Source organism: Pseudarthrobacter sp. YAF2, from assembly GCF_052113345.1.
In the GTDB taxonomy this organism is placed as follows: Bacteria; Actinomycetota; Actinomycetes; order Actinomycetales; family Micrococcaceae; genus Arthrobacter.
In genome coordinates this window covers 286,410-344,080 of the sequence record NZ_JBFRDA010000003.1, presented here as the reverse complement: position 1 = coordinate 344,080, position 57,671 = coordinate 286,410, and the positions used below count along the sequence as shown (strand labels likewise).

50 protein-coding genes (2 of these 50 cut by a window edge) are annotated in these 57,671 nt (G+C 61.3%); 26 read left to right on the top strand and 24 right to left on the bottom strand.

Going from position 1 to position 57,671, the window contains the following annotated elements; translation table 11 throughout:
* The 5 genes from AB4Y79_RS05440 to AB4Y79_RS05420 form a co-directional block, all read right to left on the bottom strand.
* Positions 1-429, bottom strand: the start of a protein-coding gene (locus AB4Y79_RS05440) for an ABC transporter permease (RefSeq protein ID WP_441859516.1). The gene continues 513 nt to the left of window position 1, outside the view; 429 of the gene's 942 nt are visible here — the first part of the coding sequence; its start codon is at positions 427-429; its stop codon lies beyond the left edge, outside the window.
* A 73-nt stretch (positions 430-502) separates the two neighbouring features.
* Positions 503-2,029, bottom strand: coding sequence for an ABC transporter substrate-binding protein (locus AB4Y79_RS05435; RefSeq protein ID WP_441859496.1), 1,527 nt, complete (start codon positions 2,027-2,029; stop codon positions 503-505).
* Positions 2,030-2,107: 78 nt separating this feature from the next.
* Positions 2,108-3,433, bottom strand: coding sequence for a C-glycoside deglycosidase beta subunit domain-containing protein (locus AB4Y79_RS05430; RefSeq protein WP_441859494.1), 1,326 nt, complete (start codon positions 3,431-3,433; stop codon positions 2,108-2,110).
* 3 nt (positions 3,434-3,436) lie between these two features.
* The gene (locus AB4Y79_RS05425; RefSeq protein WP_441859492.1) at positions 3,437-4,951 is read right to left on the bottom strand and encodes a GMC oxidoreductase; all 1,515 of its coding nucleotides are present in this window, start codon (positions 4,949-4,951) and stop codon (positions 3,437-3,439) included.
* A 321-nt stretch (positions 4,952-5,272) separates the two neighbouring features.
* Positions 5,273-6,526 (bottom strand): ROK family transcriptional regulator, encoded by a 1,254-nt coding sequence (locus AB4Y79_RS05420; RefSeq protein WP_441859490.1) that lies wholly within the window; start codon positions 6,524-6,526, stop codon positions 5,273-5,275.
* Between the two features lie 438 nt (positions 6,527-6,964).
* Here AB4Y79_RS05420 and AB4Y79_RS05415 point away from each other — a divergent pair, with 438 nt between their 5' ends.
* A complete protein-coding gene (locus AB4Y79_RS05415; protein WP_441859488.1) occupies positions 6,965-8,605 on the top strand; it encodes a DUF5597 domain-containing protein in 1,641 nt (546 codons plus the stop codon).
* 430 nt (positions 8,606-9,035) lie between these two features.
* On the opposite strand, the gene AB4Y79_RS05410 is transcribed toward AB4Y79_RS05415, so the two are convergent.
* The 3 genes from AB4Y79_RS05410 to AB4Y79_RS05400 all read right to left on the bottom strand — a co-directional run bounded on the left by AB4Y79_RS05410 (position 9,036) and on the right by AB4Y79_RS05400 (position 13,430).
* A complete protein-coding gene (locus AB4Y79_RS05410; RefSeq protein WP_441859486.1) occupies positions 9,036-11,522 on the bottom strand; it encodes a glycoside hydrolase family 2 TIM barrel-domain containing protein in 2,487 nt (828 codons plus the stop codon).
* A gap of 303 nt (positions 11,523-11,825) precedes the next feature.
* Positions 11,826-13,067 carry an FAD-dependent oxidoreductase gene (locus AB4Y79_RS05405; RefSeq protein ID WP_441859484.1) on the bottom strand — a complete coding sequence of 414 codons (1,242 nt, stop codon included), beginning with the start codon at positions 13,065-13,067 and terminating at the stop codon, positions 11,826-11,828.
* Between the two features lie 69 nt (positions 13,068-13,136).
* Positions 13,137-13,430, bottom strand: a complete 294-nt coding sequence (locus AB4Y79_RS05400; RefSeq protein ID WP_441859482.1) for a putative quinol monooxygenase — start codon at positions 13,428-13,430, stop codon at positions 13,137-13,139.
* Between the two features lie 151 nt (positions 13,431-13,581).
* Here AB4Y79_RS05400 and AB4Y79_RS05395 point away from each other — a divergent pair, with 151 nt between their 5' ends.
* Together AB4Y79_RS05395 and AB4Y79_RS05390 are read left to right on the top strand one after the other, a co-directional pair.
* Positions 13,582-14,274 (top strand): TetR/AcrR family transcriptional regulator, encoded by a 693-nt coding sequence (locus AB4Y79_RS05395; RefSeq protein WP_441859480.1) that lies wholly within the window; start codon positions 13,582-13,584, stop codon positions 14,272-14,274.
* Positions 14,275-14,473: 199 nt separating this feature from the next.
* A complete protein-coding gene (locus AB4Y79_RS05390; RefSeq protein ID WP_441859478.1) occupies positions 14,474-14,938 on the top strand; it encodes an SDR family NAD(P)-dependent oxidoreductase in 465 nt (154 codons plus the stop codon).
* A 194-nt stretch (positions 14,939-15,132) separates the two neighbouring features.
* Here AB4Y79_RS05390 and AB4Y79_RS05385 read toward each other — a convergent pair whose 3' ends face one another.
* From AB4Y79_RS05385 to AB4Y79_RS05360, 6 genes are all read right to left on the bottom strand, one after another.
* Positions 15,133-15,282 (bottom strand): hypothetical protein, encoded by a 150-nt coding sequence (locus AB4Y79_RS05385; RefSeq protein ID WP_441859476.1) that lies wholly within the window; start codon positions 15,280-15,282, stop codon positions 15,133-15,135.
* A 256-nt stretch (positions 15,283-15,538) separates the two neighbouring features.
* Complete coding sequence (locus AB4Y79_RS05380) at positions 15,539-16,444, bottom strand: extracellular catalytic domain type 1 short-chain-length polyhydroxyalkanoate depolymerase (protein WP_441859474.1); 906 nt, start codon at positions 16,442-16,444, stop codon at positions 15,539-15,541.
* 412 nt (positions 16,445-16,856) lie between these two features.
* On the bottom strand, positions 16,857-17,744 hold the full coding sequence (locus AB4Y79_RS05375) for an alpha/beta hydrolase fold domain-containing protein (protein WP_441859473.1): 888 nt from the start codon (positions 17,742-17,744) through the stop codon (positions 16,857-16,859).
* A gap of 1 nt (position 17,745) precedes the next feature.
* Positions 17,746-18,633 (bottom strand): alpha/beta fold hydrolase, encoded by an 888-nt coding sequence (locus AB4Y79_RS05370; protein ID WP_441859471.1) that lies wholly within the window; start codon positions 18,631-18,633, stop codon positions 17,746-17,748.
* A gap of 38 nt (positions 18,634-18,671) precedes the next feature.
* Entirely contained in the window at positions 18,672-19,952 is a 1,281-nt protein-coding gene (locus AB4Y79_RS05365; RefSeq protein ID WP_441859469.1) for an MFS transporter, read from the bottom strand.
* Positions 19,953-20,146: 194 nt separating this feature from the next.
* Entirely contained in the window at positions 20,147-20,842 is a 696-nt protein-coding gene (locus tag AB4Y79_RS05360) for a TetR/AcrR family transcriptional regulator (protein ID WP_441859467.1), read from the bottom strand.
* Between the two features lie 181 nt (positions 20,843-21,023).
* Between AB4Y79_RS05360 and AB4Y79_RS05355 the strand changes: the two genes are divergently transcribed.
* Genes AB4Y79_RS05355 through AB4Y79_RS05345 form a run of 3 tightly spaced genes read left to right on the top strand, consistent with a single transcriptional unit; the run spans position 21,024 to position 24,512 of the window.
* Complete coding sequence (locus tag AB4Y79_RS05355) at positions 21,024-21,908, top strand: alpha/beta hydrolase (RefSeq protein WP_441859466.1); 885 nt, start codon at positions 21,024-21,026, stop codon at positions 21,906-21,908.
* On the top strand, positions 21,902-24,253 hold the full coding sequence (locus AB4Y79_RS05350) for a family 78 glycoside hydrolase catalytic domain (protein ID WP_441859464.1): 2,352 nt from the start codon (positions 21,902-21,904) through the stop codon (positions 24,251-24,253). The genes AB4Y79_RS05355 and AB4Y79_RS05350 overlap by 7 nt, the downstream gene beginning before the upstream one ends.
* A gap of 37 nt (positions 24,254-24,290) precedes the next feature.
* Positions 24,291-24,512, top strand: coding sequence for a hypothetical protein (locus AB4Y79_RS05345; RefSeq protein WP_441859462.1), 222 nt, complete (start codon positions 24,291-24,293; stop codon positions 24,510-24,512).
* Positions 24,513-24,621: 109 nt separating this feature from the next.
* On the opposite strand, the gene AB4Y79_RS05340 is transcribed toward AB4Y79_RS05345, so the two are convergent.
* Entirely contained in the window at positions 24,622-25,647 is a 1,026-nt protein-coding gene (locus tag AB4Y79_RS05340) for a LacI family DNA-binding transcriptional regulator (protein ID WP_441859460.1), read from the bottom strand.
* A gap of 166 nt (positions 25,648-25,813) precedes the next feature.
* Here AB4Y79_RS05340 and AB4Y79_RS05335 point away from each other — a divergent pair, with 166 nt between their 5' ends.
* Positions 25,814-26,749 carry a dihydrodipicolinate synthase family protein gene (locus tag AB4Y79_RS05335; protein WP_441859459.1) on the top strand — a complete coding sequence of 312 codons (936 nt, stop codon included), beginning with the start codon at positions 25,814-25,816 and terminating at the stop codon, positions 26,747-26,749.
* A 116-nt stretch (positions 26,750-26,865) separates the two neighbouring features.
* Complete coding sequence (locus AB4Y79_RS05330) at positions 26,866-28,263, top strand: MFS transporter (protein ID WP_441859457.1); 1,398 nt, start codon at positions 26,866-26,868, stop codon at positions 28,261-28,263.
* 364 nt (positions 28,264-28,627) lie between these two features.
* Here the strand turns inward: AB4Y79_RS05330 and AB4Y79_RS05325 are convergent, their stop codons facing one another.
* The 8 genes from AB4Y79_RS05325 to AB4Y79_RS05290 form a co-directional block, all read right to left on the bottom strand.
* Positions 28,628-29,872: an MFS transporter gene (locus AB4Y79_RS05325; RefSeq protein WP_441859456.1), complete on the bottom strand. Its 1,245-nt coding sequence runs from the start codon at positions 29,870-29,872 to the stop codon at positions 28,628-28,630.
* 585 nt (positions 29,873-30,457) lie between these two features.
* Positions 30,458-31,894 (bottom strand): APC family permease, encoded by a 1,437-nt coding sequence (locus tag AB4Y79_RS05320; protein WP_441859454.1) that lies wholly within the window; start codon positions 31,892-31,894, stop codon positions 30,458-30,460.
* 377 nt (positions 31,895-32,271) lie between these two features.
* Positions 32,272-33,558, bottom strand: coding sequence for a flavin monoamine oxidase family protein (locus AB4Y79_RS05315; protein ID WP_441859452.1), 1,287 nt, complete (start codon positions 33,556-33,558; stop codon positions 32,272-32,274).
* On the bottom strand, positions 33,555-33,917 hold the full coding sequence (locus AB4Y79_RS05310) for a cupin domain-containing protein (RefSeq protein WP_441859451.1): 363 nt from the start codon (positions 33,915-33,917) through the stop codon (positions 33,555-33,557). The genes AB4Y79_RS05315 and AB4Y79_RS05310 overlap by 4 nt, the downstream gene beginning before the upstream one ends.
* Before the next feature lie 62 nt (positions 33,918-33,979).
* A complete protein-coding gene (locus tag AB4Y79_RS05305; RefSeq protein ID WP_441859449.1) occupies positions 33,980-35,437 on the bottom strand; it encodes an aldehyde dehydrogenase family protein in 1,458 nt (485 codons plus the stop codon).
* Positions 35,438-36,171: 734 nt separating this feature from the next.
* A complete protein-coding gene (locus AB4Y79_RS05300; RefSeq protein WP_441859448.1) occupies positions 36,172-36,972 on the bottom strand; it encodes a hypothetical protein in 801 nt (266 codons plus the stop codon).
* Positions 36,973-37,153: 181 nt separating this feature from the next.
* Positions 37,154-39,481 (bottom strand): ATP-binding protein, encoded by a 2,328-nt coding sequence (locus AB4Y79_RS05295; protein WP_441859446.1) that lies wholly within the window; start codon positions 39,479-39,481, stop codon positions 37,154-37,156.
* Between the two features lie 181 nt (positions 39,482-39,662).
* Positions 39,663-40,337: a GntR family transcriptional regulator gene (locus AB4Y79_RS05290; protein ID WP_441859444.1), complete on the bottom strand. Its 675-nt coding sequence runs from the start codon at positions 40,335-40,337 to the stop codon at positions 39,663-39,665.
* A 406-nt stretch (positions 40,338-40,743) separates the two neighbouring features.
* Here AB4Y79_RS05290 and AB4Y79_RS05285 point away from each other — a divergent pair, with 406 nt between their 5' ends.
* From AB4Y79_RS05285 to AB4Y79_RS05205, 17 genes are all read left to right on the top strand, one after another.
* Positions 40,744-41,010, top strand: a complete 267-nt coding sequence (locus AB4Y79_RS05285; RefSeq protein ID WP_441859442.1) for a hypothetical protein — start codon at positions 40,744-40,746, stop codon at positions 41,008-41,010.
* Complete coding sequence (locus AB4Y79_RS05280) at positions 41,010-41,855, top strand: hypothetical protein (RefSeq protein WP_441859440.1); 846 nt, start codon at positions 41,010-41,012, stop codon at positions 41,853-41,855. Before AB4Y79_RS05285 ends, AB4Y79_RS05280 begins: the two co-directional genes overlap by 1 nt.
* A gap of 64 nt (positions 41,856-41,919) precedes the next feature.
* Positions 41,920-42,945 (top strand): dihydrodipicolinate synthase family protein, encoded by a 1,026-nt coding sequence (locus AB4Y79_RS05275; protein ID WP_441859438.1) that lies wholly within the window; start codon positions 41,920-41,922, stop codon positions 42,943-42,945.
* Between the two features lie 40 nt (positions 42,946-42,985).
* Positions 42,986-44,302, top strand: a complete 1,317-nt coding sequence (locus tag AB4Y79_RS05270) for an aromatic ring-hydroxylating oxygenase subunit alpha (protein ID WP_430228727.1) — start codon at positions 42,986-42,988, stop codon at positions 44,300-44,302.
* Positions 44,303-44,304: 2 nt separating this feature from the next.
* On the top strand, positions 44,305-44,823 hold the full coding sequence (locus AB4Y79_RS05265) for an aromatic-ring-hydroxylating dioxygenase subunit beta (protein ID WP_441859436.1): 519 nt from the start codon (positions 44,305-44,307) through the stop codon (positions 44,821-44,823).
* A 12-nt stretch (positions 44,824-44,835) separates the two neighbouring features.
* Positions 44,836-45,114 (top strand): hypothetical protein, encoded by a 279-nt coding sequence (locus AB4Y79_RS05260; RefSeq protein WP_268002289.1) that lies wholly within the window; start codon positions 44,836-44,838, stop codon positions 45,112-45,114.
* Positions 45,111-45,893: an SDR family NAD(P)-dependent oxidoreductase gene (locus AB4Y79_RS05255; protein WP_441859434.1), complete on the top strand. Its 783-nt coding sequence runs from the start codon at positions 45,111-45,113 to the stop codon at positions 45,891-45,893. The genes AB4Y79_RS05260 and AB4Y79_RS05255 overlap by 4 nt, the downstream gene beginning before the upstream one ends.
* Before the next feature lie 72 nt (positions 45,894-45,965).
* Complete coding sequence (locus AB4Y79_RS05250) at positions 45,966-46,550, top strand: amino acid synthesis family protein (RefSeq protein WP_441859432.1); 585 nt, start codon at positions 45,966-45,968, stop codon at positions 46,548-46,550.
* On the top strand, positions 46,547-47,749 hold the full coding sequence (locus tag AB4Y79_RS05245; RefSeq protein ID WP_441859430.1) for an amidohydrolase family protein: 1,203 nt from the start codon (positions 46,547-46,549) through the stop codon (positions 47,747-47,749). Before AB4Y79_RS05250 ends, AB4Y79_RS05245 begins: the two co-directional genes overlap by 4 nt.
* 28 nt (positions 47,750-47,777) lie before the next feature.
* A complete protein-coding gene (locus tag AB4Y79_RS05240; protein WP_268002285.1) occupies positions 47,778-47,984 on the top strand; it encodes a ferredoxin in 207 nt (68 codons plus the stop codon).
* Entirely contained in the window at positions 47,984-49,177 is a 1,194-nt protein-coding gene (locus AB4Y79_RS05235; protein WP_441859427.1) for an NAD(P)/FAD-dependent oxidoreductase, read from the top strand. Before AB4Y79_RS05240 ends, AB4Y79_RS05235 begins: the two co-directional genes overlap by 1 nt.
* A gap of 38 nt (positions 49,178-49,215) precedes the next feature.
* Positions 49,216-50,352, top strand: coding sequence for an alpha/beta hydrolase family protein (locus AB4Y79_RS05230; protein ID WP_441859424.1), 1,137 nt, complete (start codon positions 49,216-49,218; stop codon positions 50,350-50,352).
* Positions 50,353-50,553: 201 nt separating this feature from the next.
* The gene (locus AB4Y79_RS05225; protein WP_441859422.1) at positions 50,554-50,868 is read left to right on the top strand and encodes a hypothetical protein; all 315 of its coding nucleotides are present in this window, start codon (positions 50,554-50,556) and stop codon (positions 50,866-50,868) included.
* Positions 50,869-50,922: 54 nt separating this feature from the next.
* Positions 50,923-51,210 (top strand): hypothetical protein, encoded by a 288-nt coding sequence (locus AB4Y79_RS05220; RefSeq protein ID WP_441859420.1) that lies wholly within the window; start codon positions 50,923-50,925, stop codon positions 51,208-51,210.
* A 287-nt stretch (positions 51,211-51,497) separates the two neighbouring features.
* A complete protein-coding gene (locus tag AB4Y79_RS05215; RefSeq protein WP_441859418.1) occupies positions 51,498-53,003 on the top strand; it encodes an NAD-dependent succinate-semialdehyde dehydrogenase in 1,506 nt (501 codons plus the stop codon).
* Between the two features lie 56 nt (positions 53,004-53,059).
* Complete coding sequence (locus AB4Y79_RS05210; RefSeq protein WP_441859414.1) at positions 53,060-54,484, top strand: MFS transporter; 1,425 nt, start codon at positions 53,060-53,062, stop codon at positions 54,482-54,484.
* A 292-nt stretch (positions 54,485-54,776) separates the two neighbouring features.
* Entirely contained in the window at positions 54,777-55,727 is a 951-nt protein-coding gene (locus tag AB4Y79_RS05205; protein ID WP_441859412.1) for an Lrp/AsnC family transcriptional regulator, read from the top strand.
* On the opposite strand, the gene AB4Y79_RS05200 is transcribed toward AB4Y79_RS05205, so the two are convergent.
* Positions 55,711-57,150, bottom strand: coding sequence for an amidase (locus tag AB4Y79_RS05200; protein WP_441859410.1), 1,440 nt, complete (start codon positions 57,148-57,150; stop codon positions 55,711-55,713). The two genes, AB4Y79_RS05205 and AB4Y79_RS05200, sit on opposite strands and share 17 nt — an antisense overlap.
* Positions 57,151-57,423: 273 nt before the next feature.
* Between AB4Y79_RS05200 and AB4Y79_RS05195 the strand changes: the two genes are divergently transcribed.
* Positions 57,424-57,671, top strand: the 5' portion of a protein-coding gene (locus AB4Y79_RS05195; protein WP_441859408.1) for a DUF5058 family protein. 499 nt of this gene lie beyond the right edge of the window; only the first 248 of its 747 coding nucleotides appear in the window; its start codon is at positions 57,424-57,426; the stop codon falls past the right edge of the window.

Sequence of the window (57,671 nt, the reverse complement as noted above, 5' to 3'; positions counted from 1 at the left end):
GCTCGGTATGGCCTGGATCAACGAAGACAGGACTTGGAGGACCTTATCCACCGCACCACCACGAACAGCCGCAAGCACTCCGAGGAGTGCCCCGAGAACACTGGTGACGAGCATTGCCCCTAAGACCACCGACAGGGTCACTGGAACAGCCTGGGCGAGCAGCGCGGTGACGGGCTGGTTGTTGAACCAGGAAGTGCCGAGGTCACCCTGCCCGATGCGGGAGATCCACTCCCCGTACCGGACCAACACAGGTCGGTCCAGCCCAAGCTCCTGCCGCTTCGCCGCTGCTTGGGCAGCGCTTGCGGCCTGGCCGACGATCTGACGGGCCGGGTCCTGGCCTGTGAGGTTCAAAAGTAAGAATGTTGCCGTCGCGATCAGGAACAGCAGCAGAGCTCCGGCGCCTAGCCTACGGACGATAAAAAGCAGCATCTTGTTGACTCCGATGTCATCATGGTGGTCCATCGAAGGTACCGGGTCCGGCGGTGGACCCGGTACCTCCACATCAGTTCGCCGGGGCAAAGTTCCAGATGGGGGGGCTGTTGGAGAACTTCTGCGCCTTGACGGTGATTTTCTTGCTGTATACGAACTCGTTGTTGGGCTGGATCCATGGAGCGAACCAGGCCTGGTCCACGACGTATTCGTTCAATTCCTTGAACGTTTCCGGCCGCTGGTCGTCGGATTCCGTTTGGATCTTTTGAACCAGGGACACGACCTTGGGATCGGCTACGTGCAGGGTGTTCCAGGTCGACTCCGGCGCGAGAGCCTGCTGGACGCTGTCCCAGGAACGGTGGTTGTCGAGGTTGAAGATCGCCGCGGGGTACTTGCCGCCAAGCAAGTCGGAGATGAAGGTCTGCCCGTTGACGGGTTCGTAGACCGGCGTGATGCCGATGGCTTTGAGCGCCTCCGTAGTCATGGCCTGCTGGGCCGGGTAGATCGGTGAAACGTCGGGCATTTTCAGCTCAAAGCCGTTGGGATAACCAGCTTCGGCCAGCAACTGCTTGGCCTTTGAAACGTCGTAGCTGTACTTGCCGTTGAGCTCCTCGGTGTAGGCGGAGCTGTCCTGGCTGAAGAGCTGCGTGGTCTCGACGCCGGAGCCGCCGAAGACCTGCTCCAGGATTGCTTTCCGGTCGAAGGCGTAGTTGATGGCCTGTCGTACCCGGATGTCTGCCAAGGCAGGTGCGATCTTGCCTTCACGGTCGAAAAGGTAGAGGCCGGTGGTGGTGTAGGCGGGGGCGGACAGCACATTGAGGCCCGCCGACTTCAAGCTGGCGATGTCCTTGGACGAGGCGATTGCAAAGTCCACCTGCCCGGACCGCAGCGCGTTCATCATGGAGTTGTTGTCGTTGAAGACCGTCAGGCTGACAGTGTCGAACGGGAGCGACTTCTTGTCTCCCCAGTAGGATGTGTTTCGCGTGAAGATGTATTTGCTGCCTGCCTGGGTCTGCGCCTTGTCCAGGATGTAGGGCCCGGAGCCGACCGGGTCGGTCTTCAGGGAATCCTTGCCGACGGCGTTGGGGCTGGCGATCATACCGGCGCTGCCGCCGAGGTTGGCGAGGAGGGATGGGTCCGGTGCGGAGAGGACCATCTTCACGTGGCTGGCGTCGAGGACGTCCACGCGGTCCAGGTACCGGAGCTGTCCGCCTGACTCGCCAGTCCCCTTTTTCGCTGACTCGAGGCCTACTTTTACGGCGTTCCCATCCAGCTTGGCGCCGTCGGTAAATGACACGCCGTCACGGAGCGTCATGCTCAACGTCGTCTGTGCGGCGTCGTAGCTCCACTCGGTGGCCAGGTTTGGTGTCGGCTCCCCGTTCTCGTCGTTGCGCAACAGGGAGTCGTAAACAAACTGGGCGTGCTGTCCGGTCGGTCCGGCGCCAAAGGACCCTGGCACGAATGTATCCGGGGCAACAATGGTGGACAGTGCCAAGCTTTTGGGCTGGTCGCCGGTTCCGGCATTGCCGCCTCCGGAACATCCGGTGGCCGCGGTGAGCAGCGCCAATGCTGTCACTGCCGCGACTAGATACTTGCGCATCGATTTCTCCTGACGAGATGTGGTGGGATGCCGCCGTTTGATCGGCATCGTTCCGCACGTGGCGGCTTCACTGCTTTATTACTGTTGTTGCGGCACCGGCGGGTTAGACGCCTTGGTTTTTGCCATTTCAAGTTGTCGAAGCAAGGCATGTTGCCGTCGGACTTGATCGCGCCCCCTGTAGGGTTCACGTCTGCCTTCGTATTCGCTCGATAGCCAGCCCTCCCAGCCTGTGTCTACGAGGGTGGAGATGATTTCTTGCCATGGGATGTGCAGATCATTCAGTTGGTCGTCGATTTCGAAGAACTTGCTTTGGATGAAGTGGACGTGCGGAAGCACGGCAACCAGGTCGGTCATGGGAACCGCCAGCGCCTCCAGGTGGGCGGGCCGTTTCTTCCCTTCCTCGAACCCTTCGTGTCCGTCGTCGACCGGCGCCGTCTGGAAGATGCCTGTGTCGATCAGGAGCTTGAAGTGTTTGGTGCCTGTCTCCTCGATGAAGTCCAGATAGCCCTGCGTGACAGGGTGGTTGATGGGCGTGGGTGCATGGATCTCTGGACAGATCACGATGTCCAGTTCCTGCGCCAGGTCGAGGGAGCGTTGTACCGCCTCGGACCACACGGGGTGGGGATCCAGGTCCCAGGAGGTCACACCGAATTTGGGGCGGATTGAGGTGAAGCCCAGCCGTTTGGCCATCTTGAGGTCTACTTCGAGCTGGGCGGCCGCCTCTGCGGCGCTCAGGCTGCGGGTCTTCCACATCTCGGTGTCGACCCATGCGCCGTAGTTGGTAGGAGTGAGCCCGTATCGGTCGAGGAGCCTGTGCCAGTTGTCAACCCAGTCGCTCGTTACGTCGGGATAGCCGGGAAGATTCGCTTCGCCAAGGATCTCGATGCCGGTAGCACCCATGTCGGCAATATCGGCGAAGGCATCCTCCATTGTCATGGAAGTGTAGATGTCTCCCGAGTAGCTGTAGGTCGAAACCCCGTACCGGAGCTTGCCCTGACCAGAAGACGGCACAATCACGCCCTTGGCGGAGGCTGAAAAAGGAGACGTGGAAATGTGCGGTGGAAAATAAGGACGGCGCAGATACGCCGTTACTTCCAGATCGTGGAGCCCCGCGCTCAGTCCACCAGGCTTCGGGACGGTGATGGTGGCGGTCTCATCCAGCTGCCATCGCACGCCAGTGGACGACCGAAGTTCATCGAGCGTGTACGTCTTTCCCTGCAGAGACCAGAGCGGGACGTGCTTGGGTATCAGTTCGCCATCAATGATGACGTCGACTCCTTCGAGGAGACTGGCCGATGTGCCCCTATAATTGGGGTTGCGAAGATCGAACTGGAACCCGGTGATGGCGGATCCGTCCGCCACGTTGCGGAAACCGCGCCCTTGGATGATGTCCCTGTCTAGCATTTCCTAGTTCCTGTCTGCGTTTAGCTGGTCAGCGATGGAGCGGGCACCTGCGATTGCCAATGCGACCGAAAGCAGCGTGGGATTGCATGCGATAGGCGTGGGTATAACGCCGTTTCCCGCCACAAACAGGTCCTTTACGGCCCAAACCTCCGAGTTGGGGCCGCACACGGACGCACCGTCATCATGCAGGCCCATGCGTGTTGTTCCCTGGTAATGCAGGGAAGCACCGGGGTCGAAGGTCCGTGGTTCCTCATCCAAGGGCTCACCCAGCGCCTCAGCAGCCCGCCTAATCGCCTTACGTGATTCCTCTATGGATGAATGGTCTCGCTCGGTGAGTCTGTAATGGATGCGCATGGCAGGCATCCCGTAGGCATCCTGCTCGTAGGCATCGAACTCCACCCGGTCGCACTCCTGCAGATCCTTTGCGCAGAACCACCCCAGGCCCACAATGCTGCCGGGAGCGGGAACGCCATCGTCTGCCAACGGCACCGGGGAGGTGTCCAGCTGCATGACCTGCCCGTGGAACGGCTCTTCATCGGTATACGGCACCCAGCTCACGCCACTGTGTTTGGAGATGGTTTGGCCGGGCGCAGACTGAGCGGACTCATCCGGCAGGGTAGTCACTTCACGTAGGCGGACCGCGAAGACCGTCTGGGGCTGGTCGTTGAGATACCGCCCGAGAGCGGCCGGCCGAACGCCAGAGGCCCACAACAGCTGCGGTGTTCTGAGTGCGTCGGCGGCCACGACGACCTTACCGGCCCGGATTTCATGTTCTGCGCCGTTGCGCAGATCCTTCACCAAGACCCCACGGGCGTAGCCATCCTCGACCAGAATCCGCTCGGTGAGGGCTTCAGGGAAGAGAGTGAAGTTGGAATTGGTGCGGCTTCGCTCACCAAAAACGACGTCGGCGCCGGACCAAGTCACACGTCCGTCACCTTCGCGGACCACCGCCAGCGGCATCGCTTGAACCCTCCGCCCGGGGTCCCTTCCGTTGTCCAGTGCCGTAGAAAGCCGGCGCCGCACTTCCTGAGAGTAGGGCGCATCGTCAAACGCGTCGTCGACGACATGGAGCAGCCGTTCTGCTTCATCGAGCAGAGCGTCGAGATTCGGGAGGAAACCGACACGCTCCCGTCCGCCTGGCCGGGGGCACGCGCCCGTCCAGTGCGCGCCCATGCCGCCCACGTTGGACGACATCGCCGCGCCCGGCAGTCCGTCTTCACCGGGCTGCCGGTATCCGTCGGGCAGGAGAAAAGTACCTGGCCGAACCATGCGGGTCCCTGCTGCCGCGGCACGTTCTGCCTGCGGTCCCTCTGAGCGTCGCTGGGCCGCGGCCCGCTCCCCGGCGTCCTTTATGTTCTTGACGTGGAGCCCGGGAGGATCGGCCAGCAGTGGGCCGACCTCAAAGCAGGCAACGGAGGCCTGTGGTGCCATCTCACTGAGGATCCGAGCGTATGTGGCACCGCTCGGACCGCTGCCAACGATGGCGACGTCCACGGCGGCGGGAAAGGTTCGGGTCATGATCAACTGCGTCCTTCAAGGTGCGGGTCCGGACCCTGCTCGGGCCAAACACCATCTTTGATGTGGCCTAAGCCACGTTGCTTCACCCATCTTCTGCCGGTCTCCGGAAGAAGTCAAGGGCAAAGTACTTTTTCATGCATGAACACGCAGAGCCGCCAGCACTGGTTGATTGGGACGGAACGGCGCAGGAGGCCTCTCGCCCAGGGATGTGTGCAGCCACCATGGCCCGGGCAGGCTGCGCCGGTGCACGGTTCCGTCCCAACCTGCTGCGCGGAACGCAAGCGGGCGCTCCGCGCCGAGCCTCGGGACGGCAGGGCGCCGCTAAACTCCGGCGAATGTGGCGGGGGCTCCGGCAAGTTGCTGTTCAAGCAGTTTTGGAAGCTGTTCCCGGGAGAAGATCTCCCCCAAGGCAAGCTGCGCGCCACCTGCGGCGCCTCCACCTTCTTCGTCCAGGGCCGAGAGCTCAATGACGAGGTCCGCGGCGGACGCCGGCAGGAGCCGCTCCTGGACGGCCTGGCGGATGGGAGACAATGCCAAGTCTCCGGCTCTGGCAAGGCCGCCGCCGATAATCACGAGTTCCGGGGCGAAAAAGCTGACCAATGTGGCCAGGCTACCCCCCAGCGAGGAGGCTGTGCGGCGCAGCAGCTCCCGGCAAGCCGGGTCCCCGTCGCGTGCCGAAACTGTGATGTCCAATGCCCTAATAATCCCCGTCTGCTCCAGAATTCGGGCCAAGGCCTTGCTTTGCCCGCTCTCCGCCAGAGTCCGGCCATGACGGGCTATTGCGGCTCCGCCAGCCAGCGCCTCCAGACATCCGATCTTCCCGCAAAGGCAGACTGAAATACCCGCCTCGGGGACGGCCACATGTCCGATAGCCCCGGCCAATCCGTGCGCACCACGATAAAGCCGCCCGTCGACAATGAGAGCGGCGGCTATGCTGGCGCCCGCCCCGATGTAAAGCATCTGCTTTGCGGCGGCGGCGGCGGGGTTAGACCACATCTCTCCCAACGCCAACAGGTTCACCCGGTTGTCCACCCAGACCGGGACTTTCCATCTGGTGCTCAGATGCTCCCGCACGGGGTATCCATCCCACGCCGCCATCAACGGCACAGCTGCCGGAACACCCGTATCGAAGGCAACGGGGCCGGGAAGTCCTGCGCCGATGGCGAGCAGGCGCCCAGGACTTCCCCCCTCGGCACTGACGGCATCGACCAGTTCCGCGACGCGGTCGAGGACAACTTTCGGGCCGTCTGTTACGTCAATCTGGGCCTGCCGCGTCGAAAGGATAGCCCCGGAGAGGTCCGATGACACTACAACCAACTCGTTGGAGGCAATGTTGATCCCGACGACGTAGCCGGCTCTGGCATTAAGTTGCAGGCGCTTGGGTGCCCTGCCTCCCGTTGAGGGACCCAAGCCCGCAGGAACGACCAGCCCGGCCGCCTCCAGTTCCAGGACGCGCTCAGCGACGACGCTGCGCCCCAGTCCCGCGCGGTCAGCGAGACCAGGCTGGGTAATCCCCTTTTCGGTTCGAATCGCGTCGAGGACAGCGGCCAGGCCGGAGAAGCGGTCAAGGGGCATCTTGTTCCTTCCAGAGGGGAGAGAAAACTCCCTCCGTAGTATATCCTTTCGTCGGAAGCCGGAAGAAGTTTGGGGGCCCCTACTCGAAGGGCTCGCACGTTCCACCGACCCGCTCAAGGAGTCCTCTTTGCTCGCGGCACACAACCCTGGAAGGACTACAGGTAAATGACCCAGTTGCATGCGGAACAGGTCCTGGCATCAATGACATTTGCCGAAAACTCGCCCAGCTCCAGAGACGAGTGTCCCGTGCAGTCGGCTTTGATGACCTGGGATTCTGGACCAATGACCTCCAGAGTGAATACGTCGTGAAGCCAGGAGACTTCCGCATCGAGATTGGCAATGGTGTTTCATCCAGGGGGTTCAACCTAACGGTCTTCCCCTCCTGACGCTCCAGGCCCCAACTTTTCCCGATCAACAAAACAGCGAGGACTGATCACCATGTCACACCTGACCCTCCCACGACTCGAGCGGACGGGCAGCCACACGAGGCTCATAGTCGATGAGAAGCCCTTTCTCTGCGTCGGCGGTGAACTGCACAATTCCAGTTCATCGGACCGGAAGTACATGTCTCCCATTTGGGACAAACTGGCAACAGCCGGTATTAACTCCGTAATTGCGCCTGTGTCTTGGGAGCAAGTCGAACCGTGGGAAGGGCAATTCGACTTTTCGATTGTGGACGGCCTGGTGGCGGACGCCCGCTCGGCGGGCGTCCGCTTGGTCATAATCTGGTTCGGGGCATTCAAGAATGCTTCCTCCACCTATGCCCCCAGCTGGGTGCGTGCCGATCGGGAACGCTTCCCACGCGCGGACAGGGGCGCCAAACCAATGAAGACGCCGTTCTCCTATCCCGGATCTATGCCAAGGCCAAGCCTGTCAGTCTTCTCGCGCAACCTGTTCGAAGCCGATCGGACTGCTTACACGGCATTCATGATGCATGTCGCCAGGATTGATCCGGACCATACAGTCATCATGGTCCAGGTTGAGAACGAAGTGGGTCTGTTGGGGGCAGGAAGGGACCGCAGTGCCGTGGCAGAGGCCGTCTGGAATGCACCGGTTCCCGAGGCGCTTATTGCTGCGGTCTCCAGCGCACCGGAATCATTTGACCCGGAGTTTGTGCGGGTCCTCGCCGCAAATCCAGACCGTAGCATGAGCTGGGCGGATCATTTCTCCGATTACAACCCCACTGCTGACGAGACATTCATGGCCTGGGGATTCGCAACCTTTGTAGGCGGTTTGGCGGCCGCCGGAAAAGAGATCCTCCCGCTGCCTGCATACGCGAACGCCTGGCTTGGCCCCCAACGTGGGCAGGACCTGCCCGGCCAGTACCCCAGCGGGGGACCAACCGCCCGAATGATTCCAGTATGGCGGGCTGCTGCACCGGCCCTCGACTTCGTCGCACCAGATATTTATGTCCCCGACTCGGCAGAGGTCATGCGGCAGTACGCGTCTGCCCTTAACCCGTTGTTCATTCCCGAAGCCCGCTTTCGCGCAGGAGATGCCTTCTTGGCGATCGGCGGTTTTGGAGGTTTCGGCTACCACGCCTTCGGTGTCGAAGAGGCGCGGGAAGGCAACCAGTTCAGCACCGCCTGCCGGATCATCACTTCCCTCACCACGGAAATTGTCGATGCCCAGGGCGATAACCGAATTTTCGGTTTCGCCCTGGACCAGGACGAGGATTGCGTCAGCGCGGACGTCAGCGGCACAGTCATCACAGTTCGTAATGCCAGGAAGCTCCTCGAAAATATGCTCCTTGACGTTGGTGTTCGGGTTCCACCGGCGCCGGAACTGCCCGGAGAAACTGTTGCCGCAACCCATGGTCCCACCCCCGCAGATGGCCGTCCTTTCGGGCTGGTCCTCGCCATCAATCCCAGTGAGTTCATAGTCGTAGGCCAAGGAGCGCAGGTAGATTTCCACAAACAAGGCGCTGACGTTGAGCTTGACTCAGTGCGTGAGCTGGTTTTGACCGATACGGGGGTACGGGAAGGACGATACCTGAACGGAGACGAACGCCTCGAGATTCTTTCCGACAGGTACATCAGCGCCGTGAGAGTGCGCCTGCTGATCACCCCAAGTAAATAGCCATCACGGGTCCCGTGCCTGGAGGCTGTTATAGGTGTAGACGCCGACAGCCATGGGCTTAAGTCGACCATTAAGTCGACCAACCGAGGCTCTGGCGGGCGCTGCGGTCGTTCTTGGCCCCGCAGCTCGGGGTCCCGCGCGTTTCGTTATGGTAATCCGGCGAAGCATGTCATCGATTAGGGCAACCCGGATGTTGAGCTTCCCTGCATATTCAGGGTTAATTGTCCGCCTTGAGTTCGATGACCACCTACCCAAGTCTGCTCGATGTGGATTCCACTGGCAGATCAATTCTGACGCCAAGCCTTGACCTCCGGACGGGGACCTATCCCAAAGTTCATAGGACACGTTGCATGTTCTTTGCATCGCGCCCTCCGTTAAATGGAGCCGCCGATGGGCAGGTTATTGGGGAAAGGACTCCCACTTCGGTTGCTCATACAACGACTGCGGGGCCCTTATGCCGCACCACTTCCGGGACCGCATCCTCAACTCGGCGGAGCACGCTGACCGGCTCGAGAATCAAGGCGGCAGCCGAAACGGATTCAGCGGCAGAGACCCTCACCTCGATCGGGCCGGCTCCGGTCCGGCGGACGATGACCAACGCCGCTCCGTCGTATGTCCTGCCGGAGGCGCCGTCATAGACGTCCTCAGGAGCAGGATCACCGGTACCCACAGCCGCGAGTTCGCCGTCGCCCTGGATCTGCACGTTGATGATCTGGTCTTCGCTGGAGGTGCGCCGGCCATCCTGATCGACCACGGCGACTTCGACGAAAGCCAACTGGCCGAGGTCACCGCTCTCGGCTGTCAGCGCAAGGTGATGCGCCTTTGAGGCACTGGTGAGCGTAAAGCTCTCGGCATACTGCCCGTTGCGGATGGCGGTGGCGGTGAGTTCTCCGGGCTCGTAGGTGACGACGAACTCCGCTTTGTAACGGTTCGCGCGGCCAGCCGGGGCGGACCCGATCACGTCACCGTTGAGCGCCAGTTCGACCTCCTCGGCGTCGCTGTAGACCTCGACCGTGAGCAGGCCGCCATGTCCGGTCCATGTCCAGCTGCCGATGCTGTCGCTCCACGTCCATGGCCATGGATAGAGGTGCTTGTCCACGTTCTTGGGCCGGCACACAGCGATGTACGGTGCCTTCCGGAGACCGAAGACGATCTCCCGGTAGAACGACGCGGGACGTCGCCCCCCGATCAGGTCAAGGTCGCCGCACCATGCCGCGATCCAGGGGTAGGGCGCGTTCAGCGAGGGTGCCTCGCCTTCGTCAAGGTAGAGAGCTCGACCGAGTCCAACCTCTCCGAGGTAGTCGAATCCGGTCCAGGTAAAGTCCCCGATGACGTGGGCGTTGCCGGTGACTAACGCCCAGGTTTGGTCGATGCGGGTCGGGAAGGTCTCGGTTCCAACAATGACGCGGTTCGGGAACACTTCCTTGTCCATCTCGTAGCGGGCATCGAGGTAGTTCATGCCTGCGATGTCGAGCAGTCCGAAGGATTCGGCGGTTCGTTCGGTGACCATCGGAGAGGCACCGATCTGGTTCATTGATTCGCCGATGTTGGCCATGAGCGTGTTGATGCCCGCTGCATCGCCTGACTCGGCTCCGGGCTCGGAGGAGAGCTTCTTCAGGTCGTCCATCACCGCGAGCATCCCGTTGATGCCATTGGTGACGAACCGTGTCGGATCCAGTTGGCGTACCTTTTCCGCGAGGGCACGACCAGTGAGGGCTCCCGCCGGTGACCCGATCTCGGGGATCTCGTTGCCGATGGAATACATGATCACGGACGGATGATTGAAGTCTTTGGCCACCAGTGATTCGACGTCCCGCTCCCACCACTCAGCGAAGTGGAGGGAGTAGTCGTGCGGCATTTTATTCGAGGTCCACATGTCGAACGTCTCGTCCATTACATAGACGCCGAGCCTGTCGCACGCCTCGAGCATGGCGACGCTCATTGGGTTGTGCGCCGCGCGGATTGCGTTGAAGCCTGCCTCTTTGAGCAGCCGGACACGGCGTTCCTCGGCGTCGGCGAAAGTAGCCGCGCCCAGGATTCCGTTGTCATGGTGCACGCATGCGCCGCGGAGCTTCACCGTCTCGCCGTTGACTCTCAGGCCGTGGACGGGGTCGACCTGGAGTTTGCGGATGCCAAATACCGCTGAAGCATCGTCGATCACAGAAACGGCTGTTCTTAACTCCACGGATGCGGAGTAGAGATTGGGATGGTCGGCACTCCACAAGTTCGGTGCTGCGACATAGAGCCGCTGTCGGCTGCGGGAGGTTCCGTTCTCCTCGACGGTCACCGGGACGGTGCCTGTCGCGACAGGGGCTCCGTCCGCGTCGTGGAGGGCGACGACGACATCCACCGTCTCGAAGCGGTTACTGGTACTCCCAATGGTCACATCCACCTCGATGACAGCACCCTCAGCATCGATGTCCTCGGCCCTGACCCGTAGACCCTCCACAGGGATGTACACCTGAGAACCGACCTGTAGCCAGACATCGCGGTAGATACCGGCTCCCGTGTACCAGCGGGAGTCCTCACCGTGTCGGGATTCGACCTCAATGAGGTTCTCCTCTCCTGGGCGCAGGAACTTGTCCGCGTCGATAGTGAACCCGGAATAGCCGTACGGCCGCTGACCAGCGTATGCACCGTTGATGTGGACGGTTGCATCCCTGTATACGCCCTCGAACTGCAGGACCACCCGCTTGCCGTCGAGATCGGCGGGGGCAAGGAACGTCCTGCGGTACTGGTAGGCCCCCGCCGGGAAGAAAGCGACCGCGCCTTCGCCGTCGGGGTCGCGGCGCTCGTGGATCAGCGCGTCATGCGGGAGGACGACGTCTGCGTATGGTGCACTGGCTCCGCCGAGTTCGGCGAACGGGTTCACCTTGCGGCGGAACTGCCAGCCCTCGTTGAATGGTGTGCGCTTCATCGGGTCTCCTCAGGGCTTGCGGTGCTGATGGTCATGGTTGTGCGGATTTCGTCCAGCAGCTCAAGGGTGCTGATGCTGTCGGTCAGTGGGTGGGTGGGGTGTTCCGTCAGCCCGTCGGTACTCGCTTCGCCGCGCCCGCATTATTGACGATGAACACTGAACACGCGGAAGACTCATGGCCCGCCACACCGTCCGCGGCCGACCCCGCACAACCGGAACCATCCAGCGCGCCCCCTGCGGCCTTAACGCCGGCACAACCAGGGCGAGCTAACGTAACTGCGACACCAGCAGCCGGGACAGTTTCTAGGCGGACGCTCGGCCTATGACTGCGCGGAACTGGTGCTCGGCCTTCTCGATGTCTTCGAGTTGCGCGAGGATCTCCTTAGGGTTGGATTCGCCGATCAGCTTCTGCAGCAGGGGTGTGTGGTCAAAGATGGCGTCCCGGACGCGGCGCAGCGGGCGCGGCGCATGGTGGAAGACTTTACCCAGGGCGTAGGCGATCTGAGTGTGCCGGGCGGTGTGGGGCCGGCGGGGGGCCTCAAACGCCGCCAGTGTACGGCTGACGAGGCCATGATCGGACAGGTCCACTCCTGCCAGTGCCCTGCCGAGGAAGTAGCCATCTTCGATAGACATCCCCGCGCCGTAGGCGGCATACGGTGAGGTGGGATGGGCGGCGTCTCCGACCAGGGTTACCCTTCCCTGCGACCATTGCTTCAAGGGCTTCCGGTCCCGGAGGACCCAGCGCTGAACGTTCTGGGGCTCTGTCGCGGCGATCAACTGCGGCAAAGGTGCCGGGAATCCGGCGGCCAGGCCTGCGGCGGAGCTCCTCAGGTCAGCTGTGAATTCTTTACTGGAATCGTGGGCTGTCAGGACCCACCACTGGAATCCATCCCTGCCCTTCCGTCGGATTGAGGTCCAGGCCCCTTGGGTCACCTGGTCGTGGGAAACAACGCACAAGCCCTTCTCGGCTTCCACGGGCGGATCGTAGATGAACCCGCCAAAGATATGCAGGTTGTGTTCGCGGATCGGTTCATCGCCCCACAAAGTCTTGCGGACCATCGAATTGATGCCGTCGGCGCCAACGACGACGTCGGCCTCAACGACTTCCCCGTCGCTCATGAAGAGCCGCGCACCGGTACTGTCCTGCTCTACGCGCTCGACACCGCGATTGAATTCAATGGTCCCCTCGGGCAGTGCCTGGAGCAGCCGCTCGTAAAGCTCGGGCCGCAGCAACCCGATGAAACCGCCGCCGTACTGATCGATGACGTCCTGGGGCAGGTTGATCACTGCACGGGCATGCCCGGCGACGTTGCGGAACTCCGAGCGACAGGGGGCGCCGAAGTCCTCCACATCAACGCCCATCAAACCCAGGGCCTTGATGGGCGGCGGCCACAGGTTCAGGATATTCCCGGCCGGCCGGGCATGGGCGTAGCGTTCAAAAACCCGAACATGGTGACCGGCCTGCAGCACCGACAAGGCGGTAGACATGCCTGCAGGGCCGGCGCCGATGACCACGACGCGTCCAGGGGTGGGGGTTGAGTCCATGATATTCCTTAGAAAAATTCGATAGGTACGCGTTGTGAGGCGCGAAGTGCAGAGCGGATGAGGCCGCTGTCAGGATGCGGGTTCAGCCTTGAGTAACTGCATTTGCGGTTCCCCCTCTGTTAGGCCCGAGACGGCATCCAGGAAACGACGAGTGTGCTCATGGTTCATATGCGCATCGAGGGCCTCTTGTGAACGCCAGATCTCCACGCTGGTGATGAGGTCAGGTTCCGAAATGCTGGCATGGAAGCCGTAGTCCAAGCACCCCTGGTCCTTGCGGGATTCCTCGGCAACTTGGCCGCAGGCATCCAGCAAGTCCGCAAGCCGACCTGGGGCGGCACGGGCAACGCCCAAAGCGATGATCATAATTCCTCCTTGAAAGACGACCATGGTCCACTGACTAGAACGTAGTGATCACTACGGTTAGGATGAAAGCATGAAGCCTGCCTCACACTGGTGTCAACCCCTCCGAAGGGAATTGTGTGGAGGGTAGGGACAGCGAGAGCAGGAGAAGCGCATGGCAGGACTCGCAGAAACAGTGCAGCACGTGGACTACAACGTCCGGCCTCCCCTACAAAAACGCAGCAGGGAAGCCTGGGAACGCATCTTGGGCGCGGGCGTGGATCTCCTGCGCCAGGGCGGGTACGAGGCTTTCACGATTGCAGCAGTCTGCGACCGTGCAGGTGTGCCGCCGAGGGCCATTTATGCCCGCGTGGACACCAAGGAAGGCCTGTTCCTTGCCGTCTACGAGCACGGCCTCGGCAGCGTCCGGGAGCAGATGCGTGCAGTCTTCTCCGGCTTGAGCACAACGAAAGAGCAGCCCGCTGTGCAGCTTCGGGTGATTGTGCGCGGGATCGCCCAGGTATTCGACACGAACGCGGAATTCCTCAAGCCCGTCCTGCTCCTGTCCAGCACACACCCTGAAGTTCACCAGCGCGGCAGCACCTATAGCCGGGAACTCGGCGGGAACTTCACTGCCGCCCTCCAACACCTCAGCTCCACCATCCAACATGACAGCCCGGAACTTGCCCTGCAGATGTGCTTCAGCATGGTCCACTCCGCCGTGGTCATGCGGACCATGTACGGGCCCGGCTTCGCGATCCCGCCAGTTACCCAACAGCGGTTCGCCGATGAACTCGCGGAAGCGGCCGCTCGGTACCTCTTTGCGCCGGCAACAGCGCAAGCGGCGGGCCATCCACAGAACGAATAGCTCCTATGCTCAGCGCCCCGTTCCCCGATCAGTCAACGGCCGTCACGATTGGTAATCACTACGTTCGGCGGCTGTCTCGAGGTGCACGGTACTGGTGGCACGCCACGCAATGCGTTGCATGGTGGGCCCCATGCCAGGAAGGCCGCCGCCCGCACCTTTGCCCGGGCGGGTGCAACAGTGGTCGGCTGCGACCTGAACCTTGAGGCCGCATCGGCCGCGGAACTTCCGGCACGAAGTCGACGTCGTCTTCCTGCCCGTCCGGCACTTCTGGCCACTGCTCGCCGCTTCCGGAAGATCCGCCGTCGTCCTCGTCGGATCCACCGCAGGCGTCACCGGCTCCGTCACCAACGGCCGCCTCGCACACACTGCCACCAAAGGCGCTGTCGTGGCGATGACCAAGCAACTGGCCGCAGAAGGGGCACCACGGGGCATCCGGGTCAACTGCATCAGCCCCGGGATGATCCGCACGCCCGCCACCGAGGCGGACCTCCTGGCGCCATCACACCCGATGCGAAGCATCGAGTCCCACATACCTCTGGACCGGGTCGGAGAGGCGGATGAGGTAGCAGCCTGCGTACTATTCCTCGCCTCCGACGAATCCTCCTACGTCACGGGCACCAACCTCATGGTCGACGGCGGCTGGTCCGCCGTCCTCCCCGGATGAGCCGTACATAACAACCCAAGGACCCAAAGTGTTTGGATACTTTCCCGGCAACTACATATGGAATCTAGCGGTGGTCGTGAACCAGCTCGAAACGCAGGCTGAAGAACTCGAAGCCGCGGGCCGGTACCGTTCCGCTGGGCAAACTCGAACTTGCAGCGCGCGGCATCTCAACCCGCATGGTCGACTGCCCCGGTTCAGGGGAGGCGCTGCGTCTGCAATACCTGCCCGCCCAAATCGACACCGAAGAACGACACGACAAGCTGGAGGACTTCATCACCTTCGCCGACCAGATACATCTTGACGGCATAGTCGAAGACATCACCGTCCCCTTCCTCATCGCCCACGACCAAAACGACCGCCAAATCCCAGTCAAATACGCACACCGCACCTACGACCAGGCAGTGAACAGACCAAACCGGCAACTCCGTATCTTCACCCCCCGAAGAAGGAGCAGCCGAACAGGCACCCAGCGCGGCGTGTCAGCCAACGCCTGAATCCACCTGTTCGAGGGGATCCATCTCATTGAGGGGAACCGCACGGAAACGCGGCGCGCCAGCGAGATGCACCGACGGGCAGCGGTCTGAGAACCGCCGCGGTACGTCAGCCTCGTCGGTGGTGGTCTGCGAAGAAATCCAACATCGCAGTGGAGGCGTCGATCTCCTGTGTCACAGGCCCCAGCCCAAAGGCGGCGAGATCGACGGCTGTCCCCGGCCAGGTATGGCCGCCCCCTGCGATCTCGTACAGGACGACGTCGGCCTTTCCGTCGCATTCCGTCCAGGTGTAGCTGGTCACAGAAGCGCTGTAACTGCCGAGAGCGGGGCCTACGCGGCAGGTGTTCAGTTCGGCCCAGCGCTCGGCAGCCTGTTCCACGGTGTAGCCCCACCGGGGGTCGGTGTTGCCGAGGTAGGGATTGACGGCGTCGGCGGTGCCGTGGAAAGTCATGACAGCGACCGGCTGCTCCGGCTGACAGGTCAGGGCCTCCGGGCTCGTCAGGTCGGTCACGTCCGCGCGCCCCGCTCTCAGGCCCGCGACCGGCGCGATGGCGGCGAACACGTCGGAGGCCTCACAGGCGAGGGCAGACGCCATTCGGCCGCCGCCCGAGTACCCGGTGGCGTACACTCGACGATCGTCAACGCATCCCAGGTTGTCGATCCTGTCGACGACCTGGCGGAGGAACGCCACATCGTCGCGGGAACCCTCGGGAGGCAACGTCCCCGAGGTGAGCGGAACTCCGGGTACATTCCACGCCCAGTTGCCCCCCGGGAGTGTCTGCGGGAAGGCAATGTCGCCTGCCGGCTCGGCCACGATGAAGCCCTTGGCTTCCGCGGCGTTCTGGAGACCGGAGATCTCGGCTTGCCGCGCAGCATTGTTGTTGGAGCCGTGAAGGTCAAGCACCAGAGGCAGCGGTCGGGTCGCCGCGGCGGGGGGCACGGTGACGAGAACGTCGTAGCTTTCACCTTGGAAGGGAACTGCGATGGTGGATGTTCCCTCGGGAATGGTCCGCACGCAGGGATGTTCTGCCGGGTTGCTCGGTGCTGCGGACGCTGGTAAGGCGCTTAGCGCGGTGAGTGCGGCGCCCGCCACCGCGATCATTGCAGCCAAGCGTGCCGGTTTCCGGCCGGGTGATGAGGGTCGTGAACGATGCGCAGTTGGCACGGGTAACTCCTTTGATGAATGAAGACGGGGAATGGACGGTAGCGGATGGACTGCGGATTCAGGCACGGTCTTGGACGACCATGCCCGGCACGTGGAGGGTGAGGTAAGTGACCTCGTCGCCGGCGAGTGTTCGCCGAGCCTGTCCCGCGTCCATCAGCAAGGCTAGAGCCGGCTCTGGCGGCGCCTCCGATCCCGTCGATCAGTGTGGTGCCGGTGGTCAGGAAAGCCGTATCCCCCGGAATCCGGATCCCACGTCCACGCTTCAGTCCACCGTCAGGAATCGTCGCATGCGAGCGAGCGTCCGCTGCGTCCGGGGATCGCCGACGACATTGAGGTACCCGTGTTCCGTGCCAAGCTCCCGGACCACCTCTACGTCGACCCCTCCCCGAGCGAGATCCGCAGCGAAAGCTTCGCCGGACGGCCGGAGTTGGTCGCGTTCCGCGTTGACGATCAGCGTCCGTGGCATACCGCGCATGTCGTGCCCACCCGGGAACGCGTAGGCCTCCTCTGATGAGGCTCCGCCGAGGTAGCAATCACTGACGGCGCGAATAGCCTCGGAAGAAAGAACCGTGCCCCCCGGAGATTCGTCGAGAAATGCCTGCAGCTCGTCATCCGGCTCGGGAAGCTCAGGGTGCAATAGCGGGTAGACAAGGACCAGCGAAGCAAGTTTGCGACCGCCCGAATCACGGAGCCGCAGCGCTGCGCCTGCCGCGATGTTGGCACCTGCGCTCGCTCCGCCGATCGACACGTGCGTGGGATCCCCTCCCCAACTGGAGGCGTTGTCCCACGCCCAGGAGACGGCTGTTGCTGCCTGAATGGAGGCGGTAGGGTAGGGAGCGCGGGGACCCGCTGCCGCCAGGTAAGCGGCCGCTTCCTCCGGGGTGGGGCCTCCATCGGCAGGATCCGGCTGCGGGAAATACTTGAGCGCGTCGAGGGGAGCCAGCGTGTAATCCACCGATACGACCGTCACGCCGTCTTCAGCCAGCCTGCGTCCTACTTCATCGGCCTCAGGCATGTCCATCGTGCCGAACATGTAGGAGCCCCCGTGGAGCCACACGAGAGTTGAACCGGTCGGCTTGTCTGCCTGGTAGACACGCACCCTAAAATCGAATTCGGCACCATTCAGTTCGTGCTCGCTTATCGCCGGCATGTCAATCCTCACGTTCGATGTTGATCTGGTGGCCTCCGGTCTGAATGAATCGGGAGATGACGTCGAGGTATTCGTCGGTCTCTTCCACGAGAGGGCCGTGGCCCGAGTTCTCAAAGACGTGCAAGTTCGCGTGGGGAATGCCCTTCACGATTTCTTCCGATTGCGATGGCGGTGTGACCCAGTCGTATCTGCCCGTGACGACAAGGGTGGGAATATGGACGGCACCCAGCTGTGCACGGAGGTCAAAAGAAGTCATGTCGTTCTTCATGACGTGCTCGGCCACCTCAGGTCCGGGAATCATGCGTGCCCACACGGCTTCCCTTTCTGCCAGCGGCGGGGTCGTGCGGTAGTAGAGGGGATCGGCGACTTCGCCCCACCGAGCATTTTGCTCAGGGGTGCTGGTTCCGGAGAATCGAGCTGTCAGAAGCTCCATCTGCTCTGCGCTGGCGACCTCTGCAACCCGTTTGAACGAGCTCTCGTAATACTCGTAGCTCGGAGCCGTGTTGGACAGGATCAGCTTAGACAATGAATCGGGGTACCGGACGGCGTAGTGCAGAGCGACCATGCCGCCGAATGAGACACCAAGCAGCACGGGCGCCTCGACCCCAAGATAGATCCTGAGCGCTTCGATGTCGTCGGCCATCTGCTGCATCGTGTAGGTGCTGATGTCTGCGCGGCCGGATCGTCCTGTGCCCCGGTGGTCGAAATAAACGATCTGCACTTTGTCCTGCAAGCCGTCGAGCCAGGGTCGGAATAAGCTGTGGTCGCCTCCCGGGCCCCCGTGGTGGACGAACAGCACCGGCTTTGGGTCGAGACCCTTTTCCGTTACGGATAGGCCTGATCCGACGACGTCGAAGAAGAGATCAACACCATTGATTTTGGCAAACATGAGACTCCTGAGAAGAAAGGGCGCGGGGAACGTGAGTGCTAGCGGACGCCGCGGATGGGGACAACAGCGACGGCGCCAAGGACGGCGATTCCGATCGCGACGAAGAACATGCTGACGTACCCACCGAGCAGGTTGATGGCGAATGCTGCGACGAGCGCGGCGGCGGACTGCCCGATCAGCGTGGCGAGGTTAAGGATTCCAAGATCCTTGGCAGCTGAGCCCTCCAGGTTCGGAAGTACCTGAGTCATGATGACCGCGTCGGACGCCAGGTACATGCCGAATCCGATACCGACGAGCACGGTCATGACGAACAGGGCAGGCACCGTCGGCGAAGCGATCAGGACGGTGTAACCGGCGCCCGTGAACCCGCATGCGATGTAGAGGAAGATCTTGCGCCTGCCGAGTTTGTCGCTCAGCCAGCCCGTGGTGTATCCGGCGATGATCGCCGGGAGAATCGACGCCGCGCCTGTCAGGCCGATCAAGGCGTTCGTTTCCGTAAGGCTGAGACCGATGTAGTCGCTCATGATGAAGAAGAGGTACGACTGGAAGATGAAGAAGGCGAGGATGAACAGGAAGCGGGACACGAACGCCCACGCGAAGTTTGGGTGCTTAACCGGGTTGATCCAGAAGCTCAGGAGGAACTTCCCAAAGCTGAATGGCTCCAAGACCATCTCCGTGTTCGGCCGGTCGCGGGCGACGACGAGAAATGAGATGACGAGTAGGGCGAGTCCGGCACCGAAGCTTGCGTAAGCGAGCGGAAGGTTGAACGCCAAGACACCGGCGATGATGACGCCGGCCGCGTACCCACAGTTGAGCCCGAGGCCGATGAACGCGGAAACCATTCCTCTGCGATTGACTTCGTACCGGTCCGCCATGATCGCCGCGAGGGGCGCGCCGATCAACGCCGAACCGGTCTGCACGAGGCATGCCAGCAGGAGGATGAGGGCGACTGACTGTAGCAGTCCAATCCCGGAGAGCGCGGCGGCCATCAGGAGCCCGCCTGCGAGCATCCATGGCGATCTTCTGCCCCAGCGTGATCTCGTCCGGTCGCTCAAAGCACCGACCAGCGGCTGGACGATCACGGCGGCAAGGATGGACACGGACGATACCAAGGCCAGGTTGGACACTTTGTTGTCGGCATCGAGCAGTGTGAGCTGATTTGGCAGAAGGACCGCGGTGAATCCTAGACCCGCAGAGACGATGGCGAAGTTAATCAGGGCAAGGAACGGCATCAGCGCCGGGCCCGCAGGTGCGGAAATCCTCGCCGAGATTGGGGCTCCAGGCGCCGTTACTGGGGAAACATCAGGCGACATTGACATGAGTTGACCTTTGAGGGAGGGGCCGAGGGAACCGCCCAGCCACCACGGCTGCGACGGAAATCATTCACAAGAAGCAGCTCAGCGCTACTACATTCGAACGATAGCCTCACAAAACCCTTAAGGCAATGGTTTTTATTGAAAAAACCCTAAGGCAACGGTTTCTATGGGTGGGGTGGTGGTGCCGCCCCGAGTCCTCAGGTGGCAGGAAGTTCCCGCGAACGGTCAGCCGCTGACGCAGCCAGCCATGGGACTCCCGCGGATTCAGCCACTCTGCTGATGGCACGACGCATGTGGGCCACGATGTCAGTGGCGCCACCCGTGATGACATACTGCAACTGCAGACCGTCAAGAGTCGCGACAAACTCCTCCGCGGCAGCGCGCGCGTCGAAATCGCCGCGGATGTCGCCATGGTCCACGAGAGCCTGGTACGACTGCGCTATTGCATGGATGGTCCGCTCATAACGCTCGGCATAGAGCCGATGCTCAGGCGTTTCCGGATCTATCGCCTGCGCCGAGACCAGTACGAAAAGTTCAATCAGTCCCGGCTCGGCGGCGATGCGCTCCGTGACCTCTAGCAACAGCCTGAAGACAGACGCCGCGTCAGCGTAGGCGATCCGTTCGGGGTGCGGTCCGAGGGCCGGGTCAATCTGGCTCAATGCCACCACTGACAGCAGGTCGAATCTTTTCTCTGCCACGGCAAAGAGAAGAGCCTTTTTGGTTGCGAAGTGATGCAAGAGCCCGTGCGGCGTCAGGCCAACATCGTCGGCGATGTCCTGCATCGAGGTGCTGTGGTAACCCCTCTCTTTGAACCTTTCGACCGCCGCGTCGAGGATCGCCTCCCGACGGGCGCGACCAACGGCATAGCTTCCGGTCTTCTTGCGAGTGCGCATGCCTCCACCGTAGTACCCACTGACCAAATTTTTAAAAAAGGGTGTATAAAGGGTTTTTATCGAGCGCTCCTAGCCTGAGAGCTCAAACCGAATGCAAAGGGGCAGCACTGTGACTCGAGTTCCGTATGATTCTGAACTTCAACCTACGGCCGAGTGGTTCATGGCCACCTACGGTCCGACCATGCCCTCGCATGTTCTGCCGATTGCGCGGGCAGCTTTCGCGCAAGAGGTGCGAGGGCTGGACGAGCTCGTCGCCGGTCGCCAAGTCTCCGCCCGCACCCTTGAAGTCCCAGGTGACGAAACTGGTCCCGCATCTTCCGTGACGGTCTTTTCGCCGGAGTCGATCGCAGAGGGTTGCGCAGTGTTCTACATCCATGGTGGAGGGATGGTGATGGGGCATCGGTTAGGTGGCGCGGAGGACCTCGTCAGCTTGGCGGAGCAGCTGCAGGTGCCGGTTATCACCGTCGACTACCGGCTTGCACCGGAGAACCCATTTCCGGCGGCCGCGGACGATGTTCGACGTACCTGGCTCTGGGTGGTTGAACAAGCAGCTGAGCTCGGCTTTGACCCAAGCCGTCTGATACTCCTTGGTGCCAGCGCCGGCGGAGGGTTGGCGGCAGGACTGGCTCTGCGCCTGCGGGACGAAAAGTTGCAGTTGCCTCTGGCTGTCGGTCTACTGTCACCCATGCTCGACGATCGGAATGAATCCGTTTCCAGTCGCGACTACGATGGCACCTCGTTGTGGGACCGTGGCTCCAATCTGATGGGTTGGGACGCTCTTCTGGGTGAGGAGCGTTCAACGGTTTCGGAGTACGCGGCACCAGCACGCGCCGCAGATCTCTCCAGACTTCCTCCCACATTTCTTGAAGTTGGTTCTTCGGAGGTCTTTCGTGATGAGACCACTGAACTCGCATCGCGACTGTGGGCTGCCGGCAACCTGGCCGAACTGCACGTGTGGGCTGGTGGTTTCCATGGATTCTCCACCTTCGCACCAGAAGCGCGGGTCAGCGCAGCATCCCTCACCACCCGTAACGATTGGCTGCGCAGAATGCTGGTGTCTTGTTGAATACCACTCATACATCGGAACTCGTGAAGAAGCAGCCGATATTGGCGGCACGGTTCATATCCCCCGACCGTGCCGGCATGGAGGCACCCCGGCTTCGCAAAGAGGCCGACATCGAGGCCGGGCACGGTGCTGTCACGGAAGCAAGAATGCTGGTCTCGGCTCTGGGCGTGGTCGAGGCATCGATTGACGGGAACCCCGTCTCCGACGATCTGCTCACCCCTGGCTGGACCAGCTATGAATGGCGCCTCCGATATTCGGACACCGATGTCACCGCACTCCTCAGCGAGAAGGCGGGGCAACGTGTTGCGATTGGGCTCGCCCTCGGCAACGGATGGTACCGAACCGGGCTGGGAGCGTGGGGGGCTCGAGCGCCGCACTACGGCGAAGAACTGGCTGGGTTCGCCGAGATTCATGTGACGTTCTCCGATGGACATCAGCAGGTCATCGTCTCGGATGACACGTGGATGGCAGCCCCCGGCGACACCACCGAGAACGGGTTGTATGACGGCCAACATATCGACGCACGGCTTCGAACTCCGGGCTGGAACACGGTCGGGTTCGACGAGGCCGGGTGGGGGTCGGTGCACACCGTAGAGGTGGATGCGGCCAAGCTGGCGCCCTACATCGCCCCACCGGTGCGCCGTCAATTCACAGTGGCCCCGGTCCGAATGTGGGAGAGTCCACGGGGGACAGTTCTCCTCGACTTCGGGCAGAACCTGGTGGGTTGGGTGCAAGTGCGTGTGCAAGGCGAAGCCGGGGATCAGATCACCCTGCGCCACGCCGAGGTACTCGAGGACGGCGCCCTCGGCACTCGTCCCCTTCAGGGAGCGCAAGCCACCGATGTCTATACGTTGAGCGGAGCTGAGGACGTCTTCGAACCCACGTTCACTTTCCATGGGTTTCGGTTCGTCGAGGTAGCTGGCTGGCCAGGTGGCATTTCGAACATTGGCGCGGACGCGTTAGTGGCCATGGTCGTCAGCTCCGATCTCCGTCGCACTGGACGTTTCAAATGTTCCGCGCCCCTGCTGAATAGATTGCACGAGAACGTCGTGTGGAGCATGCGCGGGAATTTCCTCGATGTGCCGACCGACTGTCCCCAGCGTGCTGAACGGCTCGGATGGACGGGAGACATCGCCGTCTTCGCACCGACCGCGGCTTATCTCTTCGATGTAAGTGGGTTCCTCCGAGACTGGCTGCGAGATGTCACTGTCGAGCAGGCGAACACCGGCGGACGCGTACCCCTAGTGGTGCCGGACATCTTCAAGTACATGGAGACGCCGTTCCCCGCCTCGGAGCCGATGGCGATCTGGAGCGACGCCGCGGTGTGGGTTCCATGGGCGATGTGGCGCGCGTACGGTGACCAAGCCGCGCTCATCGAAGCCTTGCCGTCGATGATCTCGCACACGAGACGCGTACAGACACTGCTTTCCGAAGACGGCGTGTGGGACCAGGGCTTCCAGTTCGGGGATTGGCTCGACCCCGATGCGCCGCCGGACCAGCCCTGGGCGGGGAAAGCGGACCCTGGTGTGGTCGCCACAGCTTCGGCATACCGCACGGCCTGCATCGTTGCCGAATCTTCCGCGCTCTGCGGCAGGAATGACGACGCGGCAAAATTCGGAGCGATGGCCGAGGAACTTCGCACGGCGTTCCGTCGTCGGTACATCAGCAAGGAGCGGATACTCAGCGACTGCACCACGGTGTACACGCTCGCGATTGCGTTCGACCTCCTCACCGATGAAGAACGCCTCTGGGCAGGAGCGCGTCTCGCCGAACTCGCCAATGAAAGCGGCAACCAGATCTCGACGGGATTCGCGGGCACACCGTTCATCCTTGATGCACTCACTGCCACTGGACACCACGAAGTCGCCTACCGCCTCTTGTTGCAGGAGCAGATGCCTTCATGGCTCTACCCCGTCAAGATGGGAGCGACGACGATTTGGGAACGGTGGGACTCCATGCTCCCCGACGGTTCCATCAACCCTGGCGAAATGACAAGCTTCAACCATTACGCGCTCGGGTCTGTCGCTGATTGGATGCACAGGAATATCGGTGGAATTGTCCCGCTGAGCGCGGGCTACGAACGCGTACTCTTTTCACCATGTCCCGGCGGTGGAATCGACTGGGCCGAGTCAGTCCTGGACGCTCCGCGAGGGCGCATCGCTCTCCGATGGCAACTGACTGCCGACGAACTTAGAATGTCTTTCGACCTCCCGGCAGGAGTGACGGCTGTCATTCGTGACCGGTCAGGCACTGAGCAGGAAATAGTCGGGCCCTGTGAGAACCGCATTTACGCCTCGAACGCAAGAAGAGGCAACACGCAGGTTACCTCGGAAACGCTGGTGTAGTGAGCTACTACCTCTGGCTCGAAGCCGACAAGGCAGGATGGAAACTGGATTGGACCAGCGTTACCGCGAGTTCCCGGACGCGATGGCCGCCAGGACGGACCCTCTCCCGCCGGCCAGGTCGGCGCCATCCTCAAAGCCAAGCCCCAACGTCATTTCGAAATACCGGAACAGGCTCATCGCCGCGGGTCTGATCCAGTCCGCCGGCCACGGCAAAGTCGGCTTCGTGATATCCGGCCTCCGCCAATACCTCCGCGAATAGGTTGACGGAATATCCAATATCGGCTCTTTACAAGGAGATCGGGAGAAACGTGAAGCGGGCCTGTTTTCGGGGATCGCCCGGGTGGTTTCTTCCCTCTAGCCCCCGCACCTCATTTGCTGGTGCGCCTGGGCGTACCGCTGGATTGGCGCGGGATAAGGGTGGGCATGGATCGCCGAATCAGGGGCTCGACGCCTGGGTTGACGATGAGGTCGATGGCGGTTGCAGCGATCTGGTCCAGGGGAACGCGCACTGAGGTTAGTGGTGTGGGTAAGCGCGCGGAAAGCGGGGTGTCGTTGTATCCAACCAGTGCGAGATCTTCAGGGATGTTGATGCCGTGGTGGTGGGCTGCTGCCATGACGCCCATGGCGATGTTGTCGTTGGCTGCGAAGATCGCTGTCGGACGGGACTTCGGGGTTCCGGCGAGGAGGGTTTCACCGGCAGTGTAGCCGTTTTCGATGCCGTAGCCGGCAGCGGTCAACCATTCCTCCCGCGGCTGTATGCCTGCCTCGCTCAGTGCTTTCCGGGCTCCTGCCAGGCGTGCGGTTCCGGTGGAGGTGAAGGCGGGGCCGGTAACAACGGCGATGTCACGGTGGCCGAGGTCGATGAGGTGGCGCACGGCGAGGTAGCCCCCCACTTCGTCGTCTCCGAGGGCGGAGGGGCTGATGCCGTCAGTCCGGAGCACCAGCGCGTGCGCTACCCGGCGTTCACGCAGTAGACGGGGTAGTTCGTCATCGAGGCGTGCCGTGGCGAGAATCAACCCATCGACGTTTCTGTCCAGAAGTGTTTCGGCTGCCCGCCTCTCGTCGTCGGGATCGTCGCCGCTGGTGGCGACCATGGCGAAGTAGCCGCGGGAAGACGCGGCCTTTTCGAGTTCTTCGAACATCAGGGCCATGACGGTGTCGCTCAGGCGGGGGACCAGGACCCCTAACGTCCTCGTCTCGCCGCGGCGAAGACTTGAGGCGAAGGAGTTCCGCCGATAGCCGAGATCCTCGGCGATCTTACGGACGTGTGCTGCGGCTGCTGAACGGGACGTGGTTCGTTCATCCAGGGCGCGGCTGGCCGTGGAGATGCTGACGCCACTGGCAGCTGCGACGTCCTTCAGGGTAACGATCGCTGCGGGTAAGGCCCGTTCCATCGCGGTTCTCCTCTTCAGCACGGGTGTAACAGACACTCTATTCCTCCAACTTGCAAACGTTCTCTTGACAGTGACCTGCGACACGTGCAAACTTGAAAACGTTCCCGCAAACGTTTTCATCATAACGGGACTACCGACCATCAAAGAAGACAAGAAGGTAGCTGTAATGACACTCGATCTCCGCGGACTCAGCCCCGCACCTGTCACCCCGTTCACCGAAGATGGCGCTGTCGACTACGCCGCCATCCAGCGTCTGGGTTCGTGGCTCGGATCGATTGAGGGCGTGAAGAGCCTCGTCGTCTTGGGGCACGCCGGCGAAGGCACGTTCCTTACCGAAGAGGAGCAGTTGGACGTCATTCGCGCGTTCGTGGCCTCCACCGACGGCCGCGTACCGGTGGTGGCGGGTATCACGAAGGAGGGCAACAAGACCGCGGCCCTCGAGGCCAAGAAGGCCGTCGAGGCCGGCGCGTCAGCAGGCCTGGTCTACCCCTCGCACGGGTGGCTGCGCTTCGGCTACCAGAAGGGCGCCCCGCAGTCGCGCTACCAGGAGATCTATGACGAGTCCGGCCTGCCGCTGATCCTCTTCCAGTACCCCGACAACACCAAGGCCACCTACGACCTCGACACCCAGCTCGAGATCGCCGGCCAGGAGGGCGTCTTTGCCACCAAGAACGGTGTCCGGAACATGCGCCGGTGGTACACCGAGATCCCCGCGCTGCGCGCCGCGTACCCCGAGCTGCAGGTGCTGTCCTGCCATGACGAATACCTGCTGCCGACAATGTTCGATGTCGACGGTCTGCTCGTCGGCTACGGCAACATCGCCCCCGAACTGCTCGTCGAACTGATCGAAGCCGGCAAGGCGCAGGACTACAAGCGTGCCCACGCAATTCATGAGCGGCTGCTGCCGGTGACCAAGAACGTTTACCACCGCGGCTCCCACATGGAAGGCACCGTCGCCTTGAAGTGGGGCCTGGTGAACCGTGGCATCCTTGAGCACGCCACAGTGCGCACCCCGCTCCTGCCTCTGCCCGAGGGCGCCGAGACCGAAATTGCGGAAGCCTTCGCCGCCGCAAACATCGGCAAGGTCACCGCCGCTGTCTGATCCACGGATCCTGAGGATGGCGGGAGCAACTCCCGCCATCCTCCCCTAGGCTTTAGCCATCTCCACTCTTGGTCAATGAGGACCCCAGCATCGCAGCTGGAGAAGGAGGACTCGCAATGCGCGAGCCGAACAACACCACAACCATGGCGGGCGGCCCCGACGCCGCCAGAATCAACTCCGAGCTGGTAGCCAGGCTTGAACGGCTCCCGGTCACCCGACGTTTGAGCCTCATCCGCATCATCATCGGATCAGCAACCTTTTTCGACGCCTACACCGTCCTGGCCATCGCCTTCGCCATGCCCCAACTGGTAACGGAATGGCACCTGAGCGCAGGCGAGATCGGAATGATCCTCTCCGCCGGCTACGTCGGACAAATCTTCGGAGCGCTCTTCTTCGGACACCTGGCCGAAAGGATCGGCCGCATGCCGGTCCTGCTCATCACCATCCTGCTGTTCGTCTCCATGGACATCGGCTGCCTGTTCGCCTGGGGAGCCTGGTCCATGATCGTCCTCCGCTTCCTCCAAGGCATCGGCACCGGCGGCGAAGTACCGGTCGCCAGCGCCTACATCAACGAATTCATCGGGGCCAAAAAACGCGGACGCTTCTTCCTCCTCTACGAAGTGATCTTCCCCGTCGGCCTCATGTTCGCAGGCATCGCAGGATACTTCCTGGTACCGGTCTTCGGCTGGAAAGCCATGTTCATCGTCGGACTCATCCCCGCGGTCCTCACCATCCCCATGCGGGCGCTGATGCCCGAGTCACCCCGCTGGCTCGCCTCGACCGGCCGCGTCAAGAAGGCCGACGCAGTCGTCAGCATGCTCGAAAACGAAGCACTCAAAGCCGGCGCCACACTTTCCGAACCCGTCGTGCGGCCCGTGGACCCCAAGGCCACAGCCCGGTCCGACTGGCGCGAACTCTTCAAGGGCATCTACCGCAAACGAACCTTCACCATCTGGTTCCTGTGGATCTGCGTCTACATGGTCAACAACGGCCTCATCACCTGGCTGCCGACCCTGTATAAGCAGGCCTTCAACCTTCCCCTGCAGACCAGCCTCGCCTACGGCTGGGTGACATCAGCCGTCGGCGTGATCGCGTCCATCCTCTGCGCCCTGCTCATAGACCGGGTCGGCCGCAAGCGCTGGTACTCCGTAGCGTTCCTCGCCTCCACGGTCCCCCTCGTCATCCTCACAGCACTCGGCGCCGTCTCCGCCACGCAAGTCGTCGTGTTCGCCAGCGTCGCGTACGCCATCCTGCAAACCATCTCGTTCTCCCTCTACCTCTACTCTGCAGAGCTCTACCCCACCCGGCTGCGCGCCATCGGTACCGGATTCGGCAGCGCCTGGCTCCGCGCCGGCTCCGCAATCGGACCGCTCCTCGTGGGATGGATCGTCGACAGCTACGGCGTCAGCGTTGTCTTCACCGTATTCGCAGCAGTAGCCCTCATCGGTGGCCTGGTCACCATCTTCTTCGCCATTGAAACTAAGGGCCGCGTCCTCGAAGAACTCTCACCCTAAGCTGCAAGACCCGATAAAGCCCAGCACGAAGCGGCGGCATGGACTTCCTCAAGTCCATGCCGCCGCCATGTTTCCTCAAACGATTTGCAGCCCACGCTCCCCCACCCGCCTACGCTAGGTGGCCACCCTGTCGGGAGCCCTGTCCTTCAAACCCAAACCTCATCCCGGTACGCTCAGACCAGACTTTTGGTGGCCGCGTTTCAAGGGTCGCGCTCACGAAGAGACCGCTCCTTATCGCCCCCGGCAGGCGCACCCGCACGAAAACACACCAATAACTGACATCGGAAGATACCTTGACCGAATCGCTGTTACCGGTTCTTCGAAGCAAGCGAGGGAGTAGATCCGAAAGTAGGCTCTGGAGCCATTACCGCAGGTTCCGAGCACCGATAACGCGGTCACGTCCCGCGAACCAACCTGTCACGGCGAGAATAGCCATGATGCCTGCGGTAACGAGAAGCGGCAATGACCATCCCCCGCTTACATCGTGCAGGCCACCGAACATGACTGGGCCTGCAGCGCCGAGAGCATAGCCAACCGATTGCGCCATACCCGACAAGGATGCGGCCTGAGGATGACTCGCGGTCCGCAGGCTAAACATTGACAGGGCAATGACTATGAGGCTGCCACAGCCAAGTGCACCCAGGAAGACCCACAACAGCATGAGGTCCGGCGCCAGGGCCAGTCCAAGAAAGGTCACGAAAGTGAGTATGCCGCTCAATGCGGATATGAACTGCTGGTTGGGGCCCCTGTGAAGGATGACACCTGCTGCAAGGCTGGCAAATACATTGACAAGCAAGAACGCGGACAAGTGGATGCCAGCGACCTTCGCCGGGACTCCAAGGCTTTGTTCGAGTGTGGGAAGCCATGCCATGAGGACGTAGAAGGCGATCGATTGCAGCCCCATGAAAATGGTGACCTGCCAACCCAACATGGAAGCCCACGGCGACTTGTAAGGACTGTCGGTTAGGGCAGTGTTTTGGGCCATGTCCTCGCTAGTTCGTCGCAGCCACGGCATCAGCACTCCCATGGCCAACAGCGACAGTCCAACCCAGATTCCCAGTGCCAGCCGCCATCCTCCAGGAGAAGTTTGCGCTACAGGAACGACCACGGCGGCACCGATCGCGGCGAAGGCGGCCTGCGTTGCGGTGTAGCTTCCGGTGACCCTGCTGACCCTTCCGGGGAAGTCCCGCTTCACGAGCGAAGGCACCAGGACGTTGAGGAACGCTATGGCAAGGCCGATCGTAGCTGTGCCCACCCAAATGAAGCCCGACACAGTCAATGACCGAAGCACGATGCCCAAAGAGAGGATCAGCAAGGACGTCCACAGCGCGCGGTCGAGACCCAATCGTGAAGCAAAGGCTGGGGCCATAGGCGAGAAGACTGCAAAGGCAATCAGTGGAAGACCGCTGAGAAAGCCTGCTGCTGTACTGGATAGTTCAAGGTCACTGCTGATATTGGTTAGTACAGGTCCCACGCTGACAAAGGAGACCCGAAGGTTAACGGCGATGAGCAGAAGCCCGATGTAGGCGAGGCCGAACCGGGCAGTGCGGCGCCCCTTTTGCTGGTAGTAATCATCGTGAATTTTTTTCACGCCTTCCCGGTTGGTCATTTCACTCCATATTCATTTGCTGGCTTAGACGTGCAGGAAAGGGATGAACCGTCAGCCTGGTGAGCGTTGCAAACGCTACCGCGTTGCACCCTTTCCCCCCGCGTTGCATGGGCTTCCTGGTCCAGACTGCCGCCCCCCCTGGAGTTCCCCAGTGACAGCCTGTGGGGAACCCGCGCCGCCGGCGAAAGGCCTGCCTGCACTCATACTCCTAGCGGCCGAAGGAAGCGGACTGTCCACCATAGTTCAGCTGTACTGACACCAAATTGTGCCTTGCTCTTGCACACTGCACTTTGCCGCCGTTTCGGTGTCCATGCCGTTCTGGAAGGGTGGATTGGGTAGCCCACGCGTACGGGCCGAAGCGGCTTGAGAGGGCAGAAGTTAGCCGCCCATGTAATGGGTGATATTAGGGCCGCGGTTTGAAAGGCATACGCAGACGGTTCCAACCGGCAGTTGTTCTGTGGGCTAGACGCCCTAAAGACCAAAGGTCCGCTGTCAGCCACCTGGGTGACATGACAGCGGACCTGTTTGGATGGAAAGCCGCCGTGATCTGGGGGCTACTTCAGGGCATTGGCTAGTCGGAAGCTGTTAGGTGATGTCAGCGAAGCTCAGTTCGCGATTTCGCTGACATGCCCGCACGATAAGGCCCAGCACCGCTGCGAGCGGAACCAGGACCCACAGCCATTCGGCGAATCCCTCACCGCCTGCCAGGAAGGAGAAGTTGAGGATCGTTAGAACGATTGCAACCGCGAAGGCGACGAAGGCGATGCTTGGAGCTACGGCTGCAGTCCAGGTGTTCTCCTCGTCTGGCGACTTCTTGAAATACATCACTACTGCCAGGGAACTGCCGCACATAAGGAGCAGTACTCCCAGTGACCCGACGGCAATCAACCAGGTATAGAGCTGGTGGAACGGATCTGAACCGGCCACGATGAAAGCGCCGACCACCACGAGCACGGTAATCGCCGTCACAATGCTCCCAATATGAGGAGATTGATGCTTCTTATGGCTTCGGCCAACAGCTGCGGGAAGAATGCCAGCACGTCCCAGAGCAAAGACATAACGGCTCATGACGTTGGCAAAGCCGAGGAGGATCGCAAAAAAGCTCGTTACAACAAGGACGTTCAGAATTTTTACCCAGACCGGGCCGACGTATGCCCCCGCGATCTCGAGGATGAACCCCGTGGGGTTCTCAGTGGCTACGTCCATGATCTTGTCCGCTCCCACTGCGTTGCTGACAGTGAGCGTGCTGAGGACATAGAAGACGCCCAAGACGATGATCGTGATGTAGGTGGCGCGAGGGATGGTTTTCTTTGGTGTGCGCACTTCTTCACTGAAGACGGGTGTTGATTCCACCCCAACGAAGGATCCCAGGGCAAAAAGTGCTGCGAGGCCAATACCTGGGCCAAACATCAGCTGCGGTGAGAACCCCTCCAAAGTGAATCCACCAGGGCCACCGCCCCGAATCATAATTGCAAAGTCCAGTACAAGGATGGCAGCCACCGCGAGCACCAGCAATACGCCCATGAGCCGGGCACTGAACTCGACACGGTTGTAGGACAATGGTGTCAGGACGGCCAGAGTCACAAGAGCCCAGAATCCCCAAGGAAGATCAATACCGAAGAGCTCCATGGCGGCTTGCTGAAGGAAGACCGCGTGAATTCCGTAGAGACTGCTCAGCACGGCCACGTACGTCAGCAGGGTGACGTAAGACGCCGCCACTCCCGCCCTGATACCCAGGCCCTTGACAATGAAGGCGATCAATCCGCTCGCAGTTTTGGAGCGGCGGCTCATAGCCACGTAGCCCACGGCAAATATGAGGAACACGACAGTGGCAAGAAGATAAATTCCTGGTGTTCCTGCACCGCTCAGCATGAACACCAGTGGTGTTGCTCCCAAGAAGGCGGCCATTGGCCCAATCATGGCTACAACCGTGAACACCAGTCCCCCTGTGCCCATGGCGCCCGATCGAAGTTTGGACTGATCAATCCCTTGGACAGCGTTGTCCGGAATTACATTTGACATTTATTTCTCCTGTGGAGATGAATTCGATTTAGTATCTGCTCTTATTCCTTGTGAGGAAAGGTGCAACAGGGGACATATGGCCACATGTTTGGCGGCCAGCAGGTTGAGCTGCCGTTAGATGGGGGATGCGCGGCTCAACATGGGTTTGATGACGTTCAGTTCAGCCGGGGAGGTTCGATCCGCAGCTTTCCCGGGCATGCCCGCCCGACCCGGGCACGAAGAAGTAATGCCATAATATTCGGGCTTTCGGTTACTCCGCATGTGTTGGCTTCAATGGTTGTGCCTTCCCGCCAGGCAGCCCGTGCTTGTCTTGGCACAGGCCACCTGGTGGTTCGGAACAAGCACGTCAGCGGTGGAGGTTGGATTTCAACCTAAGTTCAGCTGAGTGCTGCTGCATCCCGTCCGGCGCGGATGCCTGTTGCCAGGGCACCATCAATGAGGGCATAAGATCCACTGGCGATGTCTGCTCCGGCCAGGAGCACGCGTCCATCGCGGGCTTCGACTGCATCCAGTTGCTCGCGAAGTTGCCCAGGACCGGGAACGGCCCACGTGCCACGGTACAGTGCGTCCTTGGTCCAGTTATGAGTGGCAACCTCCAGCACCTCAATGTCAGGCAGCCAGGACCGCAAGACTTGCTGGACCTGGGCGGCCGACGAACCGTCAACGGCGCTGGCATCGGAGCCGAAGGCTACCGCAATGTGGTCGCCGTCTATGGGACGGTCGTACTGCAGCAGCACAAACGGATGGCCTTCGGGGGCGAACGCCATGTACGGAGTCCTATCGCCCTTAATCCTGCAAACTACTTTCTGTCCGCCGGAGATTTGACCCGACGCGCCCAGCTTCTCCGCGTGCTGATGAGGTGGATCGAAGGTTATGCGGGACAGCACGTTCACCGGCACCGCACAGACCACAGCAGCGGCAGAGATTGTCGAGCTGTCTGACAGGGTCAAGGTCACTAGGGATTTACTTTCGGAAACCTGGGTAACTGCCTTGCCCATGATGAAGTCCGCTTTTGTGTCCGAAAGAATTCCCTCCGACAGGAGGCCCATGCCGCCGACGATCTTATAGCGGGAAATTACGTCCAGCATCACACGCCAGTCCCAGCCGGACAGTGCCAGCCACCGTAGCGGAAGTGTAAGACCTGCCCTGTCCAGAGGAGCTTGGCAAGCGGCGGCCCAGAAGGACGAGGTGACGTCCCGCTCGAGACTGGACATCTCCACTCCATCGAGGAACTCACCCAAGGTCAGCTTGTCGTACTCCAGGGCGGCGTCCGAAAAACGGGGTTCGTGGGGACGCTCGTACAGAGTACGTGCAAGATCCGCCAGGGCGGACATGCCCTTCTCCATCAATCCGAAGACAGTATCCTCGGTTCCTTCCCGCAGTTGTCCATTGTCCAGGTACAGGAGTTGTTCGGGTGGGGTGAACTCCTCGAGGTTCAGCTGGTAGCGCTTGATTTCGGACCATACGTTGGGCTGAAGCCAGTGAACATCGGTCCCGCCGAGTTCAATGCGTGTGCCAAGGCGGGTTTCCGTCCAGGTCCGTCCACCGAGGCGGTCGGATGCTTCCACAAGGACAACGGATTTCCCAAGATTGCTGGCTTCACGTGCGGCGGCCAGACCTGCGAATCCGCCTCCTATGACAGCTACGTCGTAGGTCTTGCTCATGCCGCGGCCTTCTGGATCTCAACAGAAAATTTGCGGAACGGAGCATGGAATGTCCATGTGGACTCGCTGCCTTGGGGGAAGAACGCAGAGTCGCCGGGGCGCAACACCACCTCGTCGCCGTCGCCTGAAGAAATGTGCACCTCACCCTCGATGACCCAGATGTATTCGTCAGTCTCAAAGAAGTACGGCACGGGAACCCTGTCCGGGTATTGGCCCTCGAGCACCCGGTAGACGCCGGTGCGCACGTCGTCGCGGCCGGGAACTTCGGAGAGCTCCCCTGTCACTTCACCCTCGACAATGAAGGGTTTGTATCCTGCCGACAGCTGGTCGGCATAGATCAGATGGCGTTGAGTTGTCATGGTCATTCTTTCGTAAGGATCGCTAACTTGGGTTTGATCTCGCCCAGGGCGTATGGAAAGGCTCACTGGTACGGGTAGTTCCGCCGTCCGTGATTAACGGAAATCCACTTGAGGGTGGTCAGCTCGTCAATGCTTGAATGGCCGTTGAGCCGGCCCACGCCGGATTGCTTTTCCCCGCCGAAAGGAACGATCGGCTCATCGGCAATCGTGGCGTCGTTGACATGGATCATGCCGCTCTGAATCTCTTTGGCGATCCGAACTCCCCGGGCGATATCACGAGTGTGAACTGCGCCGCTTAGACCGAAATCCGTGTCGTTGGCGATATCAATCGCTTCCTGGTCATCGTTGAACTCCATCACGATGATGACGGGCCCGAACAGTTCGTCGTGTGCTATTGGGGAATTGGGCTCGACGTTCTCAAGAACCACGGGAGGGAAGATGTTGCCATCAGGTTCTCCACGCAGTACGGCCGTGGCTCCAGCTGCTACGGCGGCGGTCACCTTATCATCCAGCGCTGCGACCTGCCGTGCGTTGATGAGTGGCCCGATGATGGTGCCGGGGTCGGACGGATCACCCGTAGGAAGGGCCGCAACCTTTTCAATGAACCGGCTCTTGAACTCTGCAGCGATGCTGGAATGCACGAGCAGTCGGTTAGCTGACATGCAGATCTGTCCCTGATGGGTGAATCGGCTGAAGACAGCTGCATCAACGGCGTACTCAAGGTCAGCATCTTCGCAGACAATGAAGGCGCTGTTTCCGCCAAGTTCGAGAATTGACTTTTTGAAATGGCGGGCGGCAACTTCACCGACGTGCCGGCCCACACCCGTGGATCCGGTGAACGCGATAACACGCGGAGTCGAGTGTTCCAGGAAGTAATCGCCAATGACCGGGATTTCAGTCACGGTGACATTCAGCAGCCCGGAGGGCAAGCCTGCTTCTTCGAAAATCGAGGCCAAAAGAGTGCCCCCTGTAATGGGTGTTTCCTCATGGGGCTTGATGACCACGCCGTTGCCGGTAGCCAGGGCCGGCGCCACTGACTTCATCGAAAGGAAGAACGGGAAGTTGAAAGGGCTGATGACACCAACTACGCCGACCGGAACGCGATACACGAAATTTTCCGTATCTTCGACGGGTGACGGGTAGATCCGGCCCTCAATCCGCAGCGGCAACGTCGCCGCCTCCTTGAGAGCGTCCACCACGAGGCCAATCTCAAATGCCGCTTTAAGGGCGGTGCCGCCAACTTCCGCCGTGATCAGCTTGCTGATCTCTTCCCGGCGTTCTTCGACGATCCTGGCTGCCGATTCGAAGACGGTCCTCTTTGCATACGCATTGACCTTGTTCCATGCCGTCTGGGCCGCGGCGGCAGCAGCATAGGCTTCATCAATGTCGTCGGTGGTTGCGACAGGGAACTCACCCAGGGTCTTGCCCGTGAACGGGTTCAGGTCAACCAGTACTTTTTCGCCTGATCCGGCACGCCAAGCGCCCCCGATGTACTGCTGTGCAAGCTGCGCAGTATCCATGTGTTTCTCTACCTTTCGGGCTCACTTCGAAGCCATACCGAATTTGTTTGCCAACAATGACATGCGTCACAGAGGCAGCGCGTCCGTATTTTCACGGAGGTGCTTACGGATCTTTCAGGGAACCCAAAAGCAGTGCAGCGTGGCTGAGCGAAGGTGTGCGTTGCACGCCCATCTGGCTTTGTTGGACCCTCGCGGGTGCGTCTGTCAGTGTTGGGTTCGAACTTCTGGAAAAAGGAGATGAGGTAAGGCCTTGCAGTCCGGGCAGGTACCGTGATTAGCCTTCGAATGTCACCTGACCACTGCCGTCCAGCCTCAACTGGCCCACGGCCTGTTCTAGCGGCCTGCAACGAACGGTTTTTGATTGACCTCTCCCAGGACGCCGGCTTCGTGCATGCGTCCGCAGTACGCATGTTGCTGTACCCAGCCAGAGGGAACAAACACTGAACGTGTTTTCGCTTAGTGCTGGTCCGTCAACCCCGGTATCGGTCTGATACCGAAGTACGAAACGACTTTCTTTAGCAGTTCCGCTTTCAGTGGAGCGACCCGTGCCGGGCATGCGTTCGACGCCCTAAGGCAAAAGCCCACTTGCGGCAACGCCAGCAAGGCAACGTCCAGGTCTGCTCGACCAAAGGTCTGCCTGACGGAGTCCAGCTCACTGGATATGCTTCCTTGAGGCTGGGATTCGGGGCGCCTCAAGGAAGCATATCCAGCACGTTCTCTGGCCCCCAGTGAGGCTAGAGTCGCATCAGCACTTCCTGCGGCGATAGCAGGCGAAACGTCTGCACACGTACTGATTCCGCCGGGCCTCGCTTATTCCTGATCGATTCCCGCGTGCTTACTGAAGTTTCATGCATACGGTTCTTCAAGGTTTCAAGCCACTGCTGCAAGTCATTTTCTGTGCTCGGACCAATCTGCATCGTTTCGACAAGTTCCCTAGGAGACATCGGCGCGTATTGGTCGAAAGTCTCCTCCGGACTGAGCGCCCATGTTGACATGCGTTCCAGTTCGGCGGCCGAGGACTGGATTCTCACATCGGAAGAAGCCACACTTCCGCCACTGTCGTATGCCCAGGCAGTTGCCAGGTTTTCAAGAATGAATGACTCATCAGACCATCCAGTGAGGGCCTCATGGAGGAAGTCAGTGTTGTGAGGGGAAATATCGGGTACGGCCAAGCGTGTTATTGCGCGATCGTTGATCGCAGCGAGAAGGGCAGCAGGATCGTCTTCAACCAAGATCTCGTGCCGGGGTGGCCATACGTCGAAGCTACTGTGGTCTCCGTGCATTTGTCCTACGTGGAAGACGTAAATTTGAGGATATTGTGCTGATCTCGTTCGTCTCTCGGGTCGCGCCTCATAATGCAGAAGTGCGCCAAGCTGCATCAGGAGGCTCGCACCGAGAGACCCCCACGGCTCACGTACGACGATTCCCAGCCGGTCCCGCGATGACCAGTCCGGGAGAATCTCATCCGTACCGACACGATTGCCGCGAACGGAAATAGTAAACATGTCTTTGCGGATGTCGGTTGCAACATGCATTTTCACTCCACTCAAATCACCCAACGGTCCACATCTGCGGCATGATCGCAGCGGGCATATGTGGTAAACAGTGGCAGACGATAGCGACTGGCGCGTCCGTATAAACACGGATCTGGCTACGGGGCTTCGGCGCGGACCTGTGGACAAGGAGCAGGCGGTGCTCTCGGCAGGAAAGGACGTGTCAAGATCCTGTTGAATCCGGATGCAGGCGCGCCCAAGCGGCAGCCATTTGCGCCCGGTTTTCAAGACCAAACTTCGCGAGAATGTTCTCTACGTGCGTTTCTGCAGTTCGCGGAGAAATGGTCAGTTCCGAGGCTATTTCGCGGTTACTTAATCCGCGACCTAACAAGGCGGCGACTTCCTTTTCGCGGCGTGTAAGACGGACTGCAGTGTCAGGTTCCGGGCCGGAAATCCCATCCTGACCCGCGGCCTCCTGGAGAAGAAGGTCGCTGGCGTCCGTTTGAAAACCTTCCGCGTAAGCCAAATCGAATGCTTTTTGCCCGAGCGCATCACGGCAACGTTCGAAGCATTCCTGTCGTTCTGCCCCGATATTGTGGAAACCTGAAAAATGCCCACCCATAAACTTCCAGAGTCGATCGGCGCCACCGAACAAAATGGCCGCTCGGTTGTTTTGCCCGGCCTGCTGGGCGCACCATGCCAGAAGTTCGATGCAGTGGGCCAGCAGCAGCTGGTCGTGGGCATACCCCGCAACCTTCAGGGCCAGCTTACGGGCCCGGACGGGTTCATTTTGAATCCAGTCATGGACGGCAAGGGCGTATTCGATGTATCCGCGCCACATGTAGTCATCGAAGTCATCGCAAAGATCCAGCCCGGCCCTGCTCAGGTCGGCTACCCGATTGTTGTCACGGTCGAACGCGGCGAGCAATACCGCGATGCCGATGGCATCCATCGTGAAGATCTCGGCTGCGGGCCCCGGGATGCGTTTGTAATTATCTATAGCCTTGTCCAAGAGCTCGCGGGCAGACGACACCCGACCGTATCCTGCCTCTACGACTCCGGAGACCTGAAGCGCTATCGTGCGATTCAGTGCATTACCTGTACTTGCCTGACTTGAAGCGGCCAGTTCAAGAAGTTTCTCCGCGGACCGTAATTTGCTTTGTAGAGCGCTCAGATAGGCGCTAATGCATAGGGCATACTCACGCTCCAGCGGGTAGGCGTCGGTATTCGCGGAAGCCAGCACTCTACCCAAGGTGGAACGCCCCTCAGAGAGCTGGCCAACCGCGAACCAGAAGAACCACAGCCCCGCTGCCATGCGGAGGCTCCCGGCACAGAGGTCCGGGTCCTGCAGGCCATAATTGATGGCGACCAGGATATTGGCGTACTCCAGGCGTAAACGCTCCATGCGTTGCCGCTCACTACTTCCGGGAAAAGCAGTGGTAATGCGGTTGAACGATCCTTCGTAGTATGCGAGGTGCTTGTTATGCAGTACCTGCCTTTCACCGAAGTCATCCAATCGGGATTCACCATAGTCACGGGTGAGGCGAAGGAGACTGTATCTCACTTCCTCACCGAGGTTATCCGCCAGAACAACTGATTGGTCCACTAAAGAGGCCAGTAGGTCCAGAATGTCCGGAGGTGTCAACGGCGGTTGTCCGCAGACCGCCTCTACGGCCGGAAGATCAAACGTATTCTCGAAAACGGTAAGACGGGACCACAGCAACTTCTCATCGTCGCTGCACAGCTCATAGCTTCCCGCCGTCAAGGTCCGCAACGTCCTGTGTCGGGGATCGGTTGCTCCCGCCCCGGCCCTCGGGAAGTCCGGATGGCCTTCCATACGTTCCATAATCTGCTCTATCGACAAAGCCCTCGTCCATGCCGCTGCGAGTTCTATCGCCAAAGGCAACCCGTCAAGCCTGTGGCAAAGCCGGGAAAGCGCTGCCGCTTGTGACTCGGCAACAGAGAAGCCGGGCCGAACCAGCCGGGCACGGGCAAGAAAGAGCTTGGCCGACTCAGAGCCTAGAACATCGGAAAGGCGAACTTCGGACGTCGTATCCACAGGAAGTGAGAGTGGAGAGAGATTGACCAATTGGCCGCCGTCTACGTAGAGCGCGCGCCGGCTTGTCGCCAGTATCGTACTTTGAGTGCCGGATGCGACAAGATCTTGAATCAGGAGCAGGCAGTCTGAGTCCAGCGAGTCGCAACTGTCTAGAACGACAAGGGCTTCGAGATCCTGTATGAAGTCGCGCAACAGTACAGGCGAAACCTGTCCACTGTTCCGCATTCCAAGAGCAGCGGCTGTCCGGGAGCAAAACTCCGCGGGATCGCTGACTCCAGCAAGGTCAGCGAAGAACACGCCCTCGGCAAACCTGGTACCCAGGCGCTCAACCAGGTTAGAAACAAGCCGCGTTTTTCCAACTCCACCCGGACCGACCAGGGCAACGAAGCGGCTGACCTCCAGCGCACTACGCAGCGTTGACTGCTCGGCTTCTCGTCCAATAAACGCGGTCCGGTACTTGGGGAGTTGGGCTATCAGGGTCTGGTCGGTCATCAAACAACCCTCTCGTAAAGAGAGCCTGCCCCTCGTAGGCTCCCTTTGTCATCCAATGGTCAGGCGTCCTAGCCCTCTTATCAGGGCCGCATGTGCGGGCGGGAAGCCCATATAGCCGGTCGGCTGTTCGCGTCTGGGCAAGCTCCAGCCCGGGCGGCGACCTCTGGTCAACTAAAGCCCATCACGGCCCCAGCTCCTGGGCTGCCAGTACAGGCAACGTTGCCACCGCCGAAGCGCGGACGTGGTCGATGCACGCCAGACGTGCACGGACGGGATCGCCGGCGAGGATGGCATTAACAATTCCCTGGAGGGCTTCAATAGTGGGCTCGGATCGGTCCTTCATTGACAATGAGACCCGACGAATTTGATTGATGCGCACGTGCAGACGGTTGACAGCCTCATGCAGCTCTGTATTACCCGCTCCCGTCAGAAGGTAACCGTAAAAAACGTCAGTTGCCAGCAATGTGGCAGTCGTATCGGAACTTTCAAGAGCCTTCCTTACAGGCTCGAAAGACTCAGCAAACAACTTCTTCGCCGAGGCTGACCCACGAACGGCGAACAGCTCGCCGGCCAAGCCCTCCAGGACCGCCCGGATGTCATAAATGTCTGCAGCCTCTGCATAATCAAGCTCCCGCACCCGGGCCCCCCTGTTCTCCGTGAGAACAACAATGCGTTCTGCCGCCAGGTGCCGCAGGGCATCACGCACTGCGGTGCGACCGACGCCGTACTTCACGGCCAGCTCCCGCTCCACGAGTTTTGTGCCCGGGACAAGGTAACCGTCCGCAATCGCCCGCCTCAGCACTTCTGGAAGATCCCGAACGTCTTCCGACGCCTCATTTGTCTGCACAAGCGTCATGGACTTGGTGTGCTCCTGGTTCGGTGAGTGGAGGTTCTTGATTGAGCATACAGATCTCATTGGGACTTGAAACAGGTTAAGCAGAATTTTGTCGACAAATATCTGAACAGGTACGCGCCTTTGGTTGGGATGTCCCAAATCTCAAGCGGAATATCCTCGTCGCGTGACGGCAGGAAAGTCCCCCAGACGTTAGGGATGTGACGATGGGCGGCGTCTCCACCGCTTCTGGAGGAGGTACGGAAGATACGTGGAAATACGGAGTTTTTTTGTCGACATTTGTCCCTAAGCTGGCTCCATTGCTCGACGCGGTGCAGGAACCGACTCAGGTCCGTGCTGGTCGGGGACGGCGCTGAGGCCAACCGATCCGTTCGGGGGCCAATCGGCGCAGTACAGCACCGAATGAGGAATGGAGGAGTACCGGTTGTACAACTTGCACAAGCTGCTGTGGGACATCCGCAGAGATCCCACTCTCGCAGAGAGTTTTCGTAGCGACCCGCGTCCGATCCTGGATCAGTACGGGGTGGAAGGCGAGGCCCGGACGGCCATGCTGGAGCTCGATTTCAAAAAGCTCCACAAGATCGGGGCAAACCCGTATCTGATCTACTTCTGCGCCATCCAACTGGCTGTTGATCGCGCCGCCTACTACACACAGATCCGCGAGGAGGAGAACTGATGGGCAAGATCGTAGGAGCATTCGCAGCATCCCATTCCCCTGGAGTGACCGGCTGGCCGGAACGAGCCGAGTCACGCAAAAGGGAAGCAATCGAAGGAGCCTTCGCTGAGGCCCGCCGGCGAATCGATGCCTTGGAACCCGATGCAATCATCGCCATTTCCGTCGAACACTTTACCAACTTCAACTTCGGAAACCTGCCGGCCTTCGCTATCGCCACCGCGGACTCTTACCTGGGGCCTGTAACCCCGGAAATGAGTAACTTCCTGCGGGTGGAGCAGCACCAGTATCCCGGGAACGGAAAACTCGGCCGCCACATCTACGAGTTCGCCATCTCGAACGAGTTCGACCCAGCCCTGGTCGAGGGCGGCCTCGATTTCGACGAGAACTTCTGCGTTCCGTTCAAACACCTCGATCCGGACTCAAAGTACCCGCTCGTTCCCATCATCGTGAACGGCGTAAACCCGCCCTGGCCCACAGCAAAGCGCAGCTACGAATTTGGCGAGATGCTCCGCCGTGCCGTTGAAGCGCAGGACACGGTCGAACGTGTCGTGGTCGTCGGAACCGGCGGCCTCTCCCACTGGGTAGGGCTGCCCGAAGCAGGCCAGGTGAACGAGGAATTCGACCGCGACTTCATTACCCGGATCGAGAGCGGTGATCCCGAGCAGCTCAAGAGCTACTCGCCGAAGGAAATCGACGCTGCAGGCAACGGGGCTCACGAAGTCCGCACATGGATTGCCGCCGCCGGCGCCATCGGAGCCCCGTTCGAGGTGCTCGCGTACGAACCGGTTCCTGAATGGCTGACCGGGACCGCCGTCGCTGCAGCAACGCCCGATTTGAAGCTCTAAGACCCCAACCCCAGACGGCTCCGCACCCGCGGAAGCCGAGCACCACCAAGGAGAAAACAAGAACATGAGCAAACTTCCCAAGATCACAGGTCGCGATCTGCGTGGCGTCATGGCCTACCCGCCCACGCCTGCGCTGCCCGGCGCGGACCAGGTGGAGGCACAGAACACCGTCGATCTCGCCGAAACCGAACGCATGATCCGCCAGCTGATCACCGATGGCGTAGACGCCATCGCGTTGAACGGCACCCTCGGTGAAATGGCCACGCTGACTCTTGACGAATGGAAGGCCTTCGCTGAGTGCGCAGTACAGACAGCGCATTCAGTAAATCCTGATTTCCCCATCTTCGTCGGCGCAACCACCCTGAGCACCCGCGAAACCATCTCCCGTATGCGGTTCCTTTCGGAAATCGGCGCCACCGGCACCCTCCTGGGCCGCCCGATGTGGGGCGAAATGGTCGCCCCCGTGATGGAGAAGTTCTACCGCGACGTCGCCGAGGCCGTTCCCGAACTGGCCATCGTGGTCTACGACAACACCGCAGCCTTTGGCGGCATCATCCCCCGCTCGGTTTACCGGACGCTGGTCCAGCTGCCCCAGGTCGTTGCCGTGAAGTACGCCGGTGGCGCCTCGGTCGGCTTCCGGTACCACAACGACATGGCCCACACCGGTGACAAGTTCCCGCTGATGCCCATCGAGACCGACTGGTTCCCGGCTTGGGAGATGTACGGCGAGGAACTTGTGGGCATGGCCTGGTCGTCCACCACCGCCATGGGCCCGGATCCTGTCCTCCACCTGCGCGACGCACTGCAGCAGGGCCGCACCGATGACGCCCGCTGGCTCACCGAGCGGCTGCGGTGGGCACACGAGCCCTTCATCGTTGGTCAGGACTTCTTCGAGTTCGCGAAGTACAACATCCCGCTCGAGAAGATCCGCGTCAACAAGGCCGGCTACATCCACGTAGGCCAGAGCCGCGTGCCTTACACCGAGGACCTCGTACCCCAGGCGCACTGGGACTCCACGGCAGAACACGTCGAGCGCTACAAGAAGATCGGCGCGGAGATCGAAGCGCGACTGGGATCCCGCAAGAAGTAGCAGACCAGGAATAGACAGAGGAATCAGCGAGGTCATCAAAATGACAACGGAGTCGGTAAACCCGGACACGGATGCTCATCTGCGCCAGATCCGGGAAGGGATCAAGCAGGGGCGGTTTCCGGCCCATGTCTTCAACGATCAGCAGATCTTCGACCTGGAACAGGAACGGCTGTTCGGCCAGGCGTGGACCTTTTTGGCCCACGAATCGGAGATCCCGAAGCCGGGCGACTACGTCACCCGGTATATCGGAAACAACAATCTGATCGTTGCCCGGGACGAGCACGGCGAGATCCACGCAAATCTCAACATGTGCCGGCATCGCGGCAACATGATGTGCAAGTCGGAGATGGGGAACGCATCCCACTTCCGTTGCTCATACCACGGCTGGGTGTACAAGAACTCTGGTGAGCTCATCGGAGTTCCGTACATGGCCGAGGGTTATGAAGGCCGGCTGAAGAGGAAGGACTGGAGCCTGGTGGGGGCCCGTGTGGACAGTTACGCGGGTTTGGTGTTTGGAACGTTTAACCAGGACGCTCCCACACTGGAAGAGTACCTCGGCGGGTTCCAGTTCTACCTCGACCTCTACCTCAAACAGGGCTTCGCTGGCAGTGAAGTGCACGGTCCGCCCGATCACTGGATCACCGAAACTGACTGGAAAATTGCGGCCGAGAACTTCGCGGGCGATGGTTACCACACCCCGGTAGCCCACCAGTTCGGCTTCAACCTGGGCTACTTCCCCTCATCAGGTGCGACCCACAGCCAGGGCTGGGCTGCCAGCATTCCTGGCAAGGGACACGGCATCGGCCTCGGGCACACTCCCGGTTTCACCCCCTTTGCGGGATTCCCCGAGGACCTCACCGAGGAGATGCGGCGCAGCTTCACGCCCGAACAGGTGGAAGTGTTCAGCAACACCCGCACAGCGGTTGGCACAGTGTTTCCAAACTTGTCCTTCCTGATGCAGCCCTTCAGCCTGACACCCGGTGAGACGGGTGTGCGGTTCGTGACGATGCGGTTGTACCATCCGATCGGCCCGGGAAAGACGGAAATGTATTCCTGGTGCCTGGTCCCCAAGGACGCCTCCGAAGAGTACAAGGAAGCGGCCTACCAGGCCTACACCCTCGCGTTCGCCCAGGCAGGTACGTTCGAGCAGGACGACTTGGAGAACTGGGCGCGCGTAACCCGCATGGCAAAGTCCTCGGCCGTGCGCGGCATCGAATTCCCGTACATGATGGGTATCGAGAGTAAACAGGATCCCGACTTCCCCGGTCCCGGCCACGTCGTCAAGCCCTACGTCAACGACTCCAACTTCCGGAACCTGTGGCTCCGGTGGGCGGACTACCTGCTGGGTGAGGCCTGATCATGACCGTACTCAGTGCCGTTGACCGGACCGTGCAACAAGACATTCAGGAATTTATGTTCCGCGAAGCACTCGCTCTGGATGAGCGCCGCTTCCGCGACTGGCTCGAATTTCTCTCCGAAGACATTACCTACGATGTGCCCCTGCGGGTGGTTCGTGAAGGACTGGCCGAATGGGAACTCTCCCCCAACGGCAGGATCTTCCAGGACAACAAGCAGACCCTCGAAGTCCGGGTCCGTCGCCTCGAAACCGATTTTGCCTGGGCCGAACAACCGCCCTCACGCACACGCCACTATGTGACAAACGTGCTCGTGGACGCCGGTGAGCAGGACGGCGAATACGAAGTCAGCTCTTACTGCCTCATTTACCGCAGCCGCGGAGACAGCATCGAGCCGAACTTCGTCTCGGTGTTCCGTAAGGACCTCGTCCGCAGAACTTCCGACGGTTACGAGATCGCACGCCGCTGGGCAGCCATTGACCAGGCGGTCATCAACGCCCACAACCTGTCCATCTTCATCTAGGAGGAATGAATCATGTCCGAATCGACAGCTAGGCCTCAGGCGGAGAACCCGGACACCGGTGAAGTGCTTGAGTTTCCGAAGGACGGCGGCAACAGCGGCCCGATCGTGATTGCCAACGAGTTCGCGGATGTCGTTGTCCGCAAGGTCGAAACACGAAACGGCGTCCGCCTTGAGCTGTGGTCCCCCCGTCGTGGGACCAGCGTGCGATTTGACGCCGTTGCCCTTGATGTTTTGAGCTACCAGGAACCGGAGTTCATCACCAAGCTCCTGAGCAGGACTCCAGGCGCATGAGCAAAACACTTTCCGGGCAGCACATCCTGGTCACGGGCGGGGGGTCAGGAATCGCCCGGGCGGCCGCCGAACGCTACCACCGTGAAGGGGCAAAAGTCACTGTCCTGAACCGGTCCGCAGGTGGTGCCCAAGCAGTTTCGGAGGCCTCCGGCGGCGCCATTCAGGCCCTCGTCGGCGACGCTACCGACGCCGGCGTCCTCCGGGACGCCATCGCGGCCGCGGTCGACGCTGAGGGACGACTGCACAACATCACCTGCGGTGTTGGAGTGTTCGACAACTACGCCAAGGTCAAGGAACTCTCACCTGAGGAGCTCTTGACCGCGGCCGAGGAGGTCTGGCGGGTCAACGTGCGCTCAACGTTGCTCGCGGTCAATCTCGCCGTGCCGGCACTGCGCGCGGCGGGGGGATCAGTCACCCTCACCCTCTCCGAATCCGCCTTCAACGCCATCGGAGGCGGCGTGCTTTACGGCAGCTCCAAGTGGGCACTGCGGGGAATTGTTGATCACCTCGCTGCCGAGCTGGCACCCGAAATCAGGGTCAACGGCGTGGCACCAGGCGGAACCGGAGGAACCCGGTTCGGCGGACTGTCGACACTCGGGCAAACCATGACAGCTGACCGGGTGGAAGGCCGCGACGAGAGAATCGCCGCACACACCCTGCTCGGCTTCACCGCCACACCTGAAGACCACAGCGGGGCCTACCGCTTCCTGGCCGATCCGATCGACGCCCGCGTTGTCACCGGAGTGGTCATCCGCACTGACGGCGGAAGACGCCTCTAGTAGAACCCCACCCACCCCAAAACCAGGAAAACGGTACGCCGTTGTACCGAAAGCAGAACGAGGAACCCACAAATGGTTGAGAAGTCCATTGAAATCCGTAAGACCTTCGCGCAGGTCGAAGAAATCCGCACATCCGCCGGAAAGGGCGATGAGGGCGGGCCGTTGCGTAAGGTTGCGGTCTGCGCCGTGATCACGAACCCCTACGCCGGGCAGGGCTTCGTCCAGGACCTCTCAGCACTGGTCGAGGCATCACGCGAAATCGGGACCCTGCTGGGCAAAGAGGCACTGGGGCTGCTCGGCGCCCCGGTCGAAAGCTACGGCAAGGCAGGCCTCGTCGGGAGTGCAGGCGAACAGGAACACATCAACGCCGCCCTTACCTCCGTATTCGGAGACGCCTTCCGCGAGGCCATCGGCGGGGGCGCGGCCTGGATCACGTCGGTGACCAAGCCCGCCGCCGCGGGTGCCGTCATCGACGTGCCGACGGCCTTCAAGGACGAAGTCTGGGTCCGCTCCCACTACGACGCCATGGAAGTACGGGTCCCGGACGCTCCCCACCCCGACGAACTGGTCGTCATCGCCGCCGTGACAAACCGTGGCCGGCTGAACGCACGCGTTGGCGGCATGTCCATCGCAGAGGCGAAGGAGAAAGGGCTGTGACAGGATCGATCGCAGTCATCGGAGCCGGCACGATCCTCTCCGGAGACTGGCAGTCACCCATCATCAAGGACGCCGACACCGTCATCACCAGGGACGGAATCATCACAGCCGTTGGCCGCAAGCAGGATCTGCTTGCCGAAATTGACGCCTCATCCCATGTCGTCGACGCCAAGGGCACCACGCTCGCACCCGGGCTCATCGACTCTCACTGCCACGTCGTCATCGGCGACTACACACCCCGCCAGAAGACCGTGGACTTCCTCGCCAGCTACGTACACGGCGGTATCACCAGCGTCGTATCCCCCGGCGAAATCCACGCCCCCGGCCGGCCAAGCACCGCCATAGGAGTCAAAGCCCTCGCCATTGCAGCGAAAGAGTGCTTCGATAACTTCCACCCCAACGGCATGACCGTCCACGCCGGCGCCGTTGTCCTCGAACCCACACTGCAGGAAAAGGACTTCGCCGACCTGCAGGAGGCCGGCGTTCACCTGGCAAAATTCGGGTTCGGCCGCTACCTGGACCCCGCCGACGGCGTAGACCAGGTCCGGTGGGCAAAAGAACACGGGATCACCGTCATGTGCCACTCGGGAGGGGCGAGCATCCCGGGAAGTAAGCCGATCACCCCCAAGCACCTCCTCCTGCTGGCCCCGCACGTATGCGGCCATGTCAACGGTGGGCCGACCTCACTCGATGAGGCCGGGGTGGACCTCATCATGGACGAGACGGACATGGCCTTGCAGCTCGTCCAGGCCGGCAACCTGCGCTCTGCAGTACGGATCATTAACCGGGCCGCTGACAAAGGCATGTTCGAACGTGTGGTGATAGGTTCTGACACCCCAACCGGCACCGGCGTCATGCCCCTCGGCGTGATGAAGACCGTAGCGGAACTGTCATCACTCTCCAACGTCGACCCGGCCCTCGTCTGGGCCGCTGCCACCGGCAACAACGCCCGGGTATGGGACCTGCCAGCAGGTTTCATCGCCCCCGGACGCGCCGCCGACCTCGTAATCCTCGACGCCCCCTGGGGATCAACCCGCGACGACGCCCTCGGCGCGCTGTCCGTAGGGGACATCCCTGGCATTTCAGCAGTCATCACCGGCGGAGTTGTCCGTACTCTCCGCAGCCGGAACACACCACAAGCTGCACGCGCGGCCGAAATCACGCCACGCATCGAGCACCTCGAAACCTCAGGCCACTGAGAAATCGAGCAGCAAAGGAGACAAAGACATGGCATTCAAGATCACGGTTGATCTTCCGGCTTGCCAGGGTTACGCAAACTGCCTCATCGAAGGTCCTGCACTTTTCGACATCGATGATGACACCAACAAAGCGGTAGTGATCGGCTCTGACGAACACGACGAAGCTTTGCGGGCCCAGGCAGAAGCCGCCCGGCGCGGGTGCCCGGCACACGCCATCTTCATCGAGGACATCTGATGCAGCGAATCGTCGTGGTCGGAGGCTCACTCGCCGGAGTGCACGCAGCTGAAGCGCTCCGCGAGCGTGGGTTTGACGGGGAACTGACGCTCGTGTCGGCCGAAGCGGGACTTCCATATGACCGCCCACCCCTGTCCAAGGAACTCCTGCTTGACGGCATGACGCCCGAGCAACTTCTGCTCCGGCCGGCCCCCTGGTACGAGACACAAGGGATTGAGCTGCGGCTCAACACCGCCGCCCGCGGCATTGATGCCGGTAAAGGGCTGCTCGCGCTCACCGACGGATCCGACCTTGCTTACGACGGCATGGTCATCGCCACGGGCTCCGCCGCCCGCCGCTTCTCCAGTGACACCACCCAGGCCCGCGTGCACGTGCTCCGGACCCTCGACGATGCCCTCGAACTCCGTCCCGAACTCATACCGGGCAGGCACCTCGTCATGATCGGTGGTGGATTCGTTGGCCTCGAAGTCGCGGCCGTAGCCCGGGGGCTCGGACTGGACGTCACCTTGATCGAAGGATCCCCGATGCCTCTGGCACGGGCCTTCGGCACCGAGATCGGCTCATGGTACCGGGAGCTTCACGAAGGCAACGGCATCCGCATGATCTGCGGCTCATCCGTTCAAAGCCTGCAGGACTCTCCCGGCGGGGTCACGGTCACCCTCAGCAATGGTGAAAACCTCAGCGCTGACGTCGTAGCGGCAGGCATCGGTGCCACACCCGCTGTCGAGTGGCTCACCGGAAGCCCCGTCGAGGTTGCCAACGGTGTCACCTGCACACCGGAACTGCTGACCTCTGTCCCGAACATCGTCGCTGCCGGAGACGTCGCCAGCTGGCGCAACCCGGTCTTTGACGAGGAAATGCGCATCGAGCACTGGTCGAACGCAGTGGACCAAGGCCGGCACGCAGCAGCAACACTGCTTGGCGAGAGGGACCCCTTTGCGTCAGTGCCGTACTTCTGGACAGACCAGCATGACAAAAAGATGCGGTTTGTGGGCCGCACCGCCGGTGCCACCGACATCCGAATCGAAGAAATGTCGAACGACAAACTGGTTGCCACCCTCGGCCGCGACGGCCTGCTGATCGGTGCCCTCACCGTCTGCGCTCCTCGGCAGCTCGCCAAATACAAGGTCGCGATCCAAAACCGCACACCTTGGGAAGCCCCCGACGCAACCCGGCTGGCCCCGGCCAACTAATCTTCCTTTCCCACCCGAATCCAACAAGGAGACAACACATGAACACCGTCAAAACGGGCGACGCACTCTCGCTCATCGAGCTCTTCCCGCAGGACGAAGACTGGTCCCTGCAGACCATGCGCCTGCTTTCCCAGGTCGCAGTCGGCGGCTCCGACCTGTTTGAATGCGCACGTACCGCAGCCCGCATCGGGCGGGAAACCACCGACGGCGAAACCTGGCACCGCGAGTGGAGCCAGACAGCAAAAGACATCGCAGCCGCCGGCTACGAAGCCCTCGAACGCGGTGACATCACCACCGCCCGGCGCGCGCTGTTCCGCTCCATGAGCTACTGGCGCCACTCCGAATTCTTCCTCGACTCCTTCGACGAACGACGCACCGAAGCCTACGTCGAGGGCACCAAAAACTTCCAGAAGGCAGCCGAGCTGTCCGACGGACTGATCGAGCGGATCGCCGTACCGTTCGAGGGCAAGGAAATGGAGGGCTACATCGTCCGCCCAGACAACTCCGGTCAGGCCCGCCCCACGGTCCTCTTCCTTGGCGGCGCCGACTCCTGGGCCGAAGAACTCTACTTCCTGGGCGGAACCGAATTCCCGGCCCGCGGCATGAACGTCGTCATGGTCGACACCCCCGGACGCGGCAGCTCGCTGCGCTTCAAGGAAATGTACAGCAGGCCCGACTACGAGGTACCCGTCACCGCCATCTTCGACTTCCTTGAGAAGCGCAGCGATGTCGACGCGGACCGGTTCGGTCTCGCCGGCGTGAGCTTCGGTGGCTACTACGCCCCACGTGCTGCCGCCTTCGAACCCCGCGTGAAGGCAGTAGCGGCCTGGTGTGGAACGTGGAGCATCCTCACGGACTTCTACGAGTTCTACCCGCCCCTGCAGAAGCAACTCCAGTGGCTCAGCGGCTCCAAGGACGACGCGGAAGCCCGCGAGAAGCTGGCCAAATTCACCCTGGACGGTGTCGCAGACAAGCTCAAGATCCCCGTCTACGTCATGCACGGCACCGCCGACATCATCATGGACATCAAAGGCGCCGACCGCTTCGTTGAAGCACTCACCTCCGACGACGTCACCGTGGACATCTACGACGGCGCCGGATCGCTGCACTGCAGCTACGACTACATGTCAGTAGCCGGTGCACGACTAAGCGACTGGTTCCTCCACCGCATCTAAACGCATCCCCGGCTGGCTCCCCGTCACTCGGTCACGTTCCAAGGATGCAAAGCGTCTCCCCTGCCACCGCGACGTTCCGCGTCGGGGTGGCAGGGGAAAACGCGAACCACAGCCGCGCAGGTGATGAGGAACCGCGCAGCACTCACGCCCGGACCGGAGCGCTGAGGCAAATGACAGTCTTCAAGGAAGAAGGACCCCCTCGTGGCCGATCTCTTGATCCAGCGCGAAATCGCCGGGATATTGCCCTCCCTCACCAAATACCCGCCGCTGAAAACGAAGGACTGGGCTGGTCTTACTCCTGGAGACAGGATGTACGTTCAGAGGGAAACTCAAGTGCTCGTGCGCGGCACAGTCGACGACATGGTTGCAGATGGATCGATCTTCTGGATCTGGATCGACGGCGGAGGCGGCCGAATCGCCATCCACAAGGACGATGACGCCCGTGTGTGGATGGCGGAAGAACCTTCCGGGTCCCGCATCAAAAGACGCTTCAAAGGTGCCGCACTCACACCCTAGCCAAAGGTCCGACAAGACCCGGGGCCCGTCCGTGCGCCCAGCAAGGAAATCGAAATGCACCCCGAACCCATAATTCTCGTCCTGACGCGTCTGCTCACTCAGCCCGGAGGAGCCTGGAGCCACATCTTCGGCGAAAATACTGATCCCACTGCCGGCATCACCCTTGCCGCTGTCACAGTGGTCGCCTTGACCGTCCAGCTATGGCTCATCCATCGGACAGCCCGCAAAGGAGAACAAACCATAGAGGACTCCGAAGCAGCCGTACACGTCTACCTCCCCATCTGCCTGCACGGCGACCCACTTTTCTTTCATCGGTTCCCTTCCGATGATGAACCCGGGTAAGCCGGCCCGCTCGAAATTCACCACCAGAACCACCGCCTCCATCGGATGCGCACAACATAACCATCGGGTGTTGGAGCCAACCATGCTGATACAAACTTCGATTACCCTCGTTGCCCGGGACCGCGTCTCACGAGACCAGCAACTCGATGAATAAACGCCTACGCATTTGGAAGCGGCAGTTCGACGCCGGATCGTCTCGCGCCCCTATGGACTATGTCCCACAACATCATCCTCGCGGCGTCGAAGGATAAACCCGGCACCGCACACTTAATGAGGAGACCTCCCGCATGACCACGTCACCCGTAATATCCCCTGCCATAAAATCCGAACGCGAACAGAAGCTCCTTGCTTCCGTGCCGACCGGCCTGTTGATTGGTGGTGAGTGGCGGGACGCGTCCGACGACGGCACGTTCGACGTGCACGATCCCGCCACCGGGGAGGTGCTCGCCACCCTCGCGTCCGCCACGAGTGAGGATGCGATCGCGGCGTTGGACGCGGCCGACGCCGTCCAGGCGTCCTGGGCACGCACCGCACCCCGGACCCGGGCCGAAATTCTCCGCCGCGCCTTCGACCTCGTGACCGAACGGGCCGAGGACTTCGCGCTGTTGATGACCCTGGAAATGGGCAAGCCCCTGGCCGAAGCCCGCGGCGAGGTGACCTACGGGGCAGAGTTCCTGCGCTGGTTCTCCGAAGAAGCCGTCCGGGACTACGGCCGCTACCTCACCACCCCCGAGGGCAAAAACAAAATCCTCGTCCAGCACAAACCCGTCGGACCCTGCCTGCTCATCACCCCCTGGAACTTCCCCCTGGCGATGGCGACCCGCAAGGTCGCCCCGGCCATCGCTGCCGGCTGCACCATGGTCCTCAAACCAGCCAAGCTCACCCCACTCACGGCACAACTTTTCGCCCAGACGATGAGGGAAGCCGGCCTTCCCGCCGGCGTCCTGAACGTCGTCGCCTCCTCCTCCGCGTCCGGGATCTCCGGGCCGCTGCTGAAAGACTCCCGGCTTCGGAAAGTGTCCTTCACCGGCTCCACCCCGGTCGGCAAGCGCCTCATGGCCGACGCCGCACAGAACGTCCTGCGCACCTCCATGGAACTCGGCGGAAACGCCCCGTTCATCGTGTTCGAGGATGCCGACCTCGACAAAGCGGTCGAAGGGGCGATGGCGGCGAAGATGCGGAACATGGGCGAAGCCTGCACAGCAGCCAACCGATTCCTCGTCCACGAATCCCTCGCCGCCGAATTCACCCGGAAATTCGCCGCCGCCATGGGCGCCCTGACCACTGGCCGCGGCACCGACCCCGGCACCCAGGTCGGTCCGCTGATCGACGCCGACGCACGCGACGACATCCACGCCCTCGTCACCGCCGCCGTTAACGCCGGAGCTATTGCCGTCAGCGGCGGCGCGCCCGTGGACGGGCCCGGATACTTCTACCAGCCCACGGTCCTCGCCAACGTACCCAACAACGCGGCAATCCTGAACCAGGAGATCTTTGGCCCGGTCGCACCTGTCACCACCTTCACCACCGAGCAAGAAGCCATCAAACTGGCCAACAACACCGAATACGGCCTCGCTTCCTACCTCTACAGCAAGGACTTCAACAAGCTGCTGCGGGTCGCGGAACAAATCGAATTCGGCATGGTCGGGTTCAACGCCGGTGTCATCTCCAACGCCGCAGCGCCCTTTGGCGGGGTCAAGCAGTCCGGTCTGGGTCGTGAAGGCGGTTCGGAAGGCATCGCCGAGTACACCACCACCCAGTACATCGGCATCACCGACCCTTACGCCCGCTAACAACTACTTGTAAGCCGCCTTTGGGCAGCTTTGCACGGTTACAGAAAGGCCTGGCCATGGCACAAACTACGACTGGACAAGAAGACCCCAGCTCCCTGGCTTATGCGCTCCGGAATGGAAAAATGAACCGGAGAGCGTGGACTATCACCGGCATGCTGGTAGTCCTCCAAATTATTGCATTTGCGGACCGGGCGGTACTCGGACTTGTAGCCCCCTCAGCAATAGCTGAACTTGGGATGACGACTACCCAGTTTGGCTTTATCGGAAGCTCCTTCTACTTCCTGTACGCGGTCATAGCCGTCGTAACAGGTGTCCTTGCCAGCAAATTCTCCGTCAAGTGGATCCTGTTCGTCCTTGGACTGACGTGGGCATTGATGCAATTTCCATTGCTGTTTGGCGGAGGCGCCGCAGCGCTTCTCGTCACCCGCATCATCTTGGGAGGTGCGGAGGGGCCTGCCACTCCGACGTCCCTGGCAGCTGTTCACTCCTGGTTCCCGGCATCCCGGCGCGCCCTGCCTTCAAACCTTGTCGCCATCGGGTCAACTCTCGGGCCGGTAATCGCCGCCCCCTTGCTGGGGTTTGTTATCGCCGCCTGGGGATGGCGCTGGGCTTTTGGCATTCTGGGGATCCTCGGTCTGCTGTGGCTGGTAGCCTGGCTGGTCCTGGGTAAAGACGGACCATACGCGCCCAATGCCCGCAACGCTTCTCTGACCGAAAACGCAAACGCAAAAAGCACTGATGCGCCGGAAAGCAACACATACTCCTGGTTCGACACGCAAACCCAAGTGCCCATATTCAAAGCACTTTTTAGCGGAACCTTCCTCATCACCGCTTTCGGCGTATTCACCAACTTCTGGACCATGGGTTTCCTGACAACATGGCTGCCGCAGTACCTGAAAGTATCAGCAAACCTCACGACCGAGCAGGTCGGCATCGTTACGGTCTTCCCCTGGCTTTTCGGTGCCACAGTCCTGCTGGTTTTGGGAGTCATCAGCCGGCAGCTCATGAAAAAGGAAAAGAGCATCCGTCAAGCGATGAGCGCGCCCTACAGTGCGGCGCTCGTGACCGGCGGACTAGGTTTTGTGCTTGCAACCCAAACCTCGGGAGTGCTGGCAATCGTACTCCTGACCATTGCCGCCGGCTGCAGCATCATTTATCCCATGGGAGCAGCGATGGTCGCCTACATTGTCGGCATGAAGCAGCGGCCTATCGTCATGAGCGTCCTGGGTGCGGCCGGATCCACTGGTGCAATTGTCTCGCCCGTCCTGGTTGGTTGGCTCATGGAAAATGCCGGGTACCGGACAGCCCCCGCGGGAACGGTACAGACCGCAGAAATGGTCAGCCGTATGGTGACCGGAGTGAATCAATCCTTCCTGATTGCCGGACTACTTCTTCTCGCCGCTGGTCTGCTCGGGCTGGCACTTATTCGCCCCGACCGGACCGCCAAGAAGCTGCAAAAGACAGCCACCCCAGCCGAATAACATGCGCTATCATACGCAGCTAACTGGGTAACCGACCTCGTTTGTGCCCCATTGATGGCGCCGTGAACCAGCCGTAACCGTGCTTCCTTTCCCTCGGGAGTACCCGCCGCCACTGACGGCCTTGCCTGCCATCACACAGATCGCCCCTGCCGTCGTGGAAGAGCAGGGGCAGATCGACGTACTGCTGGAGAATGGCGAGCAAGGCTGCACCTGAACAGGAGCCGGCAGAGCGTGGTGACCCGGCGGGCATACGCCGTGATGGAATTAGGCGGAGGCAACGGACGGAGCTCGCATGGTGTTGGACGTATTGGAGCGGCAAATTGCTGCTGCCCTCCAGCTGGACCCGCGGTGCCCGTGGCGCAAGATGGCTGCCGTGCTGGGGGAAGCCGAACGTACGGTCGCACGCCGCGGCTCCCAGTTGCTGGAGTCCGGCGTCGTTGCCGTGGTCGGAGTCAGGCCGCAGCCGGCGGCCGTGTTGATCGAAATGCGCTGCGCTCCCGGGACCGTACGGGCAGCGGCAAAGGCACTTGCCCAGCGCGACGACACTACGTTTGTTTACACCACCACGGGCACGGGTGACTGCCTGGCAGAAATCTTCACGGAGCCCGGGCGGATGGGCGACGTCCTGTCCGAAGAGCTTCCGTCCACGATTGGATTGCGGGATTCCACTAGCTATCCCGTCCTCCGCTATTTCCGCACCATTCGCGGCTGGCGCCCACAGGTCCTCGGTACGGACCGCGTCGAGGCGCTTCGCTCCAGCCTCACACCGGACTCGGGGGTTCTTGAAGCCCGGCACACGCTGAACCGTCAGGACACGGAACTAGCCGAGGCGCTGTGCGCGGACGGCCGGATGAGCTACGAAGCGCTGGGGCGCAGGGTGGGAGTTTCCGAGGCTACGGCCCGGCGCCGCAGTGAATGGCTCCTGGGTAACAACCAGGTCCAGCTGCGGGCCGTCGTCGAGCCTGCTGTCTTTGGACTGAACGTTGAAGCGCTGCTGTGGATCCGGGCCACCCCGCGGCATCTTGAGCGACTGGGCATGGCCTTGGCCGAACTTCCCATGGTCCGCTACGCGGCGGCTATCGCGGGTGACTACCAGATTGTCGCTGACGTCACGGTAAGCGACATGGCCGCCCTGTACCACTTCATCACCGGCTCGGACTGGGCTCAGTACGCCTCCAGTGTGGACGTGTCGCTGCTGCTGGACGCGCGGAAGCGCGGCGGGCGCATTACGCGGGTGTCTTAAGGTCTGTGTCTGCCAGGACGGGCGCAATGGCGGCATACCCGGTCTGCTGCTCGAAGGCGCGGCCCCAGCGCAACAGCTGCATGTCCGTGAAGTGGTTGCCCGCCAGTTGCAGCCCGACGGGTAGCCCGGCGGAAGTGAAACCCGCCGGCACGCTTACCACTGGGAGCCCGGTGGCGGAGAGCAGGCAGGCAGAGCGCATCCAGTCCAGATAGGTCGTGGACGGCACGCCGGCAACCTCCGCCGGATACCGCAGCGAGGCATCAAACGGGAGAACCTGGGCGCAGGGGCTGGCGAAGAGATCGTAGCGGCCAAAGAACTCCTGGACGCTGAACTCCAGACGGGTCCGCGCGGCCGTGGTGTCGATGACATCCTGGGCCGTCAGTGCCTGCCCCTTCCCCACGTTCCAGCGCACCTCAGGTTTGATGAGGTGGCCGGACCGTTCCACGATGGTCCCGAGGCCGGCGGCGAAGTCCAAGGCACGGGTGTTGCCGAAGACCTGGTCTGCTTCGCGGAAGTCGGGGGTGGCTTCCTCGACGATCGCGCCCAGGTTTTCGAACACGGCAAGCTGGCGTTCCAGGTGTTCGACGATTTCCGGCTCCACCGGCACTCCGATGCCGAAATCGTGGGACCAGCCGATCCGCACACCGCGCATGTCCGTCTCCAGGCTGGCCCGAAAGACGTCCGGCTCCAGGACCTGCGGGTACGGCACGCGGGGGTCCTTGCCGGCAGTGACGGACATGAACAGCGCAATGTCCTCCACACTTCGGGCCATCGGGCCCGTCCTGCCAAGCCACGCGTATGCGTTGAGGTCCGAGGGGACGGGGATGACCGCCGTCGACGGCCGGAAACCCACCACGTTGCAGAACGACGCGGGAATGCGCAGCGAACCGCCCATGTCGCTGCCGTCGCCGATGCTTTGGATGCGGGCCGCGACGACGGCAGCCACTCCCCCGCTGCTGCCGCCCGCGCTCATTGTCGGTGCATAAGGGTTGGTGGTGGTCCCGAAGAGCTCGTTGAAGGTATGGGATCCGGCACCAAATTCGGGGACGTTGGATTTTCCCGTGGTAACAACCCCGGCAGCCTTGAGCCTGGCGACGATCAGGTCGTCAGCTTCCGGAACAAAGTCCCGCAGGACCAGCGAGCCCTGTGTGGTGCGCATGCCGGCCGTGTTGTTGGTGTCCTTGTGCGTCATGGGCAGCCCGTGCAGGGGTGGCAGTTCCGCCCCTGAAGCCGTGAGCTTATCGGCCGCAGCGGCGCACGCATGCGCACCCTCGGGGTCGAGGGTGACTACGGCGTTGATCACCGGGTTGACTGCGGCTATGCGGTCAAGGTGCTCCACCAGGGCCTCGCGCGCCGAGATGGTCCTGTTGCGGATTGCCGCTGTGAGTTCGACGGCGGACAGTTCGCTAATCGTGCCGGACATGGTGGTGCTCCTCTTACTAGTTATTTCCCTGCCAAGAAGTGTGTCGGGTCACACGCGAGACGTGGAAGGGTGTTCGACCGAATGTTGCACTTTGATGGATTCGGCCAAAACGCTGGCTGATTCCGTCAGGTATTGCCTGTGATCCGTCTCATAGTGGAGCCTATTTGTAACCCGTCGACCGATTCGGTTAGTCGGGGACAGCACTCGCCCGACTGCAGGACAGGCCGGACAAAGACGTCGGCCAGCCGCAGCGGCTTTCAACCGGAGGTTTTCATGCATCAACCACTGGCAGGTACCGGACCTACGGACATCCTCAGCGTGGCTAACAACCCAGTCCTCTGGATCTGCGTCGCCGGTGTCTTCGGCGTCATCATCATCCAGTCCGTCATTTTCATGCGTGCCGCCCGACGCGCGGCCCCGGCTGTGGACATGAGTCCGAAGGACATCAAGACGTCGTTCCGTTCCGGGGCTGTCTCGGCCATCGGCCCATCACTGGCCGTGTCCCTCGTGGCGATTGCGCT

Bases quoted from the DNA above. Each gene is read 5' to 3' on its own strand.
- AB4Y79_RS05330 (WP_441859457.1), top strand. From the start codon at position 26,866: ATGCGCGAGCCGAACAACACCACAACCATGGCGGGCGGCCCCGACGCC.
- AB4Y79_RS05295 (WP_441859446.1), bottom strand. From the start codon at position 39,481: ATGACCGACCAGACCCTGATAGCCCAACTCCCCAAGTACCGGACCGCG.
- AB4Y79_RS05410 (WP_441859486.1), bottom strand. From the start codon at position 11,522: ATGAAGCGCACACCATTCAACGAGGGCTGGCAGTTCCGCCGCAAGGTG.
- AB4Y79_RS05400 (WP_441859482.1), bottom strand. From the start codon at position 13,430: ATGATCATCGCTTTGGGCGTTGCCCGTGCCGCCCCAGGTCGGCTTGCG.
- AB4Y79_RS05375 (WP_441859473.1), bottom strand. From the start codon at position 17,744: ATGCCGGCGATAAGCGAGCACGAACTGAATGGTGCCGAATTCGATTTT.
- AB4Y79_RS05325 (WP_441859456.1), bottom strand. From the start codon at position 29,872: ATGACCAACCGGGAAGGCGTGAAAAAAATTCACGATGATTACTACCAG.
- AB4Y79_RS05210 (WP_441859414.1), top strand. From the start codon at position 53,060: ATGGCACAAACTACGACTGGACAAGAAGACCCCAGCTCCCTGGCTTAT.
- AB4Y79_RS05280 (WP_441859440.1), top strand. From the start codon at position 41,010: ATGGGCAAGATCGTAGGAGCATTCGCAGCATCCCATTCCCCTGGAGTG.
- AB4Y79_RS05305 (WP_441859449.1), bottom strand. From the start codon at position 35,437: ATGGATACTGCGCAGCTTGCACAGCAGTACATCGGGGGCGCTTGGCGT.
- AB4Y79_RS05435 (WP_441859496.1), bottom strand. From the start codon at position 2,029: ATGCGCAAGTATCTAGTCGCGGCAGTGACAGCATTGGCGCTGCTCACC.
- AB4Y79_RS05255 (WP_441859434.1), top strand. From the start codon at position 45,111: ATGAGCAAAACACTTTCCGGGCAGCACATCCTGGTCACGGGCGGGGGG.
- AB4Y79_RS05345 (WP_441859462.1), top strand. From the start codon at position 24,291: ATGGAAACTGGATTGGACCAGCGTTACCGCGAGTTCCCGGACGCGATG.
- AB4Y79_RS05370 (WP_441859471.1), bottom strand. From the start codon at position 18,633: ATGTTTGCCAAAATCAATGGTGTTGATCTCTTCTTCGACGTCGTCGGA.
- AB4Y79_RS05200 (WP_441859410.1), bottom strand. From the start codon at position 57,150: ATGTCCGGCACGATTAGCGAACTGTCCGCCGTCGAACTCACAGCGGCA.
- AB4Y79_RS05270 (WP_430228727.1), top strand. From the start codon at position 42,986: ATGACAACGGAGTCGGTAAACCCGGACACGGATGCTCATCTGCGCCAG.
- AB4Y79_RS05290 (WP_441859444.1), bottom strand. From the start codon at position 40,337: ATGACGCTTGTGCAGACAAATGAGGCGTCGGAAGACGTTCGGGATCTT.
- AB4Y79_RS05205 (WP_441859412.1), top strand. From the start codon at position 54,777: ATGGTGTTGGACGTATTGGAGCGGCAAATTGCTGCTGCCCTCCAGCTG.
- AB4Y79_RS05215 (WP_441859418.1), top strand. From the start codon at position 51,498: ATGACCACGTCACCCGTAATATCCCCTGCCATAAAATCCGAACGCGAA.
- AB4Y79_RS05235 (WP_441859427.1), top strand. From the start codon at position 47,984: ATGCAGCGAATCGTCGTGGTCGGAGGCTCACTCGCCGGAGTGCACGCA.
- AB4Y79_RS05230 (WP_441859424.1), top strand. From the start codon at position 49,216: ATGAACACCGTCAAAACGGGCGACGCACTCTCGCTCATCGAGCTCTTC.
- AB4Y79_RS05260 (WP_268002289.1), top strand. From the start codon at position 44,836: ATGTCCGAATCGACAGCTAGGCCTCAGGCGGAGAACCCGGACACCGGT.
- AB4Y79_RS05250 (WP_441859432.1), top strand. From the start codon at position 45,966: ATGGTTGAGAAGTCCATTGAAATCCGTAAGACCTTCGCGCAGGTCGAA.
- AB4Y79_RS05285 (WP_441859442.1), top strand. From the start codon at position 40,744: ATGGAGGAGTACCGGTTGTACAACTTGCACAAGCTGCTGTGGGACATC.
- AB4Y79_RS05340 (WP_441859460.1), bottom strand. From the start codon at position 25,647: ATGGAACGGGCCTTACCCGCAGCGATCGTTACCCTGAAGGACGTCGCA.
- AB4Y79_RS05415 (WP_441859488.1), top strand. From the start codon at position 6,965: ATGTCACACCTGACCCTCCCACGACTCGAGCGGACGGGCAGCCACACG.
- AB4Y79_RS05395 (WP_441859480.1), top strand. From the start codon at position 13,582: ATGGCAGGACTCGCAGAAACAGTGCAGCACGTGGACTACAACGTCCGG.
- AB4Y79_RS05220 (WP_441859420.1), top strand. From the start codon at position 50,923: ATGCACCCCGAACCCATAATTCTCGTCCTGACGCGTCTGCTCACTCAG.
- AB4Y79_RS05430 (WP_441859494.1), bottom strand. From the start codon at position 3,433: ATGCTAGACAGGGACATCATCCAAGGGCGCGGTTTCCGCAACGTGGCG.
- AB4Y79_RS05320 (WP_441859454.1), bottom strand. From the start codon at position 31,894: ATGTCAAATGTAATTCCGGACAACGCTGTCCAAGGGATTGATCAGTCC.
- AB4Y79_RS05265 (WP_441859436.1), top strand. From the start codon at position 44,305: ATGACCGTACTCAGTGCCGTTGACCGGACCGTGCAACAAGACATTCAG.
- AB4Y79_RS05335 (WP_441859459.1), top strand. From the start codon at position 25,814: ATGACACTCGATCTCCGCGGACTCAGCCCCGCACCTGTCACCCCGTTC.
- AB4Y79_RS05360 (WP_441859467.1), bottom strand. From the start codon at position 20,842: ATGCGCACTCGCAAGAAGACCGGAAGCTATGCCGTTGGTCGCGCCCGT.
- AB4Y79_RS05240 (WP_268002285.1), top strand. From the start codon at position 47,778: ATGGCATTCAAGATCACGGTTGATCTTCCGGCTTGCCAGGGTTACGCA.
- AB4Y79_RS05275 (WP_441859438.1), top strand. From the start codon at position 41,920: ATGAGCAAACTTCCCAAGATCACAGGTCGCGATCTGCGTGGCGTCATG.
- AB4Y79_RS05315 (WP_441859452.1), bottom strand. From the start codon at position 33,558: ATGAGCAAGACCTACGACGTAGCTGTCATAGGAGGCGGATTCGCAGGT.
- AB4Y79_RS05425 (WP_441859492.1), bottom strand. From the start codon at position 4,951: ATGACCCGAACCTTTCCCGCCGCCGTGGACGTCGCCATCGTTGGCAGC.
- AB4Y79_RS05310 (WP_441859451.1), bottom strand. From the start codon at position 33,917: ATGACAACTCAACGCCATCTGATCTATGCCGACCAGCTGTCGGCAGGA.
- AB4Y79_RS05355 (WP_441859466.1), top strand. From the start codon at position 21,024: ATGCCCTCGCATGTTCTGCCGATTGCGCGGGCAGCTTTCGCGCAAGAG.
- AB4Y79_RS05420 (WP_441859490.1), bottom strand. From the start codon at position 6,526: ATGCCCCTTGACCGCTTCTCCGGCCTGGCCGCTGTCCTCGACGCGATT.
- AB4Y79_RS05405 (WP_441859484.1), bottom strand. From the start codon at position 13,067: ATGGACTCAACCCCCACCCCTGGACGCGTCGTGGTCATCGGCGCCGGC.
- AB4Y79_RS05300 (WP_441859448.1), bottom strand. From the start codon at position 36,972: ATGCATGTTGCAACCGACATCCGCAAAGACATGTTTACTATTTCCGTT.
- AB4Y79_RS05365 (WP_441859469.1), bottom strand. From the start codon at position 19,952: ATGTCAATGTCGCCTGATGTTTCCCCAGTAACGGCGCCTGGAGCCCCA.